Genomic DNA, 57,311 nt, shown 5'->3' with positions numbered 1-57,311 from the left:
GGGCAAAACCGTTGGCGGTCACGACCTGGCCGTTGGAGTCCAGGTGGAAGGTGCCGTCACGGGTGTAGGAGGTAGTGCCATCCGGCTGCAGGATCTGGAAGAAGCCACGGCCATTGATCGCCATGTCCAGCGGCTGCCCGGTTTGCTGCAGGTTGCCGGCGGTGAAGTTCTTCTGGGTGCCGACGATGGACACACCGGTACCCACTTGCAGGCCCGACGGCAATTCGCTGTCCTGGGTCGACTGCGCACCCGGCTGGCGCTTGATCTGATAGAGCAGGTCCTGGAACTCGGCGCGATCACGTTTGAAGCCCGTGGTCGAAACGTTCGCCAGGTTGTTGGAAATAACGGTCAGGTTGGTGTCCTGGGCGGACAGACCGGTTTTGGCAACCCATAGAGCCGGAAGCATGCTGTTCTCCTTCGTGCGCCTGTTTGTTGGCGCCGCGTTACAAAATTAGTAGTCAGTGGCGCTGCAATCAGCTCATCTGCATGACGCGAGTCATGGCCTGGTCGTCTTCTTTGGCGCTGTTCATCATTTTCACGTGCAATTCGAACTGCTTGGACAGGGCCAGCACCGCCGTCATTTCTTCGACGGCATTGACGTTGCTCGACTGCAGGAAGCCCGAATTCACCTTGACGCTGGCATCGGCCACCGCCGGCTGGCCGTCCTTGGTGTGGATCGCGCCATCCAGGCCCTTGGTCATATTGGCCAGGTCCGGCTTGACCAGCTTGATGCGGTCCACCTCTGCCATCACCCGTGGGCCTTCGCCCATGGCGCGGATGCTGATGGTGCCGTCTTCACCGACTTCGACCTTCTGCTCGGGTGGCACCGAAATCGGCCCGCCATTGCCCATGATCGGCATGCCGTTGCCGGCCCGCAGCACGCCCAGTGCGTCGATATTCATGCTCGCGGTGCGCACGTAGGCTTCGCCGCCATCAGGGGTTTGCACGGCGATCCAGCCATCGCCGCCGACGGCAACGTCCAGGTCACGGCCGGTCTCGACCATCGAACCCGGAGAAAAATCGGTACCAGGACGCTCGGTCAGGGCAAACGCCCGCGCCGGAAAGCTGTCACCAAACACCGGCATCGAACGGGCCTGCTCCAGGTCACGCTGAAAACCGTTGGTGGAAATGTTCGCCAGGTTGTTGGCATGGGCCTTTTGCGCCAGAGCATTCTGGCTGGCGCCGGTCATTGCCACATAAAGGTATTTGTCCACGCTCATTCCTCTTACTGACGGACGTTTGCCGCCCACCGATGTACTGAGGAGTCTTTAGCAATTTGCGCACCAACTTTTTAAAAGTCGGGGAAAGGCAGGCGGGGCAAGGGGTTGGGGCGTATCAAGGATTATTGGAGGGGCAGGACGAGTCGGAAAAACGGCGGAGTTCTGCCGGTTGCGGCAAACACCGGTCTTGGCATTAACACAGATCCATTGTGGGAGCGGGCTTGCTCGCGAAGGGGGTGGATCAGTCGGTACCTGTATTGACTGATCCACCCCCTTCGCGAGCAAGCCCGCTCCCACATTTTTATCCCGCTGTGTCAGGGGCTTATTTGTCGGCCTTGAGCACTTCGTAATCGCGCAATTTATTGGCGATAGTGGTGTGGGACACGCCCAGGCGCTTACCCAGCAAGCGACTGCTGGGATGCTCGGCATACAGGCTTTCGAGCACGGCCTTTTCAAACCGCCCGACGATCTCCTCCAAGCCACCCTCCAGGGAAAAGTCGCCAAGCGGCTGACGCACGCCGTAGTCCGGCAAGCGAATATGTTCAGCCTTGATCGTGCCGCCCTCACACAGCGACACCGCCTGGAACAGCACGTTTTCCAACTGCCGCACATTGCCCGGCCAATGGTAGTGGCTGAGGCGCTCCATGGCCGCCGGCGCCAGCTTGGGCAGCGGGCAGCCAATCAGACGGCTGGCCTGGTCGATAAAGTGCTCGACCAGTGGCGGTAAACCGTCGAGGCATTCGCGCAGCGGCGGGATATGCAACGACAACACATTGAGCCGGTGATACAGGTCCTGGCGAAACTCGCCACGGGCACACAATTCCGATAAGTCCACCTGGGTCGCGCAAATCACTCGCACATCCAGGTAAACCTCTTCATCACTGCCCACGCGCCGGAAGCAGCCGTCCTGCAGAAAGCGCAGCAATTTCACCTGCAATCGCGCGCTCATTTCACCCACGCCATCCAGAAACAACGTACCGCCCGCCGTCAGTTCCAACAGCCCCAACTTGCCCTCTGCCCGCGCCCCTTCAAACGCGCCAGGGCCGTAGCCGAACAGCTCGGTCTCGGCCATCGACTCCGGCAACCCCGCGCAATTGAGCGCCATCAACGGCGACTGCCCACGTGGGCTGGCCAGGTGACAGGCGCGCGCCAACAATTCTTTACCGGTGCCGGTTTCGCCTTCTATTAATAGGGGCGCATCGAGGGGCGCCATGCGCCGGGCTTCACGCACCACCGCCGCCATCACTTTAGAGCTCTGGAAAATGCTGTCAAAGCCTCGCAGCTCCTGCTTGCGCACATTGTAGATGCGCTCACCGACCCGGTCGGCGCGGTGCAGAGTCAGTACGGCGCCGGCCATGGCTTCGCTGTCGTCATGTTCGGAGGATTGCAGCGGGGCGATGTCGGCGAGAAACACGTCGCCCTTGACCTTGACCCGCAGGCCATTGATCCGCGACTTGCTGGCACGCACCAGCTCCGGCAGGTCGAAGTCCTCGGCGTAGCGTGACAGGGGAATCCCCGGCACTTCGTCCACCCGCACCCCGAGCAACTGCGCCGCCGCGCGGTTGGCCGCGACAATCGAGCCGCCCATGTCGATGGACAGCACCGGGAATTCCAACGCCCCCAGCAAGGCGTTGAGTTCCATGTGCCGGCGCTCGCTGGGCATCAGCCCTACCCGCTTGACGCCAAACACCCCGGCAATCGCCTCGAACTGCGGGCGCAGGGCCTGGAATTGCATATTCACCAGGTTCGGGCAGTACAGGTAGATAGCATTGCCATGTTCGCCGCCAACCTCGCCCTTGGCCACGTTGACCCCGTACTCCACCAGCAGGTTGAGGATGTCCCGCAGGATGCCGATGCGGTTCTGGCAATGCACTTTGATACGCATGTAAAGGCCCGGTTTGTTGTAGGAGGGCTGATCGGGCTGCGTCTTTTTGTCACCGGACGCAGATAGTCGTCAAGATTATGTGACAGCCAGCGTCCTTTTCAAACCAGTAAAACGCAATGCAGCGTGCTCGACGGCAAAATCGTAACGAATATTTTACGAAAGACGCCGACTTTTCCTACAGGCTTCCCTTAACAACGGGTGGAATCCACGGCCAGGCGGAGTATCAATAAGCCCATAGCAGGACATAACAAGAACGAATGCCTAGCAGGAGAGCCGTATGAAACAGACGCACTACGTGGCCCGCGAGCCCGATGCGCAAGGTTTTATCCACTACCCGCCCGAAGAACACGCGGTGTGGAACACCCTGATCACCCGTCAACTGAAAGTGATCGAGGGTCGCGCCTGCCAGGAATACCTGGACGGCATCGACAAGCTCGGCCTGCCCCATGACCGTATTCCGCAACTCGCCGAAATCAACAAAGTGCTGGCCGAAACTACTGGCTGGCAGGTGGCGCGGGTGCCGGCGCTGATCCCCTTCCAGACCTTCTTTGAATTGCTCGCCAACAAGCAGTTTCCGGTAGCGACCTTTATTCGTACCCGCGAAGAGCTGGATTACCTGCAAGAGCCGGATATTTTCCACGAGATTTTCGGCCACTGCCCACTGCTGACCAACCCCTGGTTCGCCGAATTCACCCACACCTACGGCAAGCTCGGCCTGGCGGCCACCAAGGAGCAGCGCGTGTACCTGGCGCGCCTGTACTGGATGACCATCGAGTTTGGCCTGGTGGACACCCCCCAAGGCCGGCGCATCTACGGTGGCGGTATTTTGTCGTCACCGAAAGAGACGGTGTACTGCCTGTCGGATGAGCCCGAGCATCAGGCCTTCGACCCGCTGGAAGCCATGCGCACGCCGTATCGTATCGACATCCTGCAGCCGCTGTATTTCGCCCTGCCCAACCTCAAGCGCCTGTTCGAAGTGGCGCAGGAAGACATCATGGGCATGGTCGAGCGCGGCATGCAGCTGGGGTTGCATGCGCCAAAGTTCCCCCCCAAGCCCAAGGCGGCTTGAACTGATGCTTTAAAGGCCAGGTGAGTCTGTTCCCTGGCCGCGCGTTGCTTTAGGGTGACGCGACTGGCAACCGAATTCCACATACTCGATTTCAGGAACACCGTTATGACCACCTTGAACCAAGCCCATTGCGAAGCCTGCCGCGCCGATGCCCCACAAGTCAGCGACGAAGAACTGCCAGCGCTGATCAAGCAGATCCCCGACTGGAACATCGAAGTGCGCGACGGCGTGATGCAACTGGAAAAAGTATTCCTGTTCAAGAACTTCAAATTCGCCCTGGCCTTTACCAACGCCATGGGCGAAATCTCCGAGGCTGAAGGTCATCACCCTGGCCTGCTGACCGAATGGGGCAAAGTCACCGTGACCTGGTGGAGCCACTCCATCAAGGGCCTGCACCGCAACGACTTCATCATGGCCGCACGCACTGACGAAGTGGCCAAGGACGCCGAGGGCCGCAAGTAATGCATTTCGCCGCGATTGGCCGGGTGCCCGGTGATCCGATCCTGGGGCTGATGGAGTCCTATGCCAAGGACACCAACCCGCAAAAATTCGACCTGGGCGTAGGCGTCTATAAAGATGCCCAGGGCCTGACCCCGATCCTGCAGGCGGTCAAACGCGCCGAGCAGCGCCTGGTCGACCAGCAAACCACCAAGACTTACATCGGCGGGCATGGCGACCCGGCTTTCGGCCGCCTGATCAGTGAATTGGTGCTGGGCGCCGGTTCCGCGCTGCTCAAGGCACAACGCGCGGGCGCCACGCAAACCCCAGGTGGCACCGGCGCCCTGCGCCTGAGCGCCGATTTTATCGCCCACAGCCTGCCAGGCCGTGGCGTGTGGCTGAGCAACCCGACGTGGCCGATCCACGAAACCATCTTCGCCAAGGCCGGGCTCAAGGTCAGCCACTACCCCTATGTGGGCAGTGACAACCGCCTCGACGTACCAGCCATGCTCGCCACCCTGGCCACCGTGCCCGAGGGCGACGTGGTGCTGCTGCATGCCTGCTGCCATAACCCTACCGGTTTCGACCTGTCCCAGGACGACTGGCGCCAGGTCCTGCAGATCGTGCGCGAGCGCCAACTGCTGCCGCTGATCGACTTCGCCTATCAGGGTTTTGGCGATGGCCTGGAGCAGGACGCGTGGGCGGTGCGCTTGTTTGCCGATGAACTGCCTGAGGTGCTGATCACCAGCTCCTGCTCGAAGAATTTCGGCTTGTACAGCGACCGCGTCGGCGCGCTGATTGTGTGTGCCAACGATGCCGAGAAGCTGCTGGATGTACGCAGCCAACTGGCGTTTATCGCGCGCAACCTGTGGTCGACACCGCCGGATCATGGCGCTGCCGTGGTCGCGACCATCCTCGGTGATAGGGAGCTCAAACAGCTGTGGAGCAGCGAAGTCGAAGGCATGCGCTCGCGTATCGCGCAATTGCGTTCGGGCCTGGTCGAAGCGCTGGCGCCCCATGGGCTGTCTGAGCGTTTTGCCCATGTCGGCGTGCAGCGCGGGATGTTTTCCTATACCGGCCTGAGCGCCGAACAGGTGAAACAGCTGCGGGAAAAACACAGCGTGTACATGGTCAGTTCCGGGCGGGCCAACGTGGCCGGGATTGATGAGACGCGCCTGGGGTTGCTTGCCGATGCCATTGCGCACGTATGTAAACCCTAAGACAAAACGCTATCCAAATGTGGGAGCACGCCCGCTCCCACATTTTTTGACCGAGGCGATCTTCAGCCAGCAACCATCTCGGCCTTGACCTGCGCCTCCTTGGCCTGGGCATCCGCCAACCGATACAACTCGATATGCCCATCCCAGTGCTCGATCAATGCCGTGCACGACTCCACCCAATCCCCGCAATTGAGGTAGTCCACCTCGCCCACCTTGCGAATCTCCGCATGGTGGATATGCCCGCACACCACGCCGTGCAACTCGCGCTTGGTCACTTCATGGGCGATGGCTTCCTCGAAATCGCTGATAAAGCTCACCGCTGTCTTCACCTTATGCTTGAGGTACGCCGACAGTGACCAGTAGCCATAGCCATAACGCGCCCGCCAGTGGTTCAGCCAGCGGTTGAGGGTCAGGGTGAACTCGTAGGCCGAATCGCCAAGAAACGCCAGCCAACGGTGGTAACGGGTGATTACGTCGAACTGGTCGCCGTGGATCACCAGCAGATGCCGGCCATCGGCAGTCACATGCACCGCTTCGTCCACCAGTTGGATATTGCCCAGGATCAGCTTTGAATAGCGGCGCAGGAACTCGTCGTGGTTGCCGGTGACGTAGATCACCTCGGTGCCACGCTTGCTCATGGTCAGCAGGCGGCGGATCACGTTGGTGTGGGCCTGGGGCCAGTACATGCCGCTGCGCAGTTTCCAGCCGTCGATGATATCGCCCACCAGGTACACCTTGTCGGCGTGGTAGCCCTTGAGGAACTGCGACAGATGTTCGGCCTGGCAGTCCCGGGTGCCCAGGTGCACGTCGGAGATCCACAGGGTACGAACCCGTTGCTTGCGGCTGGGTTTGGCGAGCTCGGCGCTGGTCATGGGCATACCTCAGGGGTGTTTTCGCCAGCTTGCGCCCGGGCAATTAATAGCCCATGACAGTCTTGCGTCAGGCAGATGACAGCGCCCGCCGCCCGTCGGGCGGTGTAAACTGCCGGCCTGCCCGGGAGATTGCGATGAGACCGACCCTCACGCTGCGCCATTACACCCACGACCTGATTGCCCATAGCCATGACCATGCGCAACTGGTGTTCGGCCTGGCCGGCCGCCTGGATTTCGAGGTGGAAGGCATCGGCGGCGAAATTTGCCCGCAAGGGGTGATGGTCCTGCCCTTCTCCGCCCATCACGCCTGCGGCAGCCCCCAGGGCAGCCACTGCCTGGTACTGGATGTGCCCGACGAACAGTGGATGGTGCAATCCTTGGGCGAGCACGCGGATGCCAGTCGCCGCCTGCTGGATCGGCCGGCGCGGGTGAGCCTGGATAGCCGCCAGGGCCAGTTGGTCAACTGGCTGGCGAGCGGCGCACTGGATGACCCCTTGATCGCCCAACAAGGTGCGGTGCTGCTACTGGCCACGCTCAATGGCCAGCCACCCGCCCACACCGGCGCACGACGCCTGCCCTATGGCGCCTTCAATGCCCATATCGACCAGCATGCGGCCTACCCGCTGCAGGTCGCGGATCTGGCACGGCTGGCGGATATGTCCGTCGCCCGCTTGCACGCACGCTTTGTCGCCGAATGCGGGTTGACCCCCATGGACTACATCCGCAATCGTCGCCTGCACATGGCCCGTGGCTTGCTGCGCGACAGCCACCTGCCGATTGGCGAGATCGCCGCGCGGGTTGGCTATGCCTCGCAAAGTGCGTTTTCCGCCGCCGTGTTGCGCGAGTTCGGCAGCTCGCCCGGAGCCTTGCGCCGACTCGACAACCGGCGCTAGTCCTGCGATAAAACCGGCGATTCCCACGACAGACACCCAGGCGCCAGGCGCTCTAGACTGGATGCCTGCCCACTGTTTTAAGGATTGTCATGACCCCGCGCACTGCCCTCGGCGCCCTGCACATCGGTGCATTAATGTTTGGCCTCACCGGCGTCTTCGGCAAGCTCGCCGCCGCCTCGCCGAGCATTATCGTGTTTGGCCGCGCCGCCTTCGCCGTGCTAGCCCTGGCATTGTTCGCCCGCTTCGCCAGCAACACCCCCTGGCACAAGCTGTACAGCGCCGACCTGCGGCGCCTGCTGCTCAGCGGCTTGCTGCTGGCCGGGCACTGGGTGAGTTTCTTTATTGCGGTAAAAGTGGCCGGCGTGGCGATTGCGACGCTGGGTTTCACCACGTTCCCGGCGTTTACGGTGATCCTCGAAGGGCTGATCTTTCGCGAGCGGATCCGCGCCAATGAAATGGTGCTGGTGCTGCTGGTCAGCGTCGGCCTGGTGCTGGTCACCCCGGACTTCGACCTCGCCAGCCAGGCCACCAGCGGCCTGGTCTGGGCCGTGGTCTCGGGCCTGCTGTTCTCGCTGCTGTCATTGAACAACCGGGCCAGCGCCAGCATCCCCCCCGTGCAGGCGGCCTTGTGCCAGAACGTGGTAGTCGCCCTGTGCCTGCTGCCCGTCGCGGCACCAGGCCTCGCAGAAGTACGCGCCCTGGACTGGTTGTGGATCGGCCTGTTGGGGGTGTTCTGTACCGGCCTGGCCCACAGTTTGTTTGTCGCCAGCCTCAAGGTGCTCAAGGCGCGCACCGCTGCTGTGGTATTCGCCATGGAGCCGGTGTATGGCATCACCGTGGCCTGGCTGCTGTTCAGCGAAACCCCGACCCTGCGCATGCTGCTGGGCGGTGTGCTGATTATTGCCGCCATAGTCGTCTCAGGCTTGATGAGCCGCCCTGTCAAGGCCAGACAACCGGCGGCCGCGACCTGATCTATACTTTTTGTATCCGCAACAGTCAGCTGTCGTTCAACGGATACAGACTCCTCGACGACAGCCGTGGTCCTTGAAGTTGCTGCATGCGAGTGGTCACTCCCCTAACGCTCTGCAGGAGTTTCACCATGGACATGTTTATCACCCTGATCATTCAGATCATCAGCGGCGCGGTCGGCGGCAATATCGCCGGCCTGAGCAAGCAAGGCCTGGGCTCCGGGCTCAACACCGTGGTCGGCGGCGTCGGCGGCCTGGTGCTGGGGCAGATCGTCTCGGCCATCAGCGGCATGCCGGCGGGCGGAGCCCTGGATGTTGCGGCGGTCGGCAGCAATATCGTTGGCGGTGGTGTGGGCGGCCTGGTGCTGACGTTTGTCGTCGGCTGGATCAAGAATAAAATGGCCGCCAAGTAAAGCACCCGACACTGCCGGCCAAGCGCCGGCAGTGCCGTTTACGAGGCGCGGTCGTTGTGCCCCAGGTCTCGCTGCGGATCAATCTGGTCGCGCACCCGCTGCTTGAGCACCTTGGCCTCCGGGAACCCGCCATCGGCCTTGCGCTCCCAGATCTGTACACCGTCGCACGTGATTCGAAATGCCCCGCCGGTCGCCGGCTCCAGCGCCACCTTGCCGAGGTCATCGGCAAAGGTGCTCAACAGTTCCTGGGCCAGCCACGCAGCGCGCAGCAGCCACTGGCATTGGGTGCAATAGGTGATGACAATCTCAGGCTTGGCAGTGGACATGAAATGACAGACTCCTGCATGACGGGACAGGTGAATCGGATGGCTATAATACCGGCCTTTATCGTCCAGCCCCGAGATTGATGATGCGCCGCCTGTTGTCCTGCCTGTTGCTGTGCCTACTCCCTGTCTTTGTCCACGCCGTGGAAGCCCCGCGCCCGAAAATCGGCCTGGTGCTCTCCGGCGGCGCTGCCCGCGGCCTGGCCCACATCGGTGTGCTCAAGGCCCTGGAAGAGCAAGGCATCCACATCGACGCGATTGCCGGCACCAGCATGGGCGCGGTGATTGGCGGGCTGTACGCATCAGGCTACAAGATCGATGAACTGGAAAAGCTCGCCCTGAGCATCGACTGGCAGTTGGCGCTGTCCGATGCCCCGCCCAGGGAAGATGTGCCGTTCCGGCGCAAACAGGATGACCGGGACTTCCTGATCAAGCAGAAACTGAGTTTTCGCGATGACGGCAGCCTGGGCCTGCCCCTGGGCGTGATCCAGGGCCAGAACCTGGCGCTGCTGCTGGAGAGCATGTTCGCCCACAGCAGCAACACCCGCGACTTCGACAAGCTGCCGATTCCATTCCGCGCCGTGGCCACCGATATCACCAGCGGCGAAAAAGTGGTGTTTCGCAAGGGCCATCTGCCCCAGGTGATTCGCGCCAGCATGTCGATCCCTGCGGTGTTCGCCCCGGTGGAGCTGGACGGCCGGCTGCTGGTGGATGGCGGCATGACCGACAACATCCCCCTGGATGTAGCGCGTGAGATGGGGGTCGATATCGCCATTGTGGTGGATATCGGCACGCCCTTGCGCAGCCGCAAGCAATTGACGACGGTGGTGGATGTGCTCAACCAGTCCATCACCCTGATGACCCGCCGAAATTCCGAAGAACAACTCAAGGCCCTGCACGCAGGCGATGTGCTGATCCAGCCACCATTGGCCGCGTATGGCGTGACCGATTTTGGCCGCGCCAAGGACATGATCGACGCCGGCTACCGCGCCACCCGCGCGCTGGATACCCGCCTGGCACGCCTGCGCCCAACCGGGCCCATGGACGCCGAACTGACCGCCGCCCGCACGCCGGGCCAGCGCAACCCGACGATTACCGCAATCAAGGTGGAGAACGACTCGAAAGTCGGCGACGACGTGATCCGCTACTACATCCGCCAACCCATTGGCGAGCCCCTGAACCTGGCGCGCCTGCAATCGGATATGGGCACCCTGTACGGCCTGGATTACTTCGATCAGGTGCAATACCGCGTGGTAAAAAAAGGCCCGGACAACACCCTGGTCATCAGCGCGCGCGGCAAACGCAGCGGCACCGACTACCTGCGCCTGGGGCTCAACCTGTCCGATGACATGCGCGGCGACAGCGCCTTCAACCTCGGCGCCAGCTACCGCATCAACGGCATCAACCGCCTCGGTGCCGAATGGCTGACCCGGGTGCAGATCGGTGATCGCCAGGAGCTGTACAGCGAGTTCTATCAGCCGATGGATACCGGCTCCCGCTATTTCGTCGCCCCCTATATCAGCGCCCAGGCGCAGAACGTCGAACTGATCCTGGATAACGACCCGATCTCTGAGTACCGCCTCGAGCGCTATGGCTTTGGCTTGAACCTCGGGCGGCAGATCGGCAACAGCGGCGAAATCCGCTTCGGTGTCGGCGAGGCCTGGGGTAAGGCCGATGTGCGCATTGGCGACCGCGATTTGCCAAGCGTGAGCTTCAGCGAGGGCTTCTACGAACTGAAGTACTCGTTCGACTCCCTGGATAACGTGTACTTCCCCCATACCGGCGAAGACATTGGCCTGGCCTACCGCGAATTCGAACCCGGCCTGGGCTCCGACCAGCGCTACCGGCAATGGGAGTTCAAGCTGGACAAGGCCATGAGCCACGGCCCGGACACCCTGGTACTGGGCGGTCGCTACGGACGCACTCTGGATAATTCCGACGTGGTGATTTCCAGCTTCCTGCTGGGCGGTGCGCGGCAGCTGTCAGGGTTCCGCCAGGATGCGATTTCCGGGCAGAACATCAGCCTGATGCGCGCCGTCTACTACCGCCGCCTGACCCCACGCTCGTACCTGCCGCTGGACTTCCCACTGTACCTGGGCGCCTCCCTGGAACGGGGGCGGGCGTGGAACAACGACAATGAATTCGACAGTGGCTATATCAATGCCGCGAGCATCTTCCTCGGGTTTGATACTCCACTGGGGCCGTTGAATTTCAGTTATGGGTTCAATGATGACAATCAGAAAGCGGTGTATCTGAATCTTGGGCAGACGTTCTAAGAAAAACACTTAGCCGAGGTGGAGCAGGCTTGTGTGGGAGCGGGCTTGCCCGCGATGACGGAGTGTCAGCCAAATATCCAGTAACTGACCCGACGCCATCGCGAGCAAGCCCGCCCCCACATTTTGATCAGCGGCGTAATCGGATCAGGTCTTTTCCAGGTTCGCCAGGATATGCCCATGCACCCGCATGCACACCCGCATATCCTCCTCATCGACCCCCACAAAAAGCTCCTGGCGCAAAGCCGTGGCAATGGTCTCGATCTGATCAATCAGTGGCCTTGCCGGATCACACAACACAATGCGCTTGGCGCGCCGGTCTTCTACCACAGCCTGGCGTTGCACCAGGCCCTGGCTTTCCAGGCTGTCGAGCAGACGCGCCAATGTGGGCCCTTCTACCCCGACGCTCTGGGCCAGCTCACGCTGGGTCGGCGCTTCTTCAAAGCGGGCCAGATGCAGCAGCACCAGCCATCGGGCCTGGGACAGCCCAAGCCCTGCCAGACGGCGATCCAACTCGGCGCGCCAGCCACGGGACATTTGCGCCAACTGCATGCCAAAACGGTGTTGATCGGTTAACGGCATAAAAAACTCATGGGTTAGACTGAAAATAAAGTGTGGCTAATTATTAGTCAGCTAAGCATGACCTATGACAGTAGGCAAGGTTTGCAATGTACTGATTCGTTACATTGTCGTAATTGACGCATCAAATCTCGAATTCCGACTGCAAAGCGGCCCGTACACAGTACAAAACACCCTCAGGCACCCGCCCGGTGAACAGCGGTGCTATATCGGAAACAGGTGGCAACTCGCCTTCACCATCGAGAAACGCATCCTGGATTTCACCCAGCAAGTCTTCCGGCAGATCAAGGGCCTGTTCCAGTGACAGCTGTTGCTTGCCAATGGACTCGGCCAGCAAGGTGTAGACGTTCTTTTCCGAGCACTGCAACTGCCCGGCGATCTGGATCGGGGTCATGCCGGCGCGGGCCAGGCTGATCAGTTCGTGGCGGATATCGGCGACTTCCTTCGGCGCCTCGGCCTGGCCGCCCAGGACTTCCAGGAAGGCCTGGCCATAACGCTCCAGCTTGCGCGCACCGACGCCACTGACCCGAGCCATTTCGGCCATGGTGGTGGGCTGCTCACGCAACATTTCCAGCAAGGTGGAGTCGGGGAAGATGACGTAGGGCGGCACGCTGTGCTCTTGCGCCAGCTTGCGGCGCAAGGCACGCAGGGCTTCCCACTGCTCGCGCTCTTCGCCACGCACCAGTTGGCTGGCCTGGCTGGTGCTGCTGGATTTGGCAGTGGTCTGCGGCTTGAGGTCGCGGCGCAGCTCCAGGCTGACCTCGCCTTTGAGCAGTGGCCGGCAACTGTCGTTCAAGCGCAGGCCGCCGTAGCCTTCCAGGTCGATATCCACCAGGCCACGGGCCACCATCTGGCGGAACAGCGAGCGCCATTCGCCTTCAGCCCGCGCCTTGCCCACGCCATACACCGACAGGTGCTGGTGGCCAAAGCTGCGGATTTTTTCGTTGTCCTTGCCCAGCAGCACATCCACCAGATGGCCGACGCCATAACGCTGGCCGGTACGGAAGATCGCCGACAGGCCCTGACGTGCTGGCTCAGTGGCATCCCAGGTCTGCACACCATCTACACAGTTGTCGCAATGCCCGCAGGGCTGGGGCATGTCTTCGTCGAAATAGGCGAGCAAGGTCTGGCGACGGCAGCGGGTTTCTTCGCACAGCGACAGCATGGCGTCGAGCTTGTGCTGCTCCAGGCGCTTGTGGCGCTCATCGCCCTCGGAGTTCTGCAGCATCTGCTTGAGCATCACCACATCCTGCAGGCCATAGACCATCCAGGCATCCGCCGGCAGGCCATCACGCCCGGCCCGCCCGGTTTCCTGGTAGTACGCTTCCAGGGATTTGGGCAAGTCCATATGGGCCACGAAGCGCACGTTGGACTTGTCGATGCCCATGCCAAACGCAATGGTCGCGACCATGATCAGGCCTTCCTCGTTGAGGAAGCGCTTCTGGTGGTAGGCCCGCAGTTCGTTGGGCAGGCCAGCGTGGTAAGGCAGCGCGGGGTAGCCCTGCTCGCACAGGAACGCCGCCACTTCATCGACCTTCTTGCGCGACAGGCAGTAGACAATCCCGGCATCGCTGCGCCGCTCCGAAAGGAACGCCAGCAACTGCTTGCGCGGCTGTTCCTTGGGCACGATGCGATAAAAGATATTCGGACGGTCGAAGCTGGAGAGAAAACGCTCGGCGTTCTGCAGGTGCAGGCGCTCGACGATCTCTTCGCGGGTGCGCTTGTCGGCCGTGGCGGTCAGGGCGATGCGCGGCACGTTGGGGAACAGTTCGGCCAGTTGCCCCAATTGCAGGTATTCACGGCGGAAATCGTGGCCCCACTGGGATACACAGTGGGCCTCGTCGATTGCGAACAGAGAGATTTCCAGGCTCTGCAGGAACGCCAGCATCCGCGGCTGGACCAGACGCTCGGGCGCCAGGTAGAGCATTTTCACTTCGCCGCGGCGGATCCGCGCCGCCAGGTCACGCTGCTGCTCGGCGCTCAGGGTAGAGTTCAACGCGGCGGCTGCGACGCCCAGTTCTTCCAGGGCGGCCACTTGATCGTCCATCAGCGCGATCAACGGCGAGACCACCACCGCCAGCCCTTCGCGCAACAATGCCGGCACTTGGAAGCACAACGACTTACCGCCGCCGGTAGGCATCAGGACCAGGGCATCACCGCCGCTGGCCACGCGCTCAATGATCGCACCCTGGCGGCCACGAAAGCTGTCGTAGCCGAAGATGTCCTTGAGGACGCGTTGAGCCTGTTCAAGCATGAAAAACTCCAAATTCCACCGAAATCCCTCTGTACAGGCTGGCTGAAAAAGCACGCCTGGCCGGAAAATAATCCGTAAGCGAACTTTTCCCGCAACCGCATCCGGCCTGCAGGGGCATCACAAAACGCGGCAGTATACCCGAGCACTCCCCGGCAAAGGGCGCCGCTGACGAATAGCGGCCCATCTGAAAACCTTGCAAATATGCCGTGCGGCTGGCCTGCACGCTCAAGAAAGCCTAGAATTCAGCATCGTATATTCCCAAGGTAGTCTTTCAATGTCCTTCGCTGAGCAACTAAACCGCCTGCAAGCCTTCCTCGATGCCGATGAGCTGCATGACGAGGCGCTGGACTACGTGGCCGCCCATGGCTACCTGACTGCGCTGTCGATCTGCTCCGAACCGGTTCCTGATCGTGAATGGATCGACGCCCTGTTCGCCGAAGAGCCGCACTACAAGGATGAGGCCCAGCGCAGCGAGATCGAAGAAACCCTGATCCAGCTCAAGGCCCACATCTCCCGCCAACTGGCCTCCGATGAAGAGTTCGAGCTGCCCTGTGAGCTCGACCTCGGCGAAGAGCCGGACGACTCCGACCTGCGCGGCTGGTGCATTGGTTTCATGGAAGGTGTGTTTCTGCGTGAAGCCGCCTGGTTCGAAACCGCCGAGGAAGAAGTCAGCGAAATGCTGCTGCCGATCATGGTCGGTTCCGGCCTGTTCGACGACCAGCCTGAGTTCGCCGACATCGCCAGCGATGCCAACCTGATGGACGACATGATCGTACAGATCCCGGAAGCACTGACCGCCCTGTACCTGCTGTGCAACGCCCCCGACGAAAAACCGGCGATCCTCAAGCCTCGCCATCACTGAGTCCCCCGCCCGTGGCGCCCATGGGCAACCGCTCCCCGATTGTGCGCTACGTGCTGCTGGCCATTGGCTGGTTGAGCGTAGTGCTCGGGGTGATCGGAATCTTCCTGCCGGTCTTGCCGACCACCCCCTTCCTGCTATTGGCTGCCGGCTGCTTTGCCCGTAGTTCACCGCGCTTCTACGACTGGCTGGTCAACCATCCGCGCCTGGGCCCTTGGATTCGGGATTACCTCGATGGCAACGGCATCCCACTCAAGGGCAAAGTCTATGCAATCGGCCTGATGTGGCTGAGCATTGGCATCTCTTGCTACCTGGTGCCATTGCCCTGGGCACGGGGTTTTATGTTGACCAGTGCGGTGTTGGTGACAATCTACATTCTGCGCCAGAAGACCCTGCCGCCACGATCGTAGGAACTGCCCCCTACCCGACCTTCGTCGGCACTGACTAACCCCGGCCATCATGCGAGACTGTCGTCCCGGGCCTGGAATGCCTGGGCGTTCTTATGTCCGGAGTATTCATGACGCTGTCCAGCGGGCTGATCGCCGCCGTTGCCCTGGCCTATATGGCCATTATGTTTGCCATCGCCTTCTACGGTGACCGCCGCCGTGCGCCCCTGCCGCCACGGGTGCGTGCGTGGGTGTATAGCCTGTCGCTGGCGGTGTACTGCACCAGTTGGACCTTCTTCGGCGCTGTAGGTCAGGCCGCCGAACAGTTGTGGGCATTTTTACCGATCTACCTGGGCCCCGTCCTGCTGCTGGTGCTGGCGCCCTGGGTCCTGCAAAAGATGATTCTGATCAGCAAGCAGGAAAACATCACCTCCATCGCCGACTTTATCGCCGCGCGCTATGGCAAATCCCAGTCCCTGGCCGTGGTCGTGGCGCTGATCTGCCTGGTGGGCGTGCTGCCTTATATTGCCCTGCAACTCAAAGGCATCGTGCTGGGGGTCAACCTGCTGATTGGCGCCGGCGCCGATGCCACCGGCACGCGGGCCCAGGACACCGCCCTGATCGTGTCCCTGGTGCTGGCGCTGTTCACCATCGTGTTCGGCACGCGCAACCTCGACGCCACGGAGCACCACCGTGGCATGGTGCTGGCGATTGCCTTCGAGTCTCTGGTCAAGCTGTTCGCGTTTCTCGCCGTGGGTGCGTTTGTGACCTACGGCCTGTACGACGGTTTCAACGATCTGTTCAGCCAGGCAATGCTTGCGCCGAGGCTGGAGGAATACTGGAAAGAGACCGTCAACTGGCCCTCGATGGTGGTGCAGACCGGCGTGGCGATGATGGCGATCATCTGTCTACCCCGCCAGTTCCACGTCACTGTCGTGGAGAACATCGAGCCCCAGGACCTGCGCCTGGCCAAGTGGGTGTTCCCGGCGTATCTGGTGCTGGCCGCACTGTTTGTAGTGCCGATTGCCCTGGGCGGCAAGATGCTGCTACCCAGCTCGGTACTGCCGGACTCCTACGTGATCAGCCTGCCTCTGGCCGAAGCCCATCCGGCCCTGGCGCTGCTGGCGTTTATCGGCGGTGCGTCGGCGGCGACCGGCATGGTCATCGTGGCCAGTGTGGCGCTGTCGACCATGGTCTCCAACGATATGTTGCTGCCGTGGCTGCTGCGCCGGACCAACGCCGAGCGCCCGTTCGAAGTCTTCCGTCACTGGATGCTCTCGGTACGCCGGGTCAGTATCGTGATCATTCTGCTGCTGGCCTATGTCAGCTACCGCCTGCTCGGCTCCACCGCCAGCCTGGCAACCATCGGCCAGATTGCGTTTGCCGCCGTGACCCAGCTGGCACCGGCGATGCTCGGCGCGCTGTACTGGAAGCAAGCCAACCGGCGCGGCGTGTTTGCCGGCCTGGCGGCTGGCACTTTCCTGTGGTTCTACACCCTGGTGCTGCCAATTGCCGCCCATAGCCTGGGCTGGTCGCTGAATATCTTCCCGGGCCTGGCCTGGCTGCATGGCAACCCACTGGGGCTGCCGATCACCCCACTGACCCAGGGCGTGGTGCTGTCTTTGGCGGGTAACTTCACCCTGTTCGCCTGGGTCTCGGTGCTGTCGCGCACACGGGTCTCGGAGCATTGGCAGGCCGGGCGGTTCATCGGCCAGGAAACCAGCCAGCGCGCCAGCGCCCGCTCCATGCTCTCGGTGCAGATCAATGACCTGTTGAGCCTGGCCGCGCGTTTTGTCGGCGAAGAACGGGCGCAACAGAGCTTCATCCGCTTCGCCTACCGCCAAGGCAAGGGCTTTAACCCCAACCAGAATGCCGACAACGACTGGATCGCCCACACTGAACGGCTGCTGGCTGGCGTACTGGGTGCATCGTCGACGCGGGCGGTGGTGAAAGCAGCGATTGAAGGCCGCGAAATGCAGCTGGAGGACGTAGTCCGTATCGCTGACGAAGCCTCCGAAGTGCTGCAGTTCAACCGGGCGCTGTTGCAGGGCGCGATCGAGAACATCACCCAGGGCATCAGCGTGGTGGATCAGTCCCTCAAGCTGGTGGCCTGGAACCGTCGTTACCTGGAGCTGTTCAACTACCCCGAGGGCCTGATCAGCGTCGGCCGGCCGATTGCCGACATTATTCGCTACAACGCCGAGCGCGGACTGTGCGGCCCGGGCGAGGCCGAAGTCCACGTGGCACGGCGCCTGCACTGGATGCGCCAGGGCCGGGCCCATACTTCGGAACGGCTGTTTCCCAATGGCCGGGTGATCGAGCTGATCGGCAACCCGATGCCGGGTGGCGGGTTCGTCATGAGTTTTACTGACATTACTGCCTTCCGCGAGGCCGAGCAGGCCCTGACCGAGGCCAACGAGGGCCTGGAGCAGCGGGTCACCGAGCGTACCCATGAACTGTCGCAACTGAACGTGGCCCTGACCGATGCCAAAGGTGTGGCCGAGTCGGCCAACCAGTCGAAAACCCGCTTCCTCGCCGCGGTCAGTCATGACCTGATGCAACCGTTGAACGCTGCGCGACTGTTCTCGGCCGCCCTCTCCCACCAGAGCGAAGGTTTGTCCGGAGAAGCCCGGCAACTGGTGCAACACCTGGACAGTTCGTTGCGCTCGGCCGAAGACCTGATCAGCGACTTGCTGGATATCTCCCGCCTGGAAAACGGCAAGATCAACCCTCAGCGTCAGCCATTTGCCTTGAGTGAACTGTTCGACGCCCTGGGCGCGGAGTTCAAGGTGCTGGCCCAGGAGCAAGGCTTGCGTTTCCGCCTGCGCGGCAGTCACTTGCGCGTCGACAGTGATATCAAACTGCTGCGGCGGATCCTGCAGAATTTCCTGACCAACGCCTTCCGCTATGCCCACGGCCCGGTGCTGCTGGGTGTACGACGGCGGCGTGGCGAACTGCGCCTGGAAGTGTGGGACCGTGGCCCGGGCATTCCGCTGGACAAACAGAAAGTCATCTTCGAAGAGTTCAAGCGCCTGGACAGCCACCAGACCCGTGCCGAGAAAGGCCTGGGCCTTGGCCTGGCCATTGCTGACGGCCTGTGCCGAGTGCTCGGCCACCGCTTGCGCGTGCGCTCATGGCCAGGCAAAGGCAGCGTGTTCAGCGTCAGCGTGCCGCTGGCCAAGGCGCAGACCAGCGTGCAGGTACAAGCCACACCGGAAAAGGGCCTGCCGTTGAGCGGCGCCCAGGTGCTGTGCGTGGACAACGAAGACAGCATCCTGATTGGCATGCGCAGCCTGTTGAGCCGCTGGGGCTGCCAGGTCTGGACCGCACGCGATCAGGCGCAATGCGCCGTGTTGCTGGCAGAAGGCATGCGCCCGCAATTGGCCCTGGTGGATTACCACCTGGATCACGGCGAGACAGGTACCGAATTGATGGGTTGGCTGCGCGCACAACTGGCGGAACCGATTCCGGGGGTGGTGATCAGCGCCGATGGCCGGCCGGAAATGGTGGCCGAGGTGCATGCGGCGGGGTTGGATTACCTGGCCAAACCGGTGAAACCGGCGGCGTTGCGGGCGCTGCTGAATCGGCATTTGCCGTTGTAACGTGTGGGAGTTGGTTTGCCTGCGATGGTCAACGGTATCTACACGACTCTTTCGTGGTTCTTGGGGTTGTGTACAGATCCATTGCTACGGTCACGGCGGCTATTGGTTCCGCCCTTACGGCGGGTCACTTTTGGAAAAGAGCCCGGAGTGCCGGCCCAGCCAAAAGTAACCAAAAGGGCTCCTGCCCCACCACTCGGCACCTCGCCTGGGCTCGGTGTGCCCGTCATCCGACATTGATTTGGGGGGCCGCCGCGATGGGCCATCCATGGCCCAGCGCGGCTAACCCGGCGTCCTGCCGGGTTACCCCCCAAATCAATATCGGATGACGGCCAGCGTGGTTTAACGGGGCACCTGAGATCAAAATCACAAGCAAAGCGAGGCGGCCTTAGAGCCGACCTGATCATTGAAGCGTGCGCGTCCTCCGGCTCCCACAAAAGCCCACTCCCGCATTTCGGTTCTGCGTCTAGTCAGGTAGCTGGGCGACGCCATCTTCGTCGGTCATCGCTTTTTCCAACAGATCCGCAGGCAGACCTTTACTGGCGCGCGCGCCGAGCAGCTTCAATTGTTCCACCCGGCTGACCAGATTGCCGCGACCATCTGTGAGCTTGTTGCGCGCTGCACTGTAAGCCTTATCCAGCTGTTGTAGGCGATTACCCACTTCATCCAGGTCCTGGATAAACAATACGAACTTGTCGTACAGCCAGCCGGCGCGTTCGGCAATTTCCCGGGCGTTCTGGCTTTGCCGCTCCTGCTTCCACAGGCTGTCGATCACCCGCAGGGTCGCCAGCAAGGTGGTAGGGCTGACGATTACGATATGGCGGTCGAAGGCTTCCTGGAACAGGTTCGGCTCGGCCTGCAACGCAGCCGAAAACGCGGCCTCGATGGGCACGAACAACAACACGAAATCCAGGCTGTGCAAGCCTTCAAGACGCTTGTAGTCCTTGCCGGCCAAGCCTTTGACATGATTGCGCAGTGACAGCACGTGCTGCTTGAGGGCGGCTTGGCCGATCACCTCGTCATCGGCCGCCACGTACTGCTGATACGCAGTGAGGCTGACCTTGGAGTCCACCACTACCTGCCTGTCGCCCGGCAACATGATCAGCACGTCCGGCTGGAAACGCTCGCCATCGGGGCCCTTGAGGCTGACCTGGGTCTGGTACTCGCGGCCCTTCTCCAGGCCGGCATGTTCCAGCACCCGCTCCAGAATCAACTCACCCCAGTTGCCTTGGGTCTTCTGCCCCTTGAGGGCGCGGGTGAGGTTGGTGGCTTCGTCCGACAGGCGCAGGTTCAATTGCTGTAGGCGCTCCAGCTCCTTGCCCAGGGAAAATCGCTCCCGCGCCTCGTTCTGATAGCTTTCTTCCACGCGCTTTTCGAACGACTGGATGCGCTCCTTCAGCGGGTCAAGCAATTGCCCGAGGCGTTGCTGGCTGGTTTCGGCAAATCGCTGCTCGCGCTCGTCGAAGATCTTCCCGGCCAACTCGGCGAACTGCGCGCGCAGCTCATCCCGCGAGCCTTGCAGGTCGTTGAGGCGTTGTTGATGGCTGTCCTGCTGCTCGCGCAGTTCGGCACGCAGGGAGGCCGACAAGGCGTCCAGGCGGCGCAGCTCGCCTTCCTTGGCGGAGCGCTCGAGGTTCCAGGCGTGGGCCGCATCGCGGGCGTTGTCGCGATCGATCTGCAGCAGCTCGACTTCCCGGCGTACCGCCGCCAGGTCGGCCTGTTTGGCCGCATTGGCCTGGCTCAGGTCGCTGATCTCGTCACGGCTGGCGTCCAGTTGTGCGGCCAGCCCTTCCTGGGCCATCTGCGCGGTAGCCAGGCGCTCCTCCAACAGCTCCCAACCGGCGCTGCGAGCGTTCAGGCGACGCTGGATCTGCCAGCACAGGACCATCAGAGGCAACGCCGCAGCGGCGAGGCCCAGTGCCACACTGGTCCAGTCAAAAGCCATAGCCATTCCTGCCATTACGGTAAAAGAGGAAGGTTAACCAAGCAGGCGCTTCGTGGACAGCTCAGTCTTTGATCTGACCCAGTTCACGCTGGGCGCCAGGGTCGCCGGCACGGGCGGCCTGGCGCAGCAGGTCGTGGCCGATGCGGCGGTCCCGGGCATTGCCGCACTCACGGCACATCAACAGGCCCAGGCGACTCTGCGCCACGACCACCCCTTCACGGGCGGGCTGCTTGAGCAAACGCCCGGCGAAGTGCTTGATATTGGGGTTATCGCCAATGCGCGGGTTATCCAGCAGCCACAGCGCGACTTTCAAAGAAAAACGCTTGGGCGGGGTAACACTCGGAGGGTTGTCGGTAACAGCGGGTGATACTGAGCGAAACTTCATAAAGCACTGTAGGGCAGAACGGAAGGCGCGCCACTCTACTCCTTTTTTCGTACGGGTAAAGCTGAAAAAACCCGGCACGCCCGTTCTAGAGCAAGCGCTTGGGACAATCCACAGAAGCTGTGGATAACTCAGTGGACAACCGTGCTTTAACTCGCGCAAAGGCCCATGGAACGGGGGCCGCGCTTAAACTGACGATTTTTTCACCAATAAAAAAAAGCCAGATTTTTCATTGACTTAAATTTTCGATGCAGGCATTCGTGGGCTAATCCGACCACACGCCTTCCTGGTGACACACTGCGCAACCAATGTGCACAACTACCTGCCTGGTGGTTATATCGCCGCCGCTTTGTGGCCCAAAACGTTACAGGGGTGACACACAAGCGTGGGCTGTACCAGGGGCCCAAGTAAGGTATTTTTGCTAACACACTTGCTTTACCGGTTTCAAGCCATTACTATCCGCAGCGTTAGTACCAAGCTGAAAGTCAATTCTGGTCGAATAAATCCCCGCGACGTAGCTTCCCTAAAGAGAAGTTTTGTCAATCTTGATGGGATCGACCACCTCGATGGTTTCCAGGTATCACTTGAGACGACACTGCCTTTGAACAATGCAAAGGGTGTCGCGAAGTTTCCATACTCTGACCGAACCAACCTGCAAATTGATCAGGATCTTCACCCTGGGCCCAGAACCTTTGCCCCTGTTGTGTTGCCTGCCCTCCTAAGTACCTACCTGCCAGCCCAAGCGCGCCAAATTATTCAGCGCTTCAAACTGGCTGCTTTGTTCCAGTCGGGTTCTTCGCATGATCAATGGTGATCAGCGTCACTGGAACGTTTTAACGTTGCACGGTTCTTATCCGTGTCATTTGTAGGAACACCAATAATATGTCCACTCAAATCCATACTCAGGATGCCATTCGCACCCTCACCAATGCTTTTGCTCCAATGAACTGCCTGATCATGGCCGCTCGCAAAGGCTGCTTCAGCTTCACCCTGGTCAACGAACACGGCATCGCTCGTCACAGCGAACGCCTGTACCCCGATCAATACTCCAGCGCAGAGCCGCTGCAGGCCGTGATCGAGCGTACCCGTCAGGCCCTGGTTGCCTGATTGACCCGACGCTGAACATCGAAAACCCTGCCCGCAAAGCAGGGTTTTTTATTGCCTGGAATTCGGTTTTTTGTCGGTTGGCTTTAGGTCAAACAGATATAACGCTTATAACCACCCACCGGAAATATTTTAAAAACAGACCTTTACGTCGTGAATCTGACACTACACTTCAACTCAGGCGGCATGATCCGCCTCCGGCGAGCCTGAGATCCGATCCACCGCTGCCAAGCCCCCTCTTCTCAGGCATCGCCGACCATTTTCAAGGGTTCCGAGGGTTCTATGGGCATTGCCGCCAGCGAATTGTGTCGTTATGTGATCCGACCCACGCTGATTTACCTGGGTCGCCACAGCCAAACCGCAGAATCCCTGCTGCTGGGGGTTGCCGCCAGCCAATCGGAACTGGGCTCGGCCCTGCATGACCGGCGCGGCCACGGCCTGTACCGCATTACCGAATCGCGCCACAGGGCCTTATGGGACAGCTACCTGGCCCTCGACCCGGAACGTGCCAGCCTGGTGCGCGGCCTCGCCAGCCAGCATGCCTTCCTCAGCGGGCCGCAGCTGGAACTGACGGTCAACCTGCGCTACGCCACCGCCATCGCCTGGTTGCTGGTGGAACAACATCGCCCCGAACTGCCCCAACCCGACGATCTGCTGGCAATGGCGCGTATCTGGAAAGAAATATTTCACCCTCAGGGTCGGCTGCGGGATTACACCCAAGCCTGGCAAACCTGTGTAAACCCAATGAATCAGGTCGCGTGCTGATCGGGCGCTTTGCAAGATTCGGCAAAAAGCGGCAATTTTGGTCGGATTGTCCTACAAAACCGCTCTATCTCCGGCATTACAGCCTATAGCGCTAAGTTAATTTTATTGATACTTTCCGCAGCGGTGATCACCCCGGAGTTCTAATAATGAAAAAAGTAATGCTCAAGACCACACTTAGCCTCGCCGTTGCCATGGCCTCCTCCCAACTGTTCGCAAGCGGCTTTGCCCTCAACGAACAAAGCGTCAGCGGGATGGGTACCGGGTTCGCGGGCCGTTCTTCTTCTGCCGATGATGCAAGCACTGTTTTTGGCAACCCTGCCGGTATGGCTCGCCTTGAAGGCCAGCAAGTCACGGGCGGTGTTGCGGCAATTGATGCTTCCACTGATATCAAAGATGTCAGCGGTCGCTCCAGCGGCACCAACAAAGGCGACATGGTCCCCTTCACGGCGGTACCGTTCGGCTTCTACACCAACAAACTCAATGACCAGTGGGCAGTCGGCTTCGGTGTGTATGCACCGTTCGGCCTGATTACCGACTACGAGAGCAAATATCAGGGCCGTGGCTTTGGCAGCAAAAGTGAAGTTCAAGTCATCACTTTCCAGCCAACCGTCAGCTATGCCTTCAACGACAGGGTTTCCGTCGGTTTTGGTCCAACCTTCAACCGCATTGCCGGCACCCTGGAATCAGAACTGACACTGAACCCTGCTGCGCCTGACACCCGGATCAAGATCAAGGGCGACGATACTGCCATTGGCTTCAACGCCGGCGTGCTGGTCCAGGCAACCGATAGCACCCGCGTTGGCCTGACCTACCACTCGAAGGTCAAGTACAAACTTGAAGGCCACACCGAAGTGAACGCCCCGGCCATCACCTCCGGCGCCCTGGCGACCGGTCGTTATGACGCCTCGCTGAAAATCGACACCCCTGAATCCTGGGATCTATCGGTTACCCAGGACATGAACGACGCCTGGAAGCTGTATGCCGGTGCCACCTGGACGCGCTGGAGCCGTCTGAAGGACATCACCGTCAACAACAAAGGCGTGACCACCGCCGGCGGCGGCTTCGCCCCAACGCTGGTAGGTACCATCAAGGAAGAACAGAACTGGCACGACACCTGGGCTTATGCCGTGGGTACCTCTTACCAGTTGACCAAGCAGGTTGTGCTGCGTACCGGCTTGACCTTCGACCAGTCGCCAACCAACAGCACTGATCGTTCGCCACGTATCCCTACCGGCGACCGGACCATCTTCAGCGTTGGCCTGGGCTACGCCGTCATGGATAACATGACCATCGACCTGGCCTACTCCTACCTCAAGGAAGAAGAAGTCAGCGTCAACCGCTCCAACCAGTTGGCCAGCTACAACGCCAAGTACAAAAACAGCGCCAACGGTTTCGGCCTGGGCATGACATACAAGTTCTGATCCAACGCTGCATAAAAAAGCCCCGCTCTCCTGCAAAGGAGGCGGGGCTTTTTAGTGGCTGATAATCAGGGTTTGGAAGCCAGTGCCTGCTCCACGGCCTTGATCAGATCCGGGCTATCCGGTTTGGTCAGGCTGGAGAAGCTGGCGATCACCTTGCCCTGGCGATCCACCACGTACTTGTAGAAATTCCATTTCGGCGCGTTGCTCTGCTCGGCCAGGACCTTGAACAGATGCGCCGCATCGGGGCCCCTGACCTTCTGTGGCTCGGTCATGGTGAACGTCACGCCGTAGTTCACATAGCAGACCTTGGCCGTCTCCTCGCCTGTCTTGGCTTCTTGCTTGAAGTCATCGGAGGGCACACCAATCACTTCCAGGCCGTCGCCTTTGTAGCGCTGATACAACGCCTCCAGCCCCTTGAACTGCGGGGCGAACCCACAAAAGCTGGCGGTATTGACGATCACCAGAGGCTTGCCGGCAAAGCGCTGGCACAGGTCGATGGACTCCTTGGCGCGCAATTTGGGCAACTGGCCCTCAAGCAACGTTGGGCAATCGGCGGCCATGGCGACACCACCAAGGCCCATCATCAGGGCGGGTACTGCAAGCCAACGCATTAACATGTCGGGTGTCCTTGGACAAAGTCAGGCAAACAACTTAACAGATCGACATACCCAGTTGCATCAACGCCAGCCCGCTGCGCTGCCAGCCCCACCAGGCCAGCAGCAATAGCGTCAGCAGGCCGGCTGCGCCAACCCAGTACCCGATCGAGTTCATGCTACCCCCATCTGCGCTTGCAACCTGGCCACAGGCCGCTCACGCACGGGCCAATTAAGGGCGGCCGCGACCAGGCTCAAGACGATCGCCACCTGCCAGATCAAATCGTAGTTACCGGTTCGATCATAGACCACGCCCCCCAGCCAGCCGCCGAGGAACGAGCCCAACTGATGGAACAGGAACACGATCCCACCCAGCATCGACAGGTTTCTCACACCAAATAAGGTCGCCACCGTACCGTTGGTCAGCGGCACGGTCGACAGCCATAAAAAGCCCATGGCCATGCCGAACAGGTAGGCACTCATTTGCGTCACCGGCGCCCACAGGAACAACACGATCACCACCGCCCGCAGCAGGTACAGCGCGGTGAGCAAACGCGGTTTGGACATCCGCCCGCCGAGCCAGCCCGCCGTGTAGGTGCCGAAGATATTGAACAGGCCGATCAGCGCCAACACCGTGGTGCCGACGGTCGCCGGCAGGTGCTGATCCACCAGGTAGGCCGGCAAGTGCACGCCGATAAACACCACTTGGAATCCGCAGACAAAAAAACCAAAGGCCAACAACCAGAAACCCGAATGGGAACAGGCTTCATGCAAAGCCTCGCGCAGGGTTTGCTGGCCAGCCATGACCGGCAGCGGGCGGTCCTTGATCATCGTCACCAACGGCACGATCAGCGCCACCAGCAGACCCAGCACCAACAAGGCGGCGGACCAGCCCAGCCAACCGATCAGGCCGAGGGTGCCCGGCAACATGGCGAACTGGCCAAAGGAACCGGCGGCGCTGGCAATGCCCATGGCCATGCTGCGTTTTTCCGGGGCCACGGCACGTCCGACCACGCCGAGGATCACCGAGAATGAGGTGCCGGACAGGCCGATACCGATCAACAAGCCGGCACTCAAGGACAGCGACCACGCCGAATCGGACAAGCCCATGAACACCAGGCCCAGGGCATACAGCACGCCACCGATCATCACCACTTTGGCCGCGCCAAAGCGGTCGGCCAGGGCTCCGGTAAACGGCTGCGCCAGGCCCCAGATCAGGTTTTGCAAGGCGATAGCAAAGGCAAAGGTTTCACGACCCCAGCCGAACTCGGCGCTCATGGGCGCCAGAAACAAACCAAAGCCATGCCGCACGCCCAGGGAAAGGGCCAGGATCAGCGCACTCCCGACAAGAATCCAGCCACTGGTACGCCACATCGAGGTCATTATTATTCTCCGCTACGGGTATATACCCGCTTGTATTCGAACAAGCCCGCGTTTAAGCGAGTTCATCCAGCAAGGCCAACAGGGTTTCGCGTTTTTGCACGCCCAATTTATCGATCAGTTTCTGCTGCGCCGCTTCCCAGGCCGGCAATGCGGCCGCCAGGCGCTGTTTGCCTTGCTCCGTGAGCACCACCAGACGGTTGCGCAGGTCATCGCCTTCGACCAACCGTACCAGGCCTTCGCCCTCCAGCACCCGCAGGTTACGCCCCAGGGTGCTGCGGTCCAGGCCCATGGCATCGGCCAGACTGGAAATACTCGGTTGATTCAGACGCTGCAGGTTACACAGCAAAGAATACTGGGCGACGTTGATTCCGAAGCCATCGAGGGCGCCGTCGTAGTGCCTGCTGACGCCACGGGCGGCACGACGCAGGTTGGTGCATAAACATTGGGAGGCAAGCATGGAACGTGTATATACCCGCGATTAAGGAAATGCAAGAAAGTGTTACAGAGCCAGGCCGATCAACACCGCCACTTCGAGCAGTTCCAGCAAGGCGCCGGCCGTGTCACCGGTGGTGCCGCCCAGTCGATTGATCATCACCTGCCGCAAGCCCACAAAGCAGATGGCCGCCAGCAACACCGCAATCCCGCCGCTGAAACCGCCGATCAACACACACGCCAGGCCACTGAGGATCAGCACCTGCTGCCCGACAATCCGTGGCAAATGGTCAGCCAGCGCCTGGCCCAGGCCCCCGGCACGCACATAGCGGGTGGTGAGAAACAGTGCCAGCAACGAGCTGCGACCGATCAATGGGGCGAGGATCAAGGCGGCGCCATTGTGTTGCTCGATCAGCGCCACCAGCGCGGTGAATTTAAGCAGCAGCACCAAGCCCAGGGTCACGACAGCAATCGGGCCGCTGCGCGGGTCCTTCATGATGCTCAGGGTGCGTTCTCGGTCGCCAAAGCCACCCAGCCAGGCGTCGGCGCTGTCCGCCAGGCCATCCAGGTGCAGGCCGCCACTGAGCAACACCCACGCCGTCAGCAGCAAGGCCCCGTGCAACAGCAAGGGCGCGCCCATTAACAGCATGTTCAAGCCCCACAGCAGCAACCCGAACAACAGCCCCACCAGCGGATAAAACAGCAGCGAGCGCCCCAGCTCCTGGGGTTGCGGCATGCCCGGCAGGCGAATCGGCAGGCTGCTGAGAAACTGCAAGGCAATCCAGAATGGCAACATTCAGGCGCCCTCGCTCAACACACCGTCGGCCTCGACCCGCAGGCTGAACAGGCCGCCGTGGCCCACCTCGACATTCAGCAACTGCTCACGGGGCAAGCCGCGGGCCTGGGCCAGCAGTAAACGCATGACGCCACCATGGCTGATCAGCAGCACCCGTTGGCCGGCATACAGCTGATGCAGACGTAGGACAGCGTCCCGTACACGCTGGGAAAACGCCTCGACAGGCTCGCCATCCGGCGGCGTAAAGCTATATGGATCGGCCCAGAAAAGCCCCAATGCCTCGGCATCGGTTTCCATCAATTGCACCGCGCTCTGCCCTTCCCAGGCGCCGAAGTGCAGTTCCTGCAGATCCTGTTCCAGGCTCACCGGCAGGTTCAGGCGTGCGCCCAACTCCTCAGCAAAACGCGCGCAGCGCTGCAGCGGCGAGCTGACCAGACGATCCCACGGCCCGCGCGCCAGCACCGCCTCACGCATCTGCGCCCAGCCCTTGGCGGTCAGGGCATCATCCAGGCTGCCGCGCAACCCGCCGCCCAGTTCGGTCTCACCATGGCGTAGCAGGTCCAGGTGCAAGGTCATGCCGGGCGGTCCGCCACGGCCGCTTCGGCAAATGTCGCCATCTGCCCGTGTAACGCACAGGCCAGACGCAACAGCGGCACCGCCAGCGCCGCGCCGCTGCCCTCGCCCAGGCGCAGGCCCAGCTCCAGCAGCGGCTGGGCTTCAAGGTTTTGCAACACATGGCAATGGCCCGGCTCGGCGCCCCGATGGCCGAACAACAGCCATGGCCGGCACGACGGGTTGAGGCGCGTGGCGACCAGCGCCGCGACGCTGCAGATAAACCCGTCGACCAGCACCACCACCCCCGCCTGGGCGCAGGCCAGATAGGCCCCCACCAACCCGGCGATCTCCAGGCCACCGAGATTGAACAAGGTCTGCAACGGGTCGCCCCGCTGCCCGGCATGCAATGCCAGGGCCCGCTCGATCACCGCCACTTTATGGCTCACGCCCTGGGCATTCAGGCCGGTGCCGGGACCGGTCAGGTCGCTGACCTGGCAATCGAGCAAGGCACAGGCCAGCGCACTGGCGGCAGTGGTGTTGCCGATGCCCATCTCACCCCCAATAAACAGCTGCGCACCGGCGTTGATCGCGCGCTGCACGCTGTCACGCCCCGCCGCCAGGGCCAACTGGCCCTGGGCCTCGGTCATGGCCGCGCCCAGCACAAAATTAGCCGTGCCCGGGGCGATATTCAGGTGGCGCACGCCCGGCAGGTCGAGCGACGGCGTCACGGTACCCAGATCCACCACTTCCAGCTGCGCATCCAGTTGGCGGGCCAGCACACTGATCGCCGCGCCACCGCTGACAAAGTTATGCAGCATCTGCCCGGTGACTTCCTGGGGATAGGCCGAGACCCCTTCCGCGACCACCCCGTGATCGCCAGCAAAGATGGCGATCCACACCTGCTCGACCGTCGGTTTGACCCGGCCCTGCAAACCGGCCAGTTGCACCGCCAACGCCTCCAGTTGCCCCAGGGACCCGGCGGGCTTGGTCAGTTGTTGCTGGCGGGCCAGGGCTTGTTCATAAGCCGCAGCGTCCAGCGCCTTGCACGGGTCCAGCCACCAGGATGGGCTCATAACGCAGTACCTTTCAATGTCAGGGGCAGGCCGGCAACAGTCAGCACTACACGCTGACACCGCTCGGCCAAGGCTTGATGCAGCCAACCGGCTTCATCCACATAGCGGCGAGTCAACTCGCCCAGCGGTACGACACCCAGACCGGTCTCGTTGCTGACAAAAATGATTTCGCCCGGCAGCGACGCCAGGCAGTCCAGCAGGGATTCACGCTCGACGCCCAGGCGCTGCGGGTCGTCCAGCAGTAACAGGTTGGTGAGCCACAGGGTCAGGCAATCGACCAGCAGGCAATGCCCAGGGGCCGCGTTTTCACGCAGAACCCGCGCCAATTCCAGCGGTTCCTCGATCAACCCCCACTGGCTGGGACGGCGCTGGCGATGCAGGGCCACGCGCGCGTTCATCTCACCGTCCTGGGGTTGGCTGGTGGCGATATAAGTGACAGGCATGGCGCTGTCGCTGGCGAGTTTTTCCGCCAGGCGGCTTTTACCAGAGCGGGCGCCGCCGAGGATCAGTTGCAACATGGTCAAGCCCTCAAATCCCACATAGCTGACGCAGCAATCGGGTATCCAGATGCTGTTCCACCAGGTCCGCCAAGCGCTCGATATCGCGCTCGCGCAAGCCGTGGTAATCCACTTCCTGCACGTCCTGCAAACCGGCCCAGCGCAACACGGCGCTGCAGGCCGCCGGGGTTTCGAACAGGCCATGCAGATACGTGCCGAGGATTTGCCCGTCATCGCTGCAGGCACCGTCGCTGCGGCCGTCATCCAGGCGTACCGCTGGCTGCGCCAGGGCGGCACCTCGGGTCACGCCCGCATGGATCTCATACCCGCTGACCGACGCCTCTTCCAGCACCAGGCGGCCGTGCACATTGCGCAATTGTTTCTCGGCTTCCAGGGTGGTGCTGAACGCCAGGAGGCCCAGGCCATCACTGGAGCCCTCAGGCCCTTCCAGACCCAGTGGGTCGTGAACCTGCTCGCCCAGCATCTGCAGGCCACCGCAGATGCCCAGCACCTTGCCGCCGTAACGCAGGTGCCGGGCAATGGCGGTGTCCCAGCCATTGGCGCGCAGGTAGGCCAGGTCGCTGCGCACGCTTTTCGAGCCGGGCAGGATGATCAGGTCGGCTGCGGGGATTGCCTGGCCCGGGCCGACAAACTGCAAATCCACCTGGGGATGCAGGCGCAGCGGGTCAAAATCGGTGTGGTTGCTGATGCGCGGCAGCACAGGCACCACCACCTTGAGCACCTGCGCCGCCTTGTCGATCTGGCGCTGGTCGATGCCATCCTCGGCTTCCAGGTGCAGGTCCATCACATACGGCAGCACCCCCACCACCGGCTTGCCGGTGCGCGCCTCAAGCCAGTCGAGGCCCGGTTGCAGCAGGGCGATATCGCCGCGAAAGCGGTTGATGATAAAGCCCTTGACCCGCGCCTGTTCCGACGGCGACAACAGCTCCAGGGTGCCCACCAGATGGGCGAATACCCCGCCGCGATTGATATCGGCAATCAGCAACACCGGGCAATCCACCGCTTCGGCGAAGCCCATATTGGCAATGTCATTGGCCCGCAGGTTGATCTCGGCCGGCGAGCCTGCGCCTTCGACCATCACCACCGGGTAGGCCGCACTCAAACGCGCGTGGGAGGCCAGCACCGCCTGCATGGCGATGGCCTTGTAGTCGTGATAGGCCACGGCATTCATGCTGGTCACGGCGCGGCCATGGATGATGACCTGGGAGCCGGTGTCGCTATTGGGCTTGAGCAGCACCGGGTTCATATCGGTGTGCGGCGCCAGGTTGGCAGCCTGGGCCTGCACAGCCTGGGCGCGGCCGATTTCGCCACCTTCTGCTGTCACCGCGCTGTTGAGCGCCATGTTCTGCGGCTTGAAGGGCACCACCGGCACGCCCTGGCGCACGACCCAACGGCACAGTGCGGTCACCAGGGTGCTTTTGCCCGCGTCGGAGGTGGTGCCTTGCACCATCAGGGTGGTCATGAGGTTTGCTTCCAGGCAGTCAGGGCCTGTTCAAGGCGCAGCCAATCGGCATCAGTCCCGGGCAGGCCAAAACGCAGGCTGCTGTCGTGGACAAACAGGCGCAACAGGATGCCGCGCTGGGCCATGAATTCATGCAACTGCTCGGCGTGATCGCTGATCAGCCACTGGAACAGCGCGCAGCCACCTTGCGGGCGCAGGCCATACTGCTCCAGCAGGCGGAACAGGCGCTGGCTGGCGTCTTCGCAGCGCTGGCGCTGGTAGGTATGGCCGGCGCTGTCGCGCAGGCAGACCTGGCCCAACTCCCGGGTCGGCCCGCTCACTGCCCAAGGCCCGACCTGTTCGGCCAGCAGCTTGAGCAGTTTGCGTTCGGCCAGCACAAAACCCAGGCGCACCCCGGCCAGGCCGAAAAACTTGCCGAACGAGCGCAACACAATCAGCCCGACTTGATTGGCCTGGCTCGCCAGGCTCAAGTGCGGGGTGTTGTCCATAAAGGCCTCATCCACCACCAGCCAGCCACCGCGCTCGGCCAGGCGCGCATGCCAATCCAGCAGGCGCTGGGGCGTGAGGCTCAGGCCGGTGGGGTTGTTGGGATTGACCACCACCAACACGTCGAGGCTGTCGAGGAAGAAGTCGACTTCCTGCTCCAGCACCTCGCGCACGATGTAACCGGCGCGGCGCCAGGCTTCGGCATGCTCGGCATAGCACGGCGACAACACGCCGACCTTGCCCGCCCGGCGCAGGCGCGGCAGCAACTGGATGGCCGCCTGGGAGCCCGGCACCGGTAATACCTGGGCCGCGCCGTAGTAATCACAGGCTGCTTGTTCAAGGCCATCATCGGTCTCTGGCAAGCGGGCCCAGGCCCGCAGCGGGATGGGCGGGATGGGCCAGGGCCAGGGCGCGAGGCCACTGGACAGGTCCAGCCAGTCTTCCTGGGCAATGCCGTACTGCAGCGCCGCCTTGCGCAGCCGTCCACCGTGTTCAAGCATAGAAATGCGCCCCCGCACACAGGATCAACACCCACAGCCACACGCCGCGCTGCACCAACTGCCAGCCACGCTCGATGGAATCGGCATCGGCCGGCGGCCCTTCGCCGAGGATCGGACGCTGGTGCAACTCACCGTGATAAATCGCTGCCCCGCCCAACTCGACGCCCAGGGCACCAGCGCCCGCAGCCATCACCGGCCCGGCATTCGGGCTGTCCCAGGTCGGCCCCTGGCGACGCCAGCATGTGAGCGCCAGGCGCGTCTTGCCGAGCACGGCGTAGGTCAACGCGACCAGCCGCGCAGGGATGTAATTCAGCAGGTCGTCAATCTTCGCCGCCGCCCAGCCAAAACGTTCAAAACGTTCATTGCGATAGCCCCACATGGCATCCAGGGTATTGCTCAGGCGGTACAGCACCACGCCGGGCACGCCGGCCACGACAAACCAGAACAGCGCGGCAAACACCGCGTCGCTACCGTTTTCCAGCACCGACTCGGTGGCTGCGCGGGCCACTTCGGTGCTGTCCAGCTCACTGGTCTGGCGGCTGACCAGGTAACTCACGCGCGTGCGTGCTTCGTCCAGGTCGCCGCTGCGCAGGGCCTGGGCCACCGGCAACACGTGCTCACCCAGGCTGCGCATGCCCAGGGCCAAGTACAACGCGAGGATCTCGATCACCCAGCCGAAGTAAGGCGCCCAGGACAAGGCCGTGGCCAGCAAAGTCAGCGGTATCACCGTGATAAACCACGCGCTCACGCCATGGCTGCGCCAGCCACGCCCCGCGGAGTTGAAACGCTGCTCGATGCGCCCGGCAAAATTGCCGAACGCCACCAGCGGATGCCAGCGCCTGGGCTCGCCCAGCAGGGCATCCAGCGCCACTGCAGCGACACTCAGCAAGGCCACACTCATTGACTCACTCCCCAATAATTCTCATACAGCATGTCACTCAGCGGACGCGGTTCGGTCCAGCCTTCGAGTTGCAACATCGGTGCCGGATAGAACTCCGTCACCGGGCCCAGGCACAGCACGGCCAGGGGCTTGGCACCGGGTGGCAGGCCCAGCAGGTCGGCCAGGTCCCGGGGTTCGAACAGTGACACCCAGCCCATGCCCAGGCCTTCGGCGCGGGACGCCAGCCATAGATTCTGGATTGCACAGGACAGCGAGGCCAGGTCCATTTCCGGCAAGGTCCGACGCCCGAAAATATGCCGCTCACGGTCATCCATCAACGCCGCCACCAGCACCTCGGCGCAGTCGTGGATGCCTTCGACCTTGAGCCTCATAAAGTCGTCCGAGCGCTCGCCCAGGGCTTGCGCGGTGCGGATGCGTTCGGCTTCCACCAACTGCTGGATCTGCCCACGCAGGTTGCGGTCGCTGATGCGGATAAAGCGCCAGGGCTGCATCAGGCCGACGCTGGGGGCCTGGTGCGCGGCGTGCAGCAGGCGGTGCAACAACTCGGGGGCGACGGTGCCGCCACTGAAGTGGCGCATGTCGCGGCGTTCGGCAATGGCGCGATAAATGGCGTCGCGCTCGGCCTGGGGGAAGGCGTTGTCGGTCATGACCCTATCGCGGGCAAGCCCGCGCCTACCGTTGCAATGCAATCGCCTGCGTTGGCGGCGTCCCGATCCGGCGCAAACAGCGCGGCCACTGCAACCGGGTTCGACGGGAAATAAAAGTGCACATAGGAGGCCGTCATCCGCCCCTGGCGATACACCGCCTCGGCGCCGCGCCCGCCATTGGGGCTCAGGCCACGGGCAATCGGCTGCCACGGCGTGCTGGTCAGGGAATGATGGTAGGTGTGGCCGCGCAATTCGCCTTCCGGCAATTCGACCGTTTGCAGGGCCAGGGCCGCCAGGCGTTTCTGCATGACCGCATCGCCTTGCAGCAGCCCCAGCAGTTCGGCACGCGTGCCCTCGACATCGGTCAGGGAGTCGAGCAGGTAGAGCATGCCGCCGCATTCGGCCAGCAATGGTTTGCCGGCGCTGTGGTGGGCGCGGATCGCCTGCAGCATCGCGGTGTTTTGCGACAGCGCCTGATGATGCAACTCCGGGTAGCCACCGGGCAGATAGAGGCTGTCGGCGTCGGGCAGCACGCGGTCATGGATCGGCGAGAAGAAGTGCAACTGCGCGCCCATCGCCCGCAGTAAGTCGAGGCTGGCGCCATAGGTGAAGGCAAAGGCTTCGTCACGGGCCACGGCAATCCGCACCCCGGCCAGCAACGGCTGGGCCTCGATCACCTCCGGCGCAGCGAATTCCACCGGCGGTGGCAGCGCTACCTCGCAACTGCTGGCCAGGGCGGCGGCGGCGGCATCCAGGCGCAGATCGAGGTCATTCAACTCGCTGGCCTGCACCAGGCCCAGGTGGCGGCTGGGCAGCTCGATCCCGGTTTCCCGGGACAGCGCGCCGTACCAGCGCAGGCCTTCGGTCAGGCTGCCTTCCAGCAACTGCGCATGGCGCACGGTGCCGACGCGGTTGGCCAGGACCCCGGCGAACGGCAGGTCCGCCTGGTAACGCGCCAACCCCAGCGCCAGGGCGCCAAAGGTTTGGGCCATGGCGGTGCCGTCGATCACTGCCAGCACCGGCACGCCAAAGTGGCGCGCCAGGTCGGCGCTGGACGGTGTGCCGTCGAACAGGCCCATCACGCCCTCGATCAGGATCAGGTCCGCCTCCCCCGCGGCTTCCCACAACAGGCGACGGCTTTCCTGCTCGCCGACCATCCACATGTCCAATTGATAGACCGGCGCACCACTGGCGCGCTCATGGATCATCGGGTCGAGAAAGTCCGGGCCGCACTTGAACACCCGGACCTTGCGCCCCAGGTTGCGATGCAAACGGGCCAGCGCGGCGGTGACAGTGGTCTTGCCCTGGCCTGACGCCGGCGCGGCGATCAGCACTGCTGGGCAATGGCGCGGCTGGTTCAAAGTTCGATGCCTTTCTGTGCCTTGATACCCGCCTGGAACGCGTGCTTGAGCATGCCCATTTCGGTGACGGTATCGGCCATTTCAATCAGTTCCGGTTTGGCCCCGCGGCCGGTGACCAGCACGTGCTGCATCGGTGGCCGGGCTTGCAGGTCGCTCAACACTTGGTCCAGGTCCAGATAGCCGTGCTTGAGCGCGATGTTCAGCTCATCCAGCACCACCAGGCCGATGGATGGATCCTGCAACATTTCCCGGGAAACCTTCCAGGCCGCTTCGGCGGCAGCGATATCGCGCTGGCGGTCCTGGGTCTCCCAGGTAAAGCCCTCGCCCATCACATGGAAGCGCACCTGCTCGGGGAAGCGGCGGAAGAACAGCTCTTCACCGGTGCTGTTACGGCCCTTGATGAACTGCACCACACCGCATTGCATACCGTGCCCCATGGCCCGGGCGAGCATGCCAAACGCCGAGCTGCTCTTGCCTTTGCCGTTGCCGGTCAACACCAGCAGCAAACCGCATTCATTCGGTGAATTGGCAATGCGCTCGTCAATCACCGCTTTTTTGCGCAGCATGCGCGCCAGGTGGCGTTCGTCACGATCAGGGGTATCAGTCATGGCAGCTCTCCGTTGGGGCTGGACAAAAACGGCGGGCAGGAAAAGACAACTTAAATGAAGCCAAGCATCGCCCACCGTGATGCTGTTGGATGAATCAGGCCGGTCTCCGGGCTCATGAGTGGCGCCCGATTGACCAGGGCAAGCCGACGATGCGCCTTCCCATATCGCAGGCGATACAGTGGCAAAAGCAGCGTCTTGACTCATTTACCGTTGCGGGGGCAGCGCCGGGATCGTGGCCACACTGTAGAAAAGTGCGCGCACTCACCGGCTTCCCTGTTTCACTCGGTCGGCGCGTACGCCACAGAGCACCTGAAACAAGCGGCGAAGGTTAGTGGGTTGGGGGTACAGCGTCAATTAAAGCCGGCCACGTACTTGAACCATCGCCGCGCGCCATACCTCTATGACTACAGGCATTGAGGAGAAAAACATGCACAAGACCCGACTCGCCCTACTGATCATGGCCGCAGGCGCACTCGCTGCCTGTGGCGAAAGCTCAACCTTGCAGGTATCCGATGGCACCGGGCCGTCGCCCAAGCTGCCGGAACCGAATAAAACCCTGATCCCCACCGTCAACATCGCTCCGGCGATTGGCTGGCCCGCCGGCGCCAAGCCCAAGGCCGCCGCCGGTACCCAGGTTGGCGCCTTCGCCGAAGGCCTGGATCACCCGCGCTGGCTGTATGTATTGCCCAATGGCGACGTGCTGGTGGCCGAGACCAACGCGCCGCCCAAGCCGGATGACTCCAAGGGCATTCGCGGCTGGGTCATGGAAAAGGTCATGGGCCGTGCCGGTGCCGGCGTACCCAGCCCGAACCGCATCACCCTGCTACGCGATGCCGACCATGATGGCGTGGCGGAAACCCGCACGGTGTTCCTGGAAAACCTCAACTCGCCGTTTGGCATGACCCTGGTGGGCAACGACCTGTATGTGGCCGACTCGGACAAGCTGCTGCGCTTCCCCTATCAACCGGGAGAAACCGCGATCAAGGCCCAGGGCACCAAGGTCATCGACCTGCCGGGCGGCCCGCTCAACCACCACTGGACGAAAAACGTGGTGGCCAGCAAGGACGGCAGCACGTTGTATGTGAGCGTGGGTTCCAACAGCAACGTCGGTGAAAACGGCCTGGAAGCCGAACAGGGGCGTGCGGCGATCTGGGAAGTCGACCGGGCCAGCGGCAAGCAGCGGATTTTTGCCTCCGGGCTGCGCAACCCCAATGGCATGGCCTGGGAGCCGCAAAGCGGCAAGCTGTGGACGGCAGTCAACGAGCGCGATGAAATCGGCAGCGACCTGGTGCCGGACTACATCACCTCGGTCAAGGATGGCGGCTTTTATGGCTGGCCGTTCAGCTATTACGGCCAGCATGTGGATGTACGGGTCACGCCGCAGGACCCGGACCTGGTGGCCAAGGCCATTGCGCCGGACTATGCCGTCGGCCCCCACACCGCGTCGCTGGGCCTGACCTTTGCCGAAGGCAACACCCTACCGGCGCAATTTGCCCAAGGCGCTTTTATCGGCCAGCACGGTTCGTGGAATCGCAAGCCGCACAGCGGGTACAAGGTGATCTTTGTGCCATTTGCGGGGGGCAAGCCCAACGGCGCGCCGGTGGATGTGCTGACCGGCTTTCTCAACAGTGATGAGAAAGCTATGGGCCGGCCGGTGGGCGTGGTGATCGACCAGCAAGGCGGGTTGCTGGTGGCGGACGATGTGGGGAATAAGGTGTGGCGGGTGTCTTCAGCCAAATAAATGATTTGCGAGCACCCCAAAACAACTGTGGGAGCGGGCTTGCCCGCGATGGCTGTGGATCAGTCAGGAATCTATCCACTGACACACCGCCATCGCGGGCAAGCCCGCTCCCACATTGGGTTTTATATTTGGCTTAGGGATTACGCGCCAATTGCCCCGCCGGCAACACGCGCTTGGCGCTCAAATAGGCATTCTGCCAGTAGGCCTTGGACAAGGTATCAAGCTTCACCGTACCGCCGGTTTGCGGCGCATGCACGAAACGCCCTTCACCCACGTAGATGCCGGCATGGCTGACCTGCGAGCCACCGCCCGTGGCGAAGAACAGCAGGTCGCCGGTCTGCAGCGCATCTTCGCGCACGTCCTGGGCCCGCATCACAATCAGCTCGCGAGTGGTGCGCGGCAGCGAGATGCCCGCGGCGTCGCGGTAGACAAAACCAATCAAACCACTGCAATCAAACCCCGAATCCGGGGTGTTGCCGCCCCAGCGGTAAGGCGTGCCCACCAGGCCCAGGGCGCGAAACAGCACATCTTCGGCCACTGGCGAAAAGTTCTGGGTGGAATAGTTGAATACCGGCTTGGGCTTGACGGCCACAGGCGCAGGTGGAGGACGGCTGGCGCAGGCACTGAGCAGTGCGGCGCAAACAACAAGAATTAGGCGGGCCGAGGTCGACATGGGCAGAACAATCCTGATCTGGATGCGGCTTTCGCTGCCGAACGCTGAAAACTAGACCGCGCAAGCAAGCTTGCGCGGTCAGGTTCGCAACAATATCTCAGGATTCTAGCGCTTACGCGTCAAACTTCAAGTATCACTTTAACTTTACTTGCGAGCGGTAACGGTAGTCGGGGCCATCGCCAAAGCGCGCTTGGCTTCGATGAAGGTTTTGCTCCAGTAGCTGTCACCCAGCTTATCGACCCGCACCCCACCGCTACGGCGGCTGCTGGAGTGGATGAACTGGTCATCGCCCAGGTAGATACCGGCGTGACTGACGCGACCACGGCCGTTGGTACTGAAGAAAAGCAGATCGCCGGGCTTGAGGTTGTTTCGTGCGACCAACGGTGCATCCACGTTGATCATTTCGCGGGTGGAGCGCGGCAGGTTCATGCCGGCTTCTTCACGAAACAGGTAGCCGATAAAGCCACTGCAGTCGAAACCGGCTTCAGAGGTACCACCGAAACGGTAACGGGTACCGATCAGGGACATGCCGCGTTCGAGGATACTGTCGGCCAGCAGTGGCAGTTGATAAGGCTTGCTGTCGGCGAACTCAGCCAGTTCTTTTTCGGTCGCCACCTCTTCTTCATAAACAGAAGAAGACTGTGCTGCGACGAATTTGGCTTGATGCTGTTGTTGTGGCTTTTGCTGCTCGACCACCTGCTGGGGGTGGGTGGCGCAACCAAACAACAGGGTAACGAGTGCGAGAGGCACGAGGGGTGCGAAGCGATTTAGCATGGGCACGACCGTGGCTGATATGTAAAGAAGCCGAGACTATGCCTTCTATGACATCGATTTGCAAATTCAATCGTGATCTATGTGACTTCTTGTTTGACCCATGTCATCTAAGCCCTTGAACCCCATTTAGACCCTTTTGCGTGGCCAGAGCGGCCCAAACGCAGGTTTTCTGACGCCTGTAATTTGCCAGGGGCCCCGGTTTTAAAGGGCTGGCTACCAGCCGAGGGTTTCTTTGAGGAAGGGAATGGTGAGCTTGCGCTGGGCCTGCAACGAGGCCTGGTCGAGTTGTTCGAGCAAGTCGAACAGCGCGCTCATGCTGCGGGTGCCACGGGTGAGGATGAAATGCCCGACTTCATCGGTCAGGTGCAGGCCACGACGCGAAGCGCGCAGTTGCAGGGCACGCAGCTTGTCTTCGTCGGACAGTGGGCGCATCTGGAAGATCAGCGCCAGGGTCAGCCGCGACTTGAGGTCTGCCAGCTTGACCGGCAATTCCCGTGGCGAGGTAGAGGCGGCAATCAACAGACGCCGGCCGCTGTCGCGCAGGCGGTTGAACAGATGGAACAGCGCTTCTTCCCAGTCCGCCCGGCCGGCAACGGCTTGCAGGTCATCCAGGCACACCAGTTCGTATTGCTCGAGGTTATCGAGGATGCCGATGCCACGGTCCAGCAGTTCGGCCAACGGCAAATACACCGCTGGCTCCCCCATCTGCTCAAAGCGCAGGCAGGCGGCCTGCAACAGGTGGGTACGCCCCACGCCGTCCTTGCCCCAGAGGTAGATCAGGCTTTCCGTCCACCCGGCGTCGGCTTCGCAGAGCCGCTCGACATAGCCGAGTGCAGCGGCATTGGCGCCTGGGTAGTAATTGATGAAGGTAGCGTCGTCACGCAGACGCACACCTAGGGGCAGCTGAATCGGTTTCATGCTGACTGAACGGTCCCAATCGAACCGTTAGTGGCCTCTGTGAAAAGTTTGCAAAGTTTATACCCGTGACGCCGGGCGCACAATGCAACAGACCACAAGCAAAATCAAAGGTTTGCGTTAACTCATTGGATTTTTTGGAGATTGTTTGGCGCGATGGCTAAATGCCAAGCCCCACAGACAACAAACCCGGCCTTGAGCCGGGTTTGTGATCAGTCTTACAACTGAGGGTCATCGGCGCCCGTATAGGCGCCCGAATCCTTGTACACATCGTGCACATGGCGCACCAGCACCATGATCACCGCAGCTACCGGCAGCGCCAGGAGGATGCCGGTAAAGCCGAACAGCTCGCCGCCCGCCAGGATCGCAAAGATCACCGCCACCGGGTGCAGGCCGATGCGATCGCCCACCAGCAACGGCGTCAGCACCATGCCTTCCAGGGCCTGGCCGGCCATGAACACCGCGACAATCCCCAGCATCGGGTACAAGTCACCGCCAAACTGGAACAGGCCAGCCACCAGCGCCGCACCAATCCCGATGACAAAGCCCATGTACGGCACAATCGCCGCCAGGCCGGCAATCATGCCGATCAACAGGCCCAGTTCCAGGCCGATCGCCATTAGCCCGCCAGCGTAGATAATCCCCAGCGCCACCATCACCAGCAACTGCCCACGGACAAAGGCGCCCAGCACCTCATGGCACTCCCCGGCCAGGGACACGATGCGCTCCTCGCGATCACGGGGCAGCAGGCTGCGGATCTTGGCCATCATGATGTCCCAGTCACGCAGCAGGTAGAACGCCACCACCGGGATCAATACCAGGTTGGTCAGCCAGCCGATCAACGCCAGGCTGGAGGCCGTGGCCTGACTGAGGATCACCCCGACGATATCGGTGGTCTGGCCCATATGCTCGCTGATCGCGGCCTTGACCTTGTCGAACTTCCAGAAGCCATCGGCCAGGCCGAGTTTGGACTGCACCCAGGGCATGGCCGTGTGCTGCAGCCAATCGAGCATTTGCGGCGCCAGTTCGTACAGGCGCAACAGTTGCTTGGCCAGCATCGGCACCAGCACCAGCAACAGCGCCATGACGATCAGGGTAAACAGCGCAAACACCGCCACCACGCCCCAGGTGCGCGACAGCCCGGCCTTTTCCAGGCGATCCACCACAGGATCGAACAGATAGGCCAGCAGCAAGGCGACCAGGAACGGCGTCAGGATCGAATGCAGCAAGAATACAAAGACGCACAGCAGGACAACCCCGCCAAGCCACACCCAACGACGCGTATCCGCCATAAACCACTCCATCTGTTATTTGCTTCTATATAAGGAAGAACATTTACCAACGGAAACGCAGTTGCGGTTCAGGCTCGGCTTGCGGCACCGGCTGCGCGCCTTCGGCTACGGGCGACGGCACAGGTTGTGGCGCGAGCGCCTCACCGGCCGGCACTTCCTGCAACTTGGCCAGGCTCAATTGGCTGCGCAACTGCTCGCTGCTGCCGTTGACGCGATAGACGATCCGGTCACCCTCAACCCGCTGCAACTGAGCACCGAACGGCTCCAGCAGATGACCGAGGGCGGCGTAGCGCTCCAGGGTCATGCCCTGCACTTGCAGCAACTGCTCGCTGGACACCCCGGCTTTTACCGCAAAACGGGGCGCCAGGCGCTCGCTGACTGCCAGCAGCACGGCATCGGCCAACGCCGCGGGGTCGGCGCCCTGCACCGTGCCCTGCTCGGCTTTGTCACCCAGCCACAGGCGCCACTTGGCTTGCCATTGGCCCGCATCTTCACGGGCATGCACCGCCAGCAAGGCGTCGGCGCCATAACGCTCGGAGGCCGCACGCAGAGGGGCCGGATCGGCACTTTCAAGAGTGGGTGCGGTGGCGACGATCTGCTCATCGAGATCGCCCAGCGGCAGGCGCAAAGGCAGGCCGCGATGCTGGGCCGCACGGCGCAGCGGCTCGGCAGCCGACTGGCCATCACCGACCAGGCTGCTGCCTTCAGTGGAATCGCTCAGCCACCAGCCAAGGATCGACGGCCGATTGTTGCCCCACAACGCCAGACCGGCATCGCGCAGGGCGCGGTCGGTGCTGACCGGATCGAAATCCACTTGCAGGCTTTCCGGCGGGCCGGCGTCGTAACCGTACTGGCTGATGATCTGTTGCGGATCCTTGCGGATCGCCGCCAGGCCAGGGCCCTGGGCGGCCTTGGCGTCGCCGGTGAGGCGGACTACCAGGGTCTGCAGGGCGCGCTGGGTAGCTTGTTCGCGCTCCTCCGGCGCCTGGCTGCTGACCGGCTCCAGCACTTGATAAAGACCATTAACGGTTTCGGCATGACTGGCCAGGCTGACCAACGACAAACAGCCAACAAAAAAGTATCTACTCAGACCCATGAAAAAAGATTCCCGAACGACAAAAAAGCGGCTGGAACAGGCCGCGTGAAGAAGGTTAAGCAAGGCTGTGACCACAGCGACCGGCAAAACATTCACAAGGCCCCGGTAAGTTTTCGTACTGTCATAACGATAGCGGGTTAAAGGCTATACCTTAATACAGGCGATCGCGGCGCCTATTAAGGTTTTTTTAGCACCATATGCCCCTGCCCGTCGGCCCGAGGATGGCCGCTGCCCCTCAAGCCTGATAAAATCGCGCGCCTTCGCAGACCGTCAACGGCTGGGCGTCCTGAAGTGTTCAGCTTCTGTGCCCACCGCATCGGTCGTTACCCCTGAATCCCCCCTAAAGGCCTGGATCATGAGCAAGCAACCCTCCCTGAGCTACAAGGACGCCGGTGTAGACATCGACGCCGGTGAAGCATTGGTCGAACGCATCAAGAGCGTCGCCAAGCGCACTGCGCGCCCCGAAGTCATGGGCGGCCTGGGCGGTTTCGGCGCCCTCTGCGAGATCCCGGCCGGCTACAAGCAGCCAGTGCTGGTCTCCGGCACCGACGGCGTGGGCACCAAGCTGCGCCTGGCCCTGAACCTGAACAAGCACGACACCATCGGCATCGACCTGGTGGCCATGTGCGTCAACGACCTGGTGGTATGCGGCGCCGAGCCGTTGTTCTTCCTCGACTACTACGCCACCGGCAAGCTCAACGTGGAGACCGCTGCACAAGTGGTCACCGGTATCGGCGCTGGCTGCGAACTGTCGGGTTGCTCCCTGGTCGGCGGCGAAACCGCTGAAATGCCAGGCATGTACGAAGGCGAAGACTACGACCTGGCCGGCTTCTGCGTCGGCGTCGTGGAAAAAGCCGAGATCATCGACGGCTCCAAGGTGGCTGCCGGTGACGCCCTGCTGGCTCTGCCATCGTCCGGCCCGCACTCCAACGGCTACTCGCTGATCCGCAAGATCATCGAAGTGTCCGGCGCCGACATCGAGAACACCCAGCTCGACGGCAAGCCTTTGACCGACCTGCTGATGGCCCCGACCCGCATCTACGTCAAGCCATTGCTCAAGCTGATCAAGGACACCGGCGCGGTCAAGGCCATGGCCCACATCACCGGTGGCGGCCTGCTGGACAACATCCCGCGCGTACTGCCAAAAGGCGCCCAGGCCATCGTCGACGTGGCCAGCTGGCAGCGCCCGGCGGTCTTCGACTGGCTGCAAGAGAAAGGCAACGTCAACGAGACCGAAATGCACCGCGTGCTGAACTGCGGCGTGGGCATGGTCATCTGCGTGGCTCAAGAGCACGTGGAAACCGCGCTGAACGTTCTGCGTGAAGCCGGCGAGCAGCCATGGGTGATCGGTCAGATCGCCACGGCTGCCGAAGGTGCTGCCCAGGTTGAACTGAAGAACCTCAAGGCTCACTGATGCCAGCAACCTGTGATGTCGTGGTGCTGCTCTCCGGCACCGGCAGTAACTTGCAGGCCCTGATCGACAGCACGCGCGCCGGCGACAGCCCGGTGCGCATCGCTGCGGTGATTTCCAACCGCAGCGACGCCTACGGCCTGCAACGCGCCCAGGACGCGGGTATCGACACCCGCGCCCTGGATCACAAGGCGTTCGACGGTCGCGAGGCCTTCGATGCAGCCTTGATCGAATTGATCGACGCCTTCAACCCCAAGCTCGTGGTCCTCGCCGGTTTCATGCGCATTCTCAGCGCTGATTTCGTGCGCCATTACCAGGGGCGCCTGCTGAATATCCACCCTTCCCTGCTGCCTAAATACAAAGGGTTACACACTCACCAACGGGCCCTTGAGGCCGGCGATACGGAGCACGGCTGCAGCGTGCACTTTGTCACCGAGGAACTCGATGGCGGGCCTCTGGTCGTACAGGCAGTAGTTCCGGTAGAGTCTGCGGACTCAGCGCAGAGCCTTGCGCAACGGGTTCACACCCAGGAACACAGGATTTACCCGCTGGCGGTTCGCTGGTTTGCCGAAGGCCGCTTGGTTCTCGGTGAACAGGGTGCATTGTTGGATGGCCAGTTACTTGCGGCCAGCGGCCACTTGATTCGTACCTAGGAGATTTTATGCGTCGCGCCCTGCTCTTCGCTTTTGCTCTGTTTGCCCTGCCTGCCGTGCACGCGGCAGACCTTCAGCCTTTCTCCGCCAGCTATACCGCCGACTGGAAGCAGTTGCCCATGAGCGGCACTGCGGAACGCAGCCTGGAAAAAAACGCCGACGGTACCTGGAAGCTCAGCTTCAAGGCCTCGATGATGATCGCCAGCCTGACCGAAACCAGCACCTTGACCCTGGACAAGGATACTTTGCTGCCACAGTCCTACCACTTTGAACGGGGTGGGCTGGGTAAAGCCAAGAAAGCCGACCTGGACTTCGATTGGACCGCCAAGATGGTCACCGGCACCGATCGCGGTGATGCGGTGAAGATCCCGCTGAACCGTGGCATGGTCGACAAATCCACTTACCAGTTGGCCCTGCAGCATGACGTGGCCGCCGGCAAGAAAACCATGAGCTACCAGGTGGTGGATGACGGCGAGGTCGACACCTATGACTTCCGCGTGCTGGGTGCCGAGAAAGTCGAGACCAAGGCCGGCAAGATCGACGCCATCAAGGTTGAGCGCGTGCGCGACCCGACGCAAAGCAAGCGCATTACTGTGATGTGGTTTGCCAAGGATTGGGATTACCTGCTGGTTCGCCTGCAACAAGTCGAAACCGACGGCAAGGAATACAACATCATGCTGTTGGACGGCACGGTCAACGGCAAGGCTGTGAAAGGCAGCTGATCGTTGAGTGTTTAAAAGAGCCTCGCTAAATGCGGGGCTTTTTTTCGCCTGGCGTTTGGAGTGAGGCGACTGGCGTTATCGCAGGCAAGCCAGCTCCCACAGGTGGTGCATTCCAAGGTGGGAGCTGGCTCGCCTGGGATAGCGGTGGAAGGCCTGGCACCCGGACAAAGCCTGACTCGAACATGAAGCTTTTGTCATAAAACCCCAGGCCCTGCGACGCAATGTCGCGGTTTACGTGGCCTGGAGCATTGTTGCGTTTGCTGCAATGAATTGTTGCGTGCAAAGTCAGTTTACTTAGCAAGCTAACAAAATATATAACAAAGGCCTGCGACGCCTTGCCGCAGATCAACCAGAGACTGGAGCAAGCAGATGACAGTAAAAGTAACGGAACGCGACGATGCCCATATGTCCCACGAGGCCCTGGCCCACGGGATTCATATCTGGGATGTGCATCAACAAGACCTGCTGGTCGGTATGTTTCACAACGAGTGCGACGCCCATAATTATAAAAACGAGCTCGAAACCCTCGAAATGAGACGCCAGGCATCAAGCGCCTGAAGCGCTGAAATCCCCTAGCCACCCGGCCCACGCAGCCGCAGTGCCTATAAACACAAACCCCGCCTTTTGAGCGGGGTTTGTTGTTTTTAACGCCTTACCACATCAGGTCGTCAGGGATCTGATAGGCGGCGTACGGATCATCCTCATCCGGCACCTGGGTCTCGGTGAGGATGTTCATCTGGACGATACGCTCAGGTGCGCGCTCCTGGATTTTCAGCGCGGCCTCCCGTGGAATCACTTCGTAACCGCCACCGTGATGGACAATCGCCAACGAGCCATTGCTCAGCTTGTTGCGCATCAAGGTGTTGACCGACAGGCGCTTGACCTTCTTGTCGTCCACGAAGTTGTAGTAGTCCTCGGTGGTCAACTTGGGCAGGCGCGAGGTCTCGATCAATTGCTTGACCTGCGCGGCACGGGCCTTGGCCTCGACCTTTTCCTGCTGCTGGCGGTTGAGCTCCTGGTCGCGCTTGACCTTCTCGGCCTGCGCTTCCAGGGCCAGGCGCTGCTGGGTGTCATCGGCCTGGGCCTGGCCTTTGTGAACCAGGCGCTGCTGCTTCTGCTTGTCTTTGCCGACCTGCTTGGCCTGCTTCTGATTGACCAGGCCTGCTTTGAGCAACTGGTCGCGAAGGGAAATGCTCATGGTGCTTACTCACTTAGGCAACTGCTCAACCGCAGTTGGACACATTCTTTTCCTGGCGTTTGGCTTCGCCCCAGAGGGCGTCCAACTCTTCGAGGGTGCAATCTTCCATGGGACGGTGGGTGTCGCGCAATGCCTGTTCGATAAATCGGAATCGCCTTTCGAATTTGGCATTGGCACCGCGCAGGGCGGTTTCCGGGTCCACCTTGAGGTGCCGGGCCAGGTTGACCGCTGCAAACAGCAGGTCACCGACTTCATCGGCAATCGCTGCCGGGTCGTTGTCGGCCATGGCTTCGAGCACTTCATCGAGCTCTTCACGCACGTTATCCACCACCGGCAGCGCCGCTGGCCAGTCGAAGCCGACCTGGCTCGCGCGCTTTTGCAATTTGGCGGCGCGGGACAGGGACGGCAAGGCGTGGGGTACATCATCGAGCAGGGACAGTTGCTGTGGGGCAGCGGATTTTTCTGCGCGCTCCTCAGCCTTGATTTGCTCCCAGCGCGCCTTGACCTGCTCTTCGCTTAACTGAGGGATATCCAGCGGCGCATACAGGTCGCCGGTGGGGAACACATGGGGATGCCGGCGAATCAGCTTGCGGGTGATGCTGTCGACCACGCCGGTGAACTCGAAGCGCCCTTCTTCCCGGGCCAGTTGGCTGTAATAGACCACCTGGAACAACAGGTCGCCCAGCTCGCCTTGCAGATGATCAAAATCCCCACGCTCGATGGCGTCGGCGACTTCGTAGGCTTCTTCCAGGGTGTGAGGCACGATACTGGCGTAGGTTTGCCTGATGTCCCACGGGCAACCGTATTGCGGGTCGCGCAGACGGTTCATCAGGTGTAGCAGGTCTTCAAGTGAATACATCGTTCTCTATCCGATCAAGTGGGAAAACCACCGAGCAAATGTGGGCGTCGGGCTTGCCCGCGATGCAGGCACCTCGGTATCGGGTAGACCGAGGCGCGTGCATCGCAGGCAAGCCAGCTCCCACACAAGCCCGCTCCCACATTTCAGGCCGCACTCATCCAGTGGTTCATGGCGTGCGGTTACGCCGGGTCTCGATGATGTTCGGCAGTTGGGAGATACGCCCCAGCAGCCGCCCCAACGCGTCCAGACCCGGAATCTCGATGGTCAGGGACATCAACGCGGTGTTGTCCTCCTTGTTCGAGCGGGTGTTGACCGCCAGTACGTTGATCCGCTCGTTGAGCAGCACTTGCGAGACGTCACGCAGCAACCCCGAACGGTCGTAGGCGCGGATGATGATGTCCACCGGGTAGGTGAGCACCGGCACCGGGCCCCAGCTGACCTGGATGATCCGCTCCGGCTCGCGCCCGCCCAGTTGCAACACCGAGGCACAATCCTGGCGGTGAATGCTCACCCCACGGCCCTGGGTGATGTAGCCGACGATCGCGTCGCCCGGCAACGGCTGGCAGCAGCCGGCCATCTGGGTCATCAGGTTGCCCACGCCCTGGATCTGGATATCGCCGCGCTTGCCCGGCTTGTAGCCGGTGGCCTTGCGGGGAATCAGTTCCAGTTGTTCGCTGCCGCGCTCCGGCTCCACCAACTGCTGGGCCAGGTTGACCAGTTGCGCCAGGCGCAGGTCGCCGGCGCCGAGGGCGGCGAACATGTCTTCGGCAATCTTCATGTTGGCTTTTTCGGCCAACTTGTCGAAATCCACCTGGGGCAGGCCCAGGCGCCCCAGCTCGCGCTCGAGCAGAGTCTTGCCGGCGGCGACGTTCTGGTCCCGCGCCTGCAGCTTGAACCAGTGGACAATCTTCGCCCGCGCCCGCGACGTGGTGATGTAGCCCAGGTTCGGGTTCAGCCAGTCGCGGCTCGGGGTGCCGTGCTTGCTGGTGATGATCTCGACCTGTTCACCGGTCTGCAGGCTGTAGTTGAGCGGCACGATACGCCCGTTGATCTTGGCGCCACGGCAGTTGTGGCCGATCTCGGTGTGCACGCGGTAGGCGAAGTCCAGCGGTGTCGCGCCCTTGGGCAGGTCGATGGCGTGGCCGTCGGGGGTGAAGATATAGACCCGGTCTGGCTCGATATCCACCCGCAACTGTTCGGCCAGGCCGCCGATATCGCCGAGTTCTTCGTGCCACTCCAGCACTTGGCGTAGCCAGGAGATTTTCTCTTCGTACTGGTTGGAGCCCGCCTTGACGTCGGTACCCTTGTAGCGCCAGTGCGCGCAAACCCCCAGCTCGGCTTCTTCGTGCATGGCATGGGTACGGATCTGCACTTCCAGCACCTTGCCCTCGGGGCCGATCACCGCCGTGTGCAGCGAGCGGTAGCCGTTTTCCTTGGGGTTGGCGATGTAGTCGTCGAATTCCTTGGGAATATGCCGCCACAGGGTGTGGACGATGCCCAGCGCGGTGTAGCAATCGCGCATTTCCGGCACCAGCACGCGTACGGCGCGCACGTCGTAGATCTGGCTGAAGGCCAGGCCCTTGCGCTGCATTTTGCGCCAGATCGAATAGATGTGTTTGGCGCGCCCGCTGATATCGGCTTCGACGCCGGTCGCCTGCAACTCCGAGCGCAACTGGCCCATCACATCGCTGATAAAGCGCTCACGGTCCAGCCGCCGCTCATGCAGCAGGGTGGCGATCTGTTTGTATTGATCGGGTTCGAGGTAGCGGAAGGACAGGTCCTCCAGCTCCCACTTGATATGGCCGATCCCCAGGCGGTGGGCCAGGGGCGCGTAGATATCGAAGACCTCGCGGGCGACACGGTTGCGCTTTTCGTCATCGGCGGTTTTCACCGCACGGATCGCGCAGGTACGTTCGGCCAGCTTGATCAGCGCCACGCGTACGTCGTCGACCATCGCCACCAGCATCTTGCGCAGATTTTCCACCTGGCCCTGGGTGCCCAGCACCATCGACTGGCGCGGGCTGAGGCTGGCGCTGATCGCAGCCATGCGCAGCACGCCGTCGATCAGCTTGGCCACCACCGCGCCGAAACGCTGGCTGACCAAGGGCAACGCAATATGCCCCTCGCGTACGCCGCGATAGAGCACCGCAGCGATCAGCGAGTCCTGATCCAGCTTGAGGTCGGCGAGGATCTCGGCGATTTCAAGCCCGGTACGGAAACTGGAGGTTCCTTCGGCCCACAGATTCTTGGCCGCATTGTCTTGCTGTTCGGCCTCGCGAGCGAACTCGCAGGCGGTTTTCAAGGCTTCACGGTCCAGTGCCGGATCGACACTGACGGCATGATCCAGCCATGCCTCGAGATTGATACTGCCGTCGGTGTTGATCGGCTGGTGTGCTCTCACCTGTACCATCTTGCTTACCTTCCCTACGACGCGCCTGTAGCGCGTCAAAATCGCTGACCCTTGTAACGCGAACTCCCTGGCAGGTCACAGGCCCAGGAGAACGCAGGCCAGTCGGACTAAGCGAGCATCCTAGCTCGCTTCAAATAACGCCATCGCCTCGACATGCGCGGTTTGCGGAAACATATCGAGGATCCCGGCACGTTTTAGCCGGTAGCCTTGCTTGACCAACTCGACAGTGTCCCGCGCCAGCGTGGCTGGATTGCAGGACACATACACCAGGCGATCAGCCCCCAGAGTGGCGAGCTTGCGCACAACCTCCAGGGCACCATCGCGGGGTGGGTCCAAGAGTACCGCACAAAAGCCTGCTTTGGCCCATTGCGCGTCACTCAAAGGCTGGGACAAATCGGCCTGAAAAAACTGCACATTATGCAAATTATTGCTGCCTGCGTTGAGGGCCGCGCGGTCCACCATGGCCTGCACGCCCTCTACCGCCACCACTTCACGCACCTGGCGGGCCAGGGGCAAGGCAAAGTTGCCCAGGCCACAAAACAGGTCCAGTACCCGTTCGTCGGAGCGCGGTGCCAGCCAGTCCAGCGCCTGGGCCACCATCGCTTCATTGACCCCGGCGTTGACCTGGACAAAATCCCCCGGCCGGTACGCCAGCTCCAGGTCCCACTGCTCCAGACGATAGCCCAGGGCCTGCCCGGCCGCGAACGGCTGCGGCTCGCCCTCTCCATGCAGCCACAACTGGGCATCATGGAACGCGCAAAATTCCTGCAGCACCAGCAGGTCAGCGTCGGACAGCGGCGCCATATGCCGCAGCAACACGGCAATCGACGAGCCGCTGAACAACTCGACATGCCCCAGGGCCTGAGGTTTGCTCAGGCGCCGCAACATATTGGGCAGACGCTGCATGATCGGTTGCAAGGCCTGTACCAGCACCGGGCAATCGTCGATGGCCACGATGTCCTGGCTGGCCACGGCGCGAAAACCCACGTCCAGGCGCTTGGCCTTGGCGTCCCAGCGCACCGCGACACGGGCGCGGCGGCGATAGCCGAACTCGGGCCCGCTCAACGGCGCGGCCCACTCCTGGGGCTCGACCCCGGCGACACGGGACAATTGCTCGGCGAGCATGCGCTGTTTCAGGGCAAGCTGTTCGCCATGGGGCAAATGTTGCAGGCTGCAACCGCCGCAACGACCGGCATGGACGCACGGCGCCGGGCGCCGCAGTTCACTGGCCTTGAACACCCGCTCGGTGCGGGCCTCGACCACTTTGCCATGGGCGCCCAGCACCCGCGCCTCGACTTCCTCGCCGGCCAGGGCACCCACCACAAACCAGGTGCGGCCTTCGAAAAACACGATCCCCCGGCCATCATTGGCCAGGCGCTCAATGGTCAGGCGCTGCTTTTTGCCGACCGGTACTTGGGGCGCCCGGCTGCCACCCGTGGGCTGGAAGCGCAGGCCTCGCTCTTGCTTGGCCATCAGTTGGGCGCGTCGAAAATGCCGGTCGACAGGTAGCGGTCGCCTCGGTCACAGATGATCGCGACGATCACCGCGTTTTCCAGTTCTGCAGACAAACGCAACATCCCCGCCACCGCACCGCCGGAGGACACGCCGCAGAAGATGCCTTCTTCACGGGCCAGGCGACGGGTGGTGTCTTCGGCTTCACGCTGGGCCATGTCGATGATGCGATCGACGCGGGCAGCGTTGTAGATCTTGGGCAGGTACTCTTCGGGCCAACGGCGGATCCCCGGGATCGCCGCGCCTTCCATCGGTTGCAGGCCAACGATCTGGATCGCCGGGTTCTGCTCCTTGAGGTAGCGCGAGTTACCCATGATGGTGCCGGTGGTGCCCATGGAGCTGACGAAATGGGTGATGGTGCCCTGGGTCTGGCGCCAGATCTCCGGGCCGGTGCTGGTGTAGTGCGCCTCGGGGTTGTCACCGTTGGCGAACTGGTCCAACACCTGGCCACGGCCTTCGGCGGCCATGCGCTCGGCGAGATCACGCGCGCCTTCCATGCCCTCTTCCTGGGTCACCAGGACCAGCTCGGCGCCATAGGCGGTCATCGCGGCCTTGCGCTCGGCGCTGCCGTTGTCGGGCATGATCAGGATCATTTTGTAGCCCTTGATCGCTGCGGCCATGGCCAGGGCAATCCCGGTATTACCGGAGGTGGCTTCGATCAGGGTGTCGCCGGGCTTGATCTGCCCGCGCTGCTCGGCACGGGCGATCATCGACAGCGCCGGACGGTCCTTGACCGAGCCCGCCGGGTTATTCCCCTCGAGCTTGAGCAGCAAGGTATTGCTGGTGTTACCCGCCATGCGCTGCAAGCGGACCAAAGGTGTGTTGCCGACGCAATCGGCGATGGTTGGGTATTGCAGGGTCATGGCGTATTCGCAATCCAGACTGCGGGGGCGCCTATCATACCGGCAAACGCTGGCGGGCCATATCACGCAAAGTATGGTGCTTATAACTCAATGAGCTAAAGCCACAGGCCAGTACCTGTCTGTGGCGAGAGACGTGGCGAGGGAGCTTGCTCCCGTCGGGGCGCGAAGCGGCCCTGAATGGGACTGCTACGCAGTCCAACGGGAGCAAGCTCCCTCGCCACAGGGGATTACACGGTATCCACCTTCAACGAATGGTCATTCAACATCCCATTGATGATCGTCGCCGTATCCGCCCCGCCCGCAATCAACCCGCCCGCGCCCGGCGTGACGCCGTATTGGGTCGCCAGGTTGACCCCGGCCAGGTCGATGGTCTGGTTCGGCGTGGCACCTGCAACGGCGCTGATGTCGATGGTGGTCGTACCGCCCACCACCTTGAAGTGCAGGTAGTCATCCAGGGACGCCGTCGTCGCATTCTCGCCTTGCAGCAATTGCGACAGGTCGAGCTTGTCGGTGCCCACCGCAAAGTCGGTGATGACATCGTGCCCGCTACCGCCGGTCAGGTACTGGAAGGTATCGGCGCCAGGGCCACCGGTCAGGGTGTTGTTACCCAGGCCGCCGATCAGGATGTCATCGCCCCCCTCGCCCTTGAGGGTGTCATTGCCCAGCCCGCCGGAGATCAGGTTGTTGTTGCCGTTGCCCGTGAGGAAGTCATTGAAGTTGGAGCCCACCAGGTTCTCCAGGGCCATCAATGTATCGGTTCCGGCGCCGCCAGTGATTTGCCCCGTCGCCAGGCCAAGGTTGACGATCACGCCTGCCGTGGCATGGGCATAGCTGACGGTGTCGAGGCCCGCCCCGCCATCGAGCAGGTCATTGCCGATGCCGCTGAACAGCAGGTCATTGCCATTGCCGCCGTGCATCTGGTTGTTGCCGGTGCCGGCGGTGAGCACGTCGTTGCCATCGCCGCCATTGAGGATGTTGTTGCCGGGCCCGGCCATGATGATGTCATCACCGTTGGTACCGGTGAGGGTCGTACCGGCCTGGTAGCTGATGTCTACCGCGGCGCTGTCGCTGCCGCCGTGGTTATCGCTGACCGAGTAGTTGCCGTGGTACTGCGGTGTGTAGTCCTGGGCGCCGGCGTAGTTGATCTTCATGTCCAACTGGTAGCTTTCTGTGCCATTGGGGTTGCCGCCTGTTGGATTGGAGGTGTTGGTAATGTGAATCTGATAGCTACCGTCCGCTAACGCAGTCAGCGTCGTGCCATCCGCAAGAGGGAGCTCGCTGCCACCGTTGATCGAATAGGCCATGATGATGTTACCGACCGGCCGGTTGTGATCCAGGCTGAGGGTCTCACCCGCCTTGAGCGTGACCGTTAAGCGATCGTCGGCCGTAGCGCCACCGACATTGCCGAGACTGCCAGTGATCAAAAGTGCTGCAGTGAGGTTCGCCGCATCACCGGCAAACGAGGTACGTACATCCCCCACAGTTGTACCGGTGAGCGTTCTGGTCCCCGTCCCGGTAAAGGCCGCGCCTTTGGCCACCCAGCCGGTTGGAAAACTGGTGGGGATAGCCGTCAGGTTGTCATGGTTGGCATCGCTGTCATTGGCCAGCAGCAACTCGGCAGGCACCACAATATTGCTCGACAGGATATTGGTGATCACATGGTCATCACCCGCCACCGGCGCCACGTTCGGGTTGACCTTGACTACCAGGCTGGACGTCGCGAGATCGCCGTCGTTGTCGCTGACGGTCACGCCAAAGGTTTCGGTGACCAGCGAGTCGGTCAGCTTCGGCGGCGTGTAGCGGAACTCGCCGTTGTCCATGTCCACCACCAGCGTGCCGCCCTGGTTGGTGGTGATGGTGACACTGTTGCTGACGGTGTCGAACGTACCTTGGCCGCCTGGCAGGTTGGCACTCATCGAGCCCCCCGCCGCCGGGTTGTAGGTGTAGGTGATGCCATCCACCGTGAGGGCTTTGACGAAGCCACCGTCAGCGCCGAACGAGCCGTCCGTCAGCAGGCTGCCGGTGACCGGCGCGCCCTGTACCGTGCCGGCCAGCACCGCATCCAGGCCCGCCAGGTTGGCCACCACCACCGCGTTGTTGTTGGTGTGGGTGCTGCCGTCGTAGGCCACCGGGTCCAGGTAAATACTGTTGACCCCCGCCCCCAGGCCTATGGCATAGGCCTTGATGCCGTTGGCGTCGAGGAAGGCTCGCCATACGCCCTCTTCAGTAGCGTCGATCCCGTCGCCGTATTCCGGGTTGACCACGTTGCCGGGGTTGTTCGGATTATTGGTGTTGGACGTGGTGGGGTTACCGTCCGAAAAGAAATACGCCACGTTCTGCGCACCTTCCAGCTTGCCGGCAGTGCCATAGGCGGTCTGCGCGGTGCCGAGTGCCGAGTCGTAGTTGGTGCCGTTGAACGCCGTAAGGTTGTTGACCAGGGTCTTGGCCGTGGCGACGCTGACCCATTGGCTGCTCAATTGCTGGGAGCTGTCGTTGAAGGTCACGATCTGCACCTTCACATCGCCCATCTCATCGTAGCGGTTAAGCAACTCGGTGATGGACGCCTTGGCCAGGTCAAGCCGCGTGCCGCCGGCCCCCGAGGCGTCGTTCATGCTGCCGGAAATATCAATGATCAGCAGCAGGTTGGAGTCCACCTCCGTCGCCGTGACTTCACGCGCGCTGGACACCACTTTGGGCACATCATCGACAATGCTCACCACAATGCTGCTGGTGGTGGTGTTGCCCAATTGGTCGGTGGCCTTATAAGTGAAAGTCTCGGTCAATACATTCGGCCCGTCGTTGCTGTTGGGCAAGGTCTTGGGTGCCGAGGTCAGGGTGTAGGTGTAGGTGCCGTTGGGGTTGAGCAGGATCTGCCCATAAGTGCCGGTAGCGCTGCCGACCAGGCTGAAACTCAGCGGACCACTGCCGCCGGTTACCGAATCTGCGAGGTTGCCGCTGGCGGTTTCCGTGGTGGCCGTCGGGTCGCTGCCGACCACGGTGCCAGGCGCCAGGTCCTGGCCGTCGAGGTTCAGGTCCAGGGCTTTCTCGTAGACCGTGACGTCGCCGTCAACCACCGCCTTGAGGCCGCTGTCGGTCACTGTAATCGTCAGGGTGGTGGTGCTTAGGTCACCGTCGGCATCCCGCACGGTATAGACGAAGGTGTCCACCGCCCCCGGAGGGCTCACCGCGTTGGGGTTGCTGTGGTACACGGCGTTGCCGTTGGCATCCAGAGTCAGGTAACCATAGGTGCCGTTGATGTTAGCGCCCAGGCCGCCAGAGGCCGGGGTGCCGATGTTGCTGCCCGCCCGCACCCCGACTACCGCGCCAGCCAATGTGGGGCTATCGGCGCCGCCGACATCATTGCCCAACACATTGGCGCTGACCACACCGCCTTCTATCACCGAACGCACGTCGGGGTTGGCAGTGGGCAGGTCATCAATGATGTTGATGTCGATCGTACCCGTCGCAGTATTGGTGTCGTTATCGCTGGCCGTGACCGTGATCTGCTCCGACAGACTGTTGTCACCGCTGGCATTGGGTTGCGCTTCATTGTCGAGCAAGGTGTAGCGGTAGCTGACCACCCCGGTGCTGGCGTTGTAGCCAGTGATGGTCAGGGTGTTGCCGAAGCCGGTAGGTTCCGATTGTGGGAAGGTCGCGGCTACGCCGTTGGTGACGACGCTGATGCCGCCCACAGTCAGGTTTTTCAGGCCGTCCAAGGCGGTCACCGTGAAGGTACCGGTCTGGGTCAACAACGGGATGTTCGGGCTGGAACCATCAACCAGGTTTTTCTCATAGACGGTCAACTCGCCGCCAGTGACGTCCAGGCCGGTGAGCACGACCGGGTCGTTGTTGTTATGCACCTGTAGCACCAGGTTGGCGGTGCTGGTGTCGCCGTCGAGATCATTAAGCTGATAGGTGAAGGTTTCGGTGCCGTTGCCGCCGCCATTCAGGGCGATAAATTGCGGGTCAGTTTTGTCCAGGGTGTAGGTGTAGCTGCCATCCGCGAACAGCTGCAGAGTGCCGTAGGTGCCGACGATGGTGTTGGGCGTAACCGGGCCGGTGGCGATGCGGTCGGCGCCTTGTACGTCGTTGCCCAGCACGCTACCGCTCAGGGTCAGCAGGCTCTCGGAGGCGATACCTGCGGGATTGTCGTCGACGGCTTTTGGCACATCGTCGACCACATTGACGTCCAGTAAACCATTGTCGCTACTGTTGTTGGTGTCAGTGGCAACCACCGCGAACGACTCACTGATGCTATTGGTACCCGCGCCGGTTGGGTGGCTATCGGTGCCGTTGAGGGTGTAGCTGTAGCTGATCACCCCGGTGCTAGCGTTGTAGCCGGTGATGGTCAGGGTGTTGCCGAAGCTGGTGGGTTCTGATTGTGGGAAGGTCGCGGCGACGCCGTTAGTGACGACGCTAATCCCCCCTACTGTCAGGTTTTTCAGGCCGTCCAAGGCCGTCACCGTGAAGGTGCCGGATTGAGTCAGCGCAGGCCCATCGTTAGCGCTACCCAACGGCAGGTTTTTCTCGTAGACGGTGACTTCGCCACCATTGACGTTCAGGCCGGTCAACACCACTGGGTCGTCGTTGTTATGCACCTGCAACACCAGGTTGGCGGTGCTGGTGTCGCCGTCGAGATCGTTAAGCTGATAGGTGAAGGTTTCGGTGCCGTTGCCGCCGCCATTCAGGGCGATAAATTGTGGGTCAGTTTTGTCCAGGGTGTAGACATAGCTGCCATCGGCGAACAACTGCAATGTGCCGTAGGTACCCACGATGGTAGTTGGCGTAACCGGGCCGGTGGCGATGCGGTCGGCGCCTTGTACGTCGTTGCCCAGCACGCTACCGCTCAGGGTCAGCAGGCTCTCGGAGGCGATGCCTGCGGGGTTGTCGTCGACGGCTTTTGGCACATCGTCGACCACATTGACGTCCAGTAAACCATTGTCGCTGCTGTTGTTGGTGTCAGTGGCAACCACCGTGAACGACTCGCTAATGCTATTGGCACCCGCGCC

Annotated in this window: 51 protein-coding genes and 1 riboswitch (2 of these 52 cut by a window edge); of the genes, 18 read left to right on the top strand and 33 right to left on the bottom strand. The window is 61.9% G+C overall.

Annotated elements, in window-relative coordinates:
• The 3 genes from flgG to PSH73_RS07125 all read right to left on the bottom strand — a co-directional run.
• Positions 1–406: the 5' portion of a flagellar basal-body rod protein FlgG gene (gene flgG, locus PSH73_RS07135; protein WP_057958870.1), read on the bottom strand. 380 nt of this gene lie to the left of the window's left edge; 406 of the gene's 786 nt are visible here — the first part of the coding sequence; it begins with the start codon at positions 404–406; the stop codon falls past the left edge of the window.
• 67 nt (positions 407–473) lie between these two features.
• A complete protein-coding gene (locus tag PSH73_RS07130; protein WP_057438904.1) occupies positions 474–1,214 on the bottom strand; it encodes a flagellar basal body rod protein FlgF in 741 nt (246 codons plus the stop codon).
• A gap of 328 nt (positions 1,215–1,542) precedes the next feature.
• Positions 1,543–3,105, bottom strand: a complete 1,563-nt coding sequence (locus PSH73_RS07125; RefSeq protein WP_057438789.1) for a sigma-54-dependent transcriptional regulator — start codon at positions 3,103–3,105, stop codon at positions 1,543–1,545.
• Between the two features lie 277 nt (positions 3,106–3,382).
• Here PSH73_RS07125 and phhA point away from each other — a divergent pair, with 277 nt between their 5' ends.
• The 3 genes from phhA to PSH73_RS07110 all read left to right on the top strand — a co-directional run bounded on the left by phhA (position 3,383) and on the right by PSH73_RS07110 (position 5,832).
• On the top strand, positions 3,383–4,174 hold the full coding sequence (gene phhA, locus PSH73_RS07120) for a phenylalanine 4-monooxygenase (RefSeq protein WP_057444562.1): 792 nt from the start codon (positions 3,383–3,385) through the stop codon (positions 4,172–4,174).
• 105 nt (positions 4,175–4,279) lie between these two features.
• Positions 4,280–4,636, top strand: coding sequence for a 4a-hydroxytetrahydrobiopterin dehydratase (locus PSH73_RS07115; RefSeq protein WP_057438787.1), 357 nt, complete (start codon positions 4,280–4,282; stop codon positions 4,634–4,636).
• On the top strand, positions 4,636–5,832 hold the full coding sequence (locus PSH73_RS07110; protein WP_169989951.1) for an amino acid aminotransferase: 1,197 nt from the start codon (positions 4,636–4,638) through the stop codon (positions 5,830–5,832). The genes PSH73_RS07115 and PSH73_RS07110 overlap by 1 nt, the downstream gene beginning before the upstream one ends.
• Positions 5,833–5,894: 62 nt before the next feature.
• Here the strand turns inward: PSH73_RS07110 and PSH73_RS07105 are convergent, their stop codons facing one another.
• Positions 5,895–6,704, bottom strand: a complete 810-nt coding sequence (locus PSH73_RS07105) for a UDP-2,3-diacylglucosamine diphosphatase (protein ID WP_057438785.1) — start codon at positions 6,702–6,704, stop codon at positions 5,895–5,897.
• Between the two features lie 134 nt (positions 6,705–6,838).
• On the opposite strand from PSH73_RS07105, the gene PSH73_RS07100 reads away from it, so the two are divergent.
• The 3 genes from PSH73_RS07100 to PSH73_RS07090 all read left to right on the top strand — a co-directional run bounded on the left by PSH73_RS07100 (position 6,839) and on the right by PSH73_RS07090 (position 8,978).
• Positions 6,839–7,597, top strand: coding sequence for an AraC family transcriptional regulator (locus PSH73_RS07100; protein ID WP_198830792.1), 759 nt, complete (start codon positions 6,839–6,841; stop codon positions 7,595–7,597).
• Between the two features lie 89 nt (positions 7,598–7,686).
• On the top strand, positions 7,687–8,568 hold the full coding sequence (locus tag PSH73_RS07095; protein ID WP_057958865.1) for a DMT family transporter: 882 nt from the start codon (positions 7,687–7,689) through the stop codon (positions 8,566–8,568).
• Between the two features lie 128 nt (positions 8,569–8,696).
• Positions 8,697–8,978 (top strand): hypothetical protein, encoded by a 282-nt coding sequence (locus tag PSH73_RS07090; RefSeq protein ID WP_120732214.1) that lies wholly within the window; start codon positions 8,697–8,699, stop codon positions 8,976–8,978.
• A 38-nt stretch (positions 8,979–9,016) separates the two neighbouring features.
• Here the strand turns inward: PSH73_RS07090 and PSH73_RS07085 are convergent, their stop codons facing one another.
• Entirely contained in the window at positions 9,017–9,304 is a 288-nt protein-coding gene (locus PSH73_RS07085) for a SelT/SelW/SelH family protein (protein WP_057438781.1), read from the bottom strand.
• 83 nt (positions 9,305–9,387) lie between these two features.
• On the opposite strand from PSH73_RS07085, the gene PSH73_RS07080 reads away from it, so the two are divergent.
• The gene (locus PSH73_RS07080) at positions 9,388–11,577 is read left to right on the top strand and encodes a patatin-like phospholipase family protein (protein ID WP_305462153.1); all 2,190 of its coding nucleotides are present in this window, start codon (positions 9,388–9,390) and stop codon (positions 11,575–11,577) included.
• Between the two features lie 144 nt (positions 11,578–11,721).
• Here PSH73_RS07080 and PSH73_RS07075 read toward each other — a convergent pair whose 3' ends face one another.
• Together PSH73_RS07075 and recQ are read right to left on the bottom strand one after the other, a co-directional pair.
• Positions 11,722–12,156 (bottom strand): MarR family transcriptional regulator, encoded by a 435-nt coding sequence (locus PSH73_RS07075; RefSeq protein WP_198792348.1) that lies wholly within the window; start codon positions 12,154–12,156, stop codon positions 11,722–11,724.
• A 121-nt stretch (positions 12,157–12,277) separates the two neighbouring features.
• Entirely contained in the window at positions 12,278–14,407 is a 2,130-nt protein-coding gene (gene recQ / locus PSH73_RS07070) for a DNA helicase RecQ (protein ID WP_305462151.1), read from the bottom strand.
• Positions 14,408–14,681: 274 nt separating this feature from the next.
• On the opposite strand from recQ, the gene PSH73_RS07065 reads away from it, so the two are divergent.
• The 3 genes from PSH73_RS07065 (at position 14,682) to PSH73_RS07055 (ending at position 19,254) form a co-directional block, all read left to right on the top strand.
• Positions 14,682–15,269 (top strand): YecA family protein, encoded by a 588-nt coding sequence (locus tag PSH73_RS07065; protein WP_057438778.1) that lies wholly within the window; start codon positions 14,682–14,684, stop codon positions 15,267–15,269.
• Between the two features lie 20 nt (positions 15,270–15,289).
• Positions 15,290–15,676, top strand: coding sequence for a YbaN family protein (locus PSH73_RS07060; protein WP_057438777.1), 387 nt, complete (start codon positions 15,290–15,292; stop codon positions 15,674–15,676).
• A gap of 107 nt (positions 15,677–15,783) precedes the next feature.
• Complete coding sequence (locus PSH73_RS07055; protein WP_186626321.1) at positions 15,784–19,254, top strand: PAS domain-containing hybrid sensor histidine kinase/response regulator; 3,471 nt, start codon at positions 15,784–15,786, stop codon at positions 19,252–19,254.
• Between the two features lie 463 nt (positions 19,255–19,717).
• Here the strand turns inward: PSH73_RS07055 and rmuC are convergent, their stop codons facing one another.
• Positions 19,718–21,082, bottom strand: coding sequence for a DNA recombination protein RmuC (rmuC, locus tag PSH73_RS07050; RefSeq protein ID WP_162947788.1), 1,365 nt, complete (start codon positions 21,080–21,082; stop codon positions 19,718–19,720).
• Between the two features lie 175 nt (positions 21,083–21,257).
• Entirely contained in the window at positions 21,258–21,581 is a 324-nt protein-coding gene (locus tag PSH73_RS07045; protein WP_057438775.1) for a sel1 repeat family protein, read from the bottom strand.
• 879 nt (positions 21,582–22,460) lie between these two features.
• Between PSH73_RS07045 and PSH73_RS07040 the strand changes: the two genes are divergently transcribed.
• From PSH73_RS07040 to PSH73_RS07030, 3 genes are all read left to right on the top strand, one after another.
• Positions 22,461–22,685: a hypothetical protein gene (locus tag PSH73_RS07040; RefSeq protein WP_007898912.1), complete on the top strand. Its 225-nt coding sequence runs from the start codon at positions 22,461–22,463 to the stop codon at positions 22,683–22,685.
• 279 nt (positions 22,686–22,964) lie between these two features.
• The gene (locus tag PSH73_RS07035) at positions 22,965–23,447 is read left to right on the top strand and encodes a hypothetical protein (protein ID WP_057958860.1); all 483 of its coding nucleotides are present in this window, start codon (positions 22,965–22,967) and stop codon (positions 23,445–23,447) included.
• Between the two features lie 146 nt (positions 23,448–23,593).
• Positions 23,594–24,868 carry an OmpP1/FadL family transporter gene (locus PSH73_RS07030; RefSeq protein ID WP_057958859.1) on the top strand — a complete coding sequence of 425 codons (1,275 nt, stop codon included), beginning with the start codon at positions 23,594–23,596 and terminating at the stop codon, positions 24,866–24,868.
• A gap of 65 nt (positions 24,869–24,933) precedes the next feature.
• On the opposite strand, the gene PSH73_RS07025 is transcribed toward PSH73_RS07030, so the two are convergent.
• The 13 genes from PSH73_RS07025 to cobO form a co-directional block, all read right to left on the bottom strand.
• Entirely contained in the window at positions 24,934–25,485 is a 552-nt protein-coding gene (locus PSH73_RS07025; RefSeq protein WP_057958858.1) for a glutathione peroxidase, read from the bottom strand.
• A 150-nt stretch (positions 25,486–25,635) separates the two neighbouring features.
• Complete coding sequence (locus tag PSH73_RS07020; protein ID WP_162947787.1) at positions 25,636–26,835, bottom strand: MFS transporter; 1,200 nt, start codon at positions 26,833–26,835, stop codon at positions 25,636–25,638.
• A 61-nt stretch (positions 26,836–26,896) separates the two neighbouring features.
• Entirely contained in the window at positions 26,897–27,301 is a 405-nt protein-coding gene (locus PSH73_RS07015) for a MarR family winged helix-turn-helix transcriptional regulator (RefSeq protein ID WP_057438770.1), read from the bottom strand.
• A gap of 42 nt (positions 27,302–27,343) precedes the next feature.
• Entirely contained in the window at positions 27,344–28,072 is a 729-nt protein-coding gene (locus PSH73_RS07010) for an adenosylcobinamide-GDP ribazoletransferase (RefSeq protein WP_057958857.1), read from the bottom strand.
• On the bottom strand, positions 28,073–28,648 hold the full coding sequence (gene cobC, locus PSH73_RS07005) for an alpha-ribazole phosphatase family protein (RefSeq protein ID WP_057958856.1): 576 nt from the start codon (positions 28,646–28,648) through the stop codon (positions 28,073–28,075).
• The gene (cobT, locus tag PSH73_RS07000; RefSeq protein ID WP_305462146.1) at positions 28,645–29,700 is read right to left on the bottom strand and encodes a nicotinate-nucleotide--dimethylbenzimidazole phosphoribosyltransferase; all 1,056 of its coding nucleotides are present in this window, start codon (positions 29,698–29,700) and stop codon (positions 28,645–28,647) included. Before cobT ends, cobC begins: the two co-directional genes overlap by 4 nt.
• Positions 29,697–30,218, bottom strand: coding sequence for a bifunctional adenosylcobinamide kinase/adenosylcobinamide-phosphate guanylyltransferase (gene cobU / locus PSH73_RS06995; RefSeq protein ID WP_305462144.1), 522 nt, complete (start codon positions 30,216–30,218; stop codon positions 29,697–29,699). The genes cobT and cobU overlap by 4 nt, the downstream gene beginning before the upstream one ends.
• A 10-nt stretch (positions 30,219–30,228) precedes the next feature.
• On the bottom strand, positions 30,229–31,680 hold the full coding sequence (locus PSH73_RS06990) for a cobyric acid synthase (protein WP_057958853.1): 1,452 nt from the start codon (positions 31,678–31,680) through the stop codon (positions 30,229–30,231).
• On the bottom strand, positions 31,677–32,666 hold the full coding sequence (cobD, locus tag PSH73_RS06985) for a threonine-phosphate decarboxylase CobD (protein WP_057438765.1): 990 nt from the start codon (positions 32,664–32,666) through the stop codon (positions 31,677–31,679). Before cobD ends, PSH73_RS06990 begins: the two co-directional genes overlap by 4 nt.
• Complete coding sequence (gene cbiB / locus PSH73_RS06980) at positions 32,659–33,567, bottom strand: adenosylcobinamide-phosphate synthase CbiB (protein WP_057438764.1); 909 nt, start codon at positions 33,565–33,567, stop codon at positions 32,659–32,661. The genes cobD and cbiB overlap by 8 nt, the downstream gene beginning before the upstream one ends.
• Positions 33,564–34,214, bottom strand: a complete 651-nt coding sequence (gene bluB / locus PSH73_RS06975) for a 5,6-dimethylbenzimidazole synthase (RefSeq protein WP_057438763.1) — start codon at positions 34,212–34,214, stop codon at positions 33,564–33,566. Before bluB ends, cbiB begins: the two co-directional genes overlap by 4 nt.
• Complete coding sequence (locus PSH73_RS06970; RefSeq protein ID WP_115127640.1) at positions 34,211–35,575, bottom strand: cobyrinate a,c-diamide synthase; 1,365 nt, start codon at positions 35,573–35,575, stop codon at positions 34,211–34,213. The genes bluB and PSH73_RS06970 overlap by 4 nt, the downstream gene beginning before the upstream one ends.
• Complete coding sequence (gene cobO / locus PSH73_RS06965; RefSeq protein WP_057438761.1) at positions 35,572–36,183, bottom strand: cob(I)yrinic acid a,c-diamide adenosyltransferase; 612 nt, start codon at positions 36,181–36,183, stop codon at positions 35,572–35,574. Before cobO ends, PSH73_RS06970 begins: the two co-directional genes overlap by 4 nt.
• A 79-nt stretch (positions 36,184–36,262) precedes the next feature.
• Positions 36,263–36,511, bottom strand: a riboswitch (cobalamin riboswitch).
• 99 nt (positions 36,512–36,610) lie between these two features.
• On the opposite strand from cobO, the gene PSH73_RS06960 reads away from it, so the two are divergent.
• The gene (locus PSH73_RS06960; protein WP_198818158.1) at positions 36,611–37,924 is read left to right on the top strand and encodes a sorbosone dehydrogenase family protein; all 1,314 of its coding nucleotides are present in this window, start codon (positions 36,611–36,613) and stop codon (positions 37,922–37,924) included.
• A 133-nt stretch (positions 37,925–38,057) separates the two neighbouring features.
• On the opposite strand, the gene PSH73_RS06955 is transcribed toward PSH73_RS06960, so the two are convergent.
• The 5 genes from PSH73_RS06955 to PSH73_RS06935 all read right to left on the bottom strand — a co-directional run bounded on the left by PSH73_RS06955 (position 38,058) and on the right by PSH73_RS06935 (position 42,674).
• Positions 38,058–38,597 (bottom strand): C40 family peptidase, encoded by a 540-nt coding sequence (locus PSH73_RS06955; protein WP_057444557.1) that lies wholly within the window; start codon positions 38,595–38,597, stop codon positions 38,058–38,060.
• A 144-nt stretch (positions 38,598–38,741) separates the two neighbouring features.
• Positions 38,742–39,371, bottom strand: a complete 630-nt coding sequence (locus PSH73_RS06950; RefSeq protein WP_057958849.1) for a C40 family peptidase — start codon at positions 39,369–39,371, stop codon at positions 38,742–38,744.
• A 213-nt stretch (positions 39,372–39,584) separates the two neighbouring features.
• Positions 39,585–40,289 carry a DnaA regulatory inactivator Hda gene (hda, locus tag PSH73_RS06945; RefSeq protein WP_032857040.1) on the bottom strand — a complete coding sequence of 235 codons (705 nt, stop codon included), beginning with the start codon at positions 40,287–40,289 and terminating at the stop codon, positions 39,585–39,587.
• 215 nt (positions 40,290–40,504) lie between these two features.
• A complete protein-coding gene (locus tag PSH73_RS06940; RefSeq protein ID WP_305462140.1) occupies positions 40,505–41,578 on the bottom strand; it encodes an AI-2E family transporter in 1,074 nt (357 codons plus the stop codon).
• A gap of 43 nt (positions 41,579–41,621) precedes the next feature.
• Positions 41,622–42,674, bottom strand: coding sequence for a DUF2066 domain-containing protein (locus PSH73_RS06935; RefSeq protein ID WP_169989944.1), 1,053 nt, complete (start codon positions 42,672–42,674; stop codon positions 41,622–41,624).
• Positions 42,675–43,029: 355 nt separating this feature from the next.
• Between PSH73_RS06935 and purM the strand changes: the two genes are divergently transcribed.
• The 4 genes from purM to PSH73_RS06915 all read left to right on the top strand — a co-directional run bounded on the left by purM (position 43,030) and on the right by PSH73_RS06915 (position 46,018).
• Complete coding sequence (gene purM / locus PSH73_RS06930) at positions 43,030–44,088, top strand: phosphoribosylformylglycinamidine cyclo-ligase (protein ID WP_032857036.1); 1,059 nt, start codon at positions 43,030–43,032, stop codon at positions 44,086–44,088.
• Positions 44,088–44,738 (top strand): phosphoribosylglycinamide formyltransferase, encoded by a 651-nt coding sequence (gene purN, locus PSH73_RS06925; protein ID WP_057438756.1) that lies wholly within the window; start codon positions 44,088–44,090, stop codon positions 44,736–44,738. The genes purM and purN overlap by 1 nt, the downstream gene beginning before the upstream one ends.
• A gap of 8 nt (positions 44,739–44,746) precedes the next feature.
• Positions 44,747–45,460, top strand: a complete 714-nt coding sequence (locus PSH73_RS06920; RefSeq protein WP_057444555.1) for a DUF3108 domain-containing protein — start codon at positions 44,747–44,749, stop codon at positions 45,458–45,460.
• 369 nt (positions 45,461–45,829) lie between these two features.
• Positions 45,830–46,018: a hypothetical protein gene (locus PSH73_RS06915; RefSeq protein WP_057438755.1), complete on the top strand. Its 189-nt coding sequence runs from the start codon at positions 45,830–45,832 to the stop codon at positions 46,016–46,018.
• 94 nt (positions 46,019–46,112) lie between these two features.
• Here PSH73_RS06915 and PSH73_RS06910 read toward each other — a convergent pair whose 3' ends face one another.
• The 6 genes from PSH73_RS06910 to PSH73_RS06885 all read right to left on the bottom strand — a co-directional run.
• Positions 46,113–46,658 carry a DUF2058 domain-containing protein gene (locus PSH73_RS06910; protein ID WP_057958846.1) on the bottom strand — a complete coding sequence of 182 codons (546 nt, stop codon included), beginning with the start codon at positions 46,656–46,658 and terminating at the stop codon, positions 46,113–46,115.
• 25 nt (positions 46,659–46,683) lie between these two features.
• Entirely contained in the window at positions 46,684–47,517 is an 834-nt protein-coding gene (gene mazG / locus PSH73_RS06905; protein WP_169876605.1) for a nucleoside triphosphate pyrophosphohydrolase, read from the bottom strand.
• 166 nt (positions 47,518–47,683) lie between these two features.
• Positions 47,684–49,927, bottom strand: coding sequence for a GTP diphosphokinase (relA, locus tag PSH73_RS06900; RefSeq protein WP_099168065.1), 2,244 nt, complete (start codon positions 49,925–49,927; stop codon positions 47,684–47,686).
• 120 nt (positions 49,928–50,047) lie between these two features.
• A complete protein-coding gene (gene rlmD, locus PSH73_RS06895; RefSeq protein ID WP_057438753.1) occupies positions 50,048–51,400 on the bottom strand; it encodes a 23S rRNA (uracil(1939)-C(5))-methyltransferase RlmD in 1,353 nt (450 codons plus the stop codon).
• Positions 51,400–52,302 (bottom strand): cysteine synthase CysM, encoded by a 903-nt coding sequence (cysM, locus tag PSH73_RS06890; protein WP_057438752.1) that lies wholly within the window; start codon positions 52,300–52,302, stop codon positions 51,400–51,402. The genes rlmD and cysM overlap by 1 nt, the downstream gene beginning before the upstream one ends.
• Positions 52,303–52,529: 227 nt before the next feature.
• Positions 52,530–57,311, bottom strand: the 3' end of a protein-coding gene (locus tag PSH73_RS06885) for a retention module-containing protein (protein ID WP_305462137.1). Its footprint extends 6,027 nt past the window's final position; the window shows 4,782 of its 10,809 coding nt (coding positions 6,028–10,809); the start codon falls outside the window, past its right edge; its stop codon occupies positions 52,530–52,532.

Origin of the sequence: Pseudomonas sp. FP2294, assembly GCF_030687625.1 — a bacterium.
Lineage (GTDB): Bacteria > Pseudomonadota > Gammaproteobacteria > Pseudomonadales > Pseudomonadaceae > Aquipseudomonas > Aquipseudomonas shahriarae.
This window is presented reverse-complemented; position numbering and strand designations above follow the sequence as displayed.

Bases quoted from the DNA above. Each gene is read 5' to 3' on its own strand.
- PSH73_RS07125 (WP_057438789.1), bottom strand. From the start codon at position 3,105: ATGCGTATCAAAGTGCATTGCCAGAACCGCATCGGCATCCTGCGGGAC.
- phhA (WP_057444562.1), top strand. From the start codon at position 3,383: ATGAAACAGACGCACTACGTGGCCCGCGAGCCCGATGCGCAAGGTTTT.
- PSH73_RS07115 (WP_057438787.1), top strand. From the start codon at position 4,280: ATGACCACCTTGAACCAAGCCCATTGCGAAGCCTGCCGCGCCGATGCC.
- PSH73_RS07110 (WP_169989951.1), top strand. From the start codon at position 4,636: ATGCATTTCGCCGCGATTGGCCGGGTGCCCGGTGATCCGATCCTGGGG.
- PSH73_RS07105 (WP_057438785.1), bottom strand. From the start codon at position 6,704: ATGACCAGCGCCGAGCTCGCCAAACCCAGCCGCAAGCAACGGGTTCGT.
- PSH73_RS07100 (WP_198830792.1), top strand. From the start codon at position 6,839: ATGAGACCGACCCTCACGCTGCGCCATTACACCCACGACCTGATTGCC.
- PSH73_RS07095 (WP_057958865.1), top strand. From the start codon at position 7,687: ATGACCCCGCGCACTGCCCTCGGCGCCCTGCACATCGGTGCATTAATG.
- PSH73_RS07090 (WP_120732214.1), top strand. From the start codon at position 8,697: ATGGACATGTTTATCACCCTGATCATTCAGATCATCAGCGGCGCGGTC.
- PSH73_RS07085 (WP_057438781.1), bottom strand. From the start codon at position 9,304: ATGTCCACTGCCAAGCCTGAGATTGTCATCACCTATTGCACCCAATGC.
- PSH73_RS07080 (WP_305462153.1), top strand. From the start codon at position 9,388: ATGCGCCGCCTGTTGTCCTGCCTGTTGCTGTGCCTACTCCCTGTCTTT.
- PSH73_RS07075 (WP_198792348.1), bottom strand. From the start codon at position 12,156: ATGCCGTTAACCGATCAACACCGTTTTGGCATGCAGTTGGCGCAAATG.
- recQ (WP_305462151.1), bottom strand. From the start codon at position 14,407: ATGCTTGAACAGGCTCAACGCGTCCTCAAGGACATCTTCGGCTACGAC.
- PSH73_RS07065 (WP_057438778.1), top strand. From the start codon at position 14,682: ATGTCCTTCGCTGAGCAACTAAACCGCCTGCAAGCCTTCCTCGATGCC.
- PSH73_RS07060 (WP_057438777.1), top strand. From the start codon at position 15,290: ATGGGCAACCGCTCCCCGATTGTGCGCTACGTGCTGCTGGCCATTGGC.
- PSH73_RS07055 (WP_186626321.1), top strand. From the start codon at position 15,784: ATGACGCTGTCCAGCGGGCTGATCGCCGCCGTTGCCCTGGCCTATATG.
- PSH73_RS07045 (WP_057438775.1), bottom strand. From the start codon at position 21,581: ATGAAGTTTCGCTCAGTATCACCCGCTGTTACCGACAACCCTCCGAGT.
- PSH73_RS07040 (WP_007898912.1), top strand. From the start codon at position 22,461: ATGTCCACTCAAATCCATACTCAGGATGCCATTCGCACCCTCACCAAT.
- PSH73_RS07035 (WP_057958860.1), top strand. From the start codon at position 22,965: ATGGGCATTGCCGCCAGCGAATTGTGTCGTTATGTGATCCGACCCACG.
- PSH73_RS07030 (WP_057958859.1), top strand. From the start codon at position 23,594: ATGAAAAAAGTAATGCTCAAGACCACACTTAGCCTCGCCGTTGCCATG.
- PSH73_RS07025 (WP_057958858.1), bottom strand. From the start codon at position 25,485: ATGTTAATGCGTTGGCTTGCAGTACCCGCCCTGATGATGGGCCTTGGT.
- PSH73_RS07020 (WP_162947787.1), bottom strand. From the start codon at position 26,835: ATGTGGCGTACCAGTGGCTGGATTCTTGTCGGGAGTGCGCTGATCCTG.
- PSH73_RS07015 (WP_057438770.1), bottom strand. From the start codon at position 27,301: ATGCTTGCCTCCCAATGTTTATGCACCAACCTGCGTCGTGCCGCCCGT.
- PSH73_RS07010 (WP_057958857.1), bottom strand. From the start codon at position 28,072: ATGTTGCCATTCTGGATTGCCTTGCAGTTTCTCAGCAGCCTGCCGATT.
- cobC (WP_057958856.1), bottom strand. From the start codon at position 28,648: ATGACCTTGCACCTGGACCTGCTACGCCATGGTGAGACCGAACTGGGC.
- cobT (WP_305462146.1), bottom strand. From the start codon at position 29,700: ATGAGCCCATCCTGGTGGCTGGACCCGTGCAAGGCGCTGGACGCTGCG.
- cobU (WP_305462144.1), bottom strand. From the start codon at position 30,218: ATGTTGCAACTGATCCTCGGCGGCGCCCGCTCTGGTAAAAGCCGCCTG.
- PSH73_RS06990 (WP_057958853.1), bottom strand. From the start codon at position 31,680: ATGACCACCCTGATGGTGCAAGGCACCACCTCCGACGCGGGCAAAAGC.
- cobD (WP_057438765.1), bottom strand. From the start codon at position 32,666: ATGCTTGAACACGGTGGACGGCTGCGCAAGGCGGCGCTGCAGTACGGC.
- cbiB (WP_057438764.1), bottom strand. From the start codon at position 33,567: ATGAGTGTGGCCTTGCTGAGTGTCGCTGCAGTGGCGCTGGATGCCCTG.
- bluB (WP_057438763.1), bottom strand. From the start codon at position 34,214: ATGACCGACAACGCCTTCCCCCAGGCCGAGCGCGACGCCATTTATCGC.
- cobO (WP_057438761.1), bottom strand. From the start codon at position 36,183: ATGACTGATACCCCTGATCGTGACGAACGCCACCTGGCGCGCATGCTG.
- PSH73_RS06960 (WP_198818158.1), top strand. From the start codon at position 36,611: ATGCACAAGACCCGACTCGCCCTACTGATCATGGCCGCAGGCGCACTC.
- PSH73_RS06955 (WP_057444557.1), bottom strand. From the start codon at position 38,597: ATGTCGACCTCGGCCCGCCTAATTCTTGTTGTTTGCGCCGCACTGCTC.
- PSH73_RS06950 (WP_057958849.1), bottom strand. From the start codon at position 39,371: ATGCTAAATCGCTTCGCACCCCTCGTGCCTCTCGCACTCGTTACCCTG.
- hda (WP_032857040.1), bottom strand. From the start codon at position 40,289: ATGAAACCGATTCAGCTGCCCCTAGGTGTGCGTCTGCGTGACGACGCT.
- PSH73_RS06940 (WP_305462140.1), bottom strand. From the start codon at position 41,578: ATGGCGGATACGCGTCGTTGGGTGTGGCTTGGCGGGGTTGTCCTGCTG.
- PSH73_RS06935 (WP_169989944.1), bottom strand. From the start codon at position 42,674: ATGGGTCTGAGTAGATACTTTTTTGTTGGCTGTTTGTCGTTGGTCAGC.
- purM (WP_032857036.1), top strand. From the start codon at position 43,030: ATGAGCAAGCAACCCTCCCTGAGCTACAAGGACGCCGGTGTAGACATC.
- purN (WP_057438756.1), top strand. From the start codon at position 44,088: ATGCCAGCAACCTGTGATGTCGTGGTGCTGCTCTCCGGCACCGGCAGT.
- PSH73_RS06920 (WP_057444555.1), top strand. From the start codon at position 44,747: ATGCGTCGCGCCCTGCTCTTCGCTTTTGCTCTGTTTGCCCTGCCTGCC.
- PSH73_RS06915 (WP_057438755.1), top strand. From the start codon at position 45,830: ATGACAGTAAAAGTAACGGAACGCGACGATGCCCATATGTCCCACGAG.
- PSH73_RS06910 (WP_057958846.1), bottom strand. From the start codon at position 46,658: ATGAGCATTTCCCTTCGCGACCAGTTGCTCAAAGCAGGCCTGGTCAAT.
- mazG (WP_169876605.1), bottom strand. From the start codon at position 47,517: ATGTATTCACTTGAAGACCTGCTACACCTGATGAACCGTCTGCGCGAC.
- relA (WP_099168065.1), bottom strand. From the start codon at position 49,927: ATGGTACAGGTGAGAGCACACCAGCCGATCAACACCGACGGCAGTATC.
- rlmD (WP_057438753.1), bottom strand. From the start codon at position 51,400: ATGGCCAAGCAAGAGCGAGGCCTGCGCTTCCAGCCCACGGGTGGCAGC.
- cysM (WP_057438752.1), bottom strand. From the start codon at position 52,302: ATGACCCTGCAATACCCAACCATCGCCGATTGCGTCGGCAACACACCT.